This is a genomic window from Paenibacillus albiflavus (assembly GCF_004344915.1).
Taxonomy (GTDB): Bacteria; Bacillota; Bacilli; order Paenibacillales; family NBRC-103111; genus Paenibacillus_AM; species Paenibacillus_AM albiflavus.
In genome coordinates, this window is the sequence record NZ_SKFG01000002.1 from 287502 (window position 1) to 345172 (window position 57671).

Genomic DNA, 57671 nt, shown 5'->3' on the forward strand with positions numbered 1-57671 from the left:
AAGAAGAGCGGCAGCAGTATTTGCAGGTCATACGTGCTGAAGCGAGAAGAATCAATTTGCTCATCAATGATCTGTTCGAGCTAGCCAAGCTTCAGGAAGGGAAAGAACAGCTTTACATGGAAGCAGTTGAAATTTGCTCACTTACGGAGAATGCGATATTGAAGGTAGCAATGAAAGCAAAGGAGCAAGGATTAGCAATCAGCTTCCGTAGTGACCTTGCTGAAGTCGTGGTGAATGCAGACGCTGCACGGATGGAGCAGGTCATACTTAATCTTTTGTATAATGCCATTCGATATACAAAGGAAGGCGAAATATCCGTGCATGTTACACAAGATGAAGAGAATATGAGCCTGTCGATTTCAGATACAGGAAGCGGTATACCAGAGGAGGATCTTCCTTATATCTTTGACCGGTTCTACCGAGTAGAGAAGTCACGATCCAGAGTATATGGAGGATCAGGGCTGGGTCTAGCTATCGTACATAAATGGGTGGAGCTCCATGGAGGGAATATTCGGGTGGAGAGTCAACTTGGCAAAGGGACGAAGTTTGAGATCAAGGTTCCACTACTTTAGGGATAAATTCATAATATATGCTAGCAAGTACGGATTATGGTAGAATAGAGGTTAAACATTTCTTCTTGGATCAACAATAATTCATTAAGATAAAATTCTAAACGAGGTGTAAAACATGAACTTCAATGTGACCCAACCAGCAATCGCTTGTTTTACGAAAGAATGGGGATTTAATGAAGGAGATCAGATCCGCATATTTGTAAGGTATAGTGGTGGCGGAGAGGATGCTTTTGCATTCGGCATTATGAAAGCTGCTCCGGTATATCCTGCAGTGTCCGTACAACATCAGAATATTACCTTTTTCATCGAGGCGAATGATCTATGGTATCTGGACGGTAAAGATCTGACATTGGATTGTCAAAATGAAGAAATCAAGTTTGTTCTTAACTAAACTAGAATCAGTCATACACAGAACTCAAACTTCGGTTTGAGTTTATTTATTGTTCAAATGGGAGGATGAAATAGAGATGATCAAGAACGAGAAAATTAAAGCCGCTGAAGTACACGTAACAGGTATTCATGGCGAGGACCTTGGCATTATCAGCACGAAGGAAGCTTTAGCGATGGCTAAGCAATTAAAAGTTGATTTAGTCTGTACATCACTGATGAGCAGTCCGCCGCCATGTAAGCTGATTGGTGCCGGGGCAGCCAAAGAACAGGCACAGCAGCAGCGTAAGCGTGAGCAAGCACCTAAGTTGAAAGAGATTCGTTTGACGCCACAGATTGAAGACCATGATTATGATACGAAGAAGAACCAAGCGGAGCGCATCTTGAAAGCTGGCGACTCGGTGCAATTCGTGGTCAAGATTACTGGCAAAGAAGGTGCTAGAGCGAAGGAATTACTTGAGGATTTAATCAAAGAGCTAAGTGATGCTGGGAAGAAGAAGACAGGAATTCAACTCAGTGGTAAACAAGCGGCTGTACAACTTGATCCACTGTAATCAGTAATAGTATTGATATTCTATAAATTTTCATTGACAATGATAATCATTATCAATTATTGTAGAAGTTAATACTAGATTACATAAGGAGTTGTATAGATGCATGTTAATTGAAACGAAAACAATTACGGTTAAAGAAGGAACATCTGATTTAGTTGTAAATAACTTTAACCGAGATGGAGCTATTGAGACATTTCCTGGATTCATAGATTTAAGTGTCCTCGTCAAACGAGTTCGTCGAGGTGAGGAAGAAGTAATCGTCATGATTCGCTGGGAATCAGAAGAGGCTTGGAAGGGTTGGGAGAAGAGCGAGGTACATATCGCAGGCCACAGAGAAAGTAGAGGAAAGCCAAAGCCAGAGCACATTATAAATGTTGCACATGCTATGTATGATGTGAAAGCACAGAAGGGTCCAGTTAAAGCTGACTCAACTATTTAAAGGAATACATGCTTTTGATGATGCCTTTACCTAATAGATAGGGCTAATCAGAAGCATTTTTTTATTGTTACCCATACCTACAAAAATAATACTTGACAAATTTATATTTTTATGTTATAATATAATATTTTGATTGAATACTCTAGATAACCGTGGTATAACTATCATTACTGAGAAATCAGATAGCGAATACTTATCGGTTATGGAGGAGATTGTATGCAAGTGGCAAGTGGAGTTGAAATGCTAGAAATTTCGGCTAACATTATGGGAGAAACAACGGTTATTCATCCAACTATAATATGGGATGAGCAGCATGTCGTGTTAGTTGACACTGGGTATCCGGGTCAATTAGATATTATACGAAAGGCGATGGCGCAAGCTGGAATCCCGATAGAGCGGCTAACCACGATTATTTTAACGCATCAAGATATTGATCACATTGGATGCCTGCCTGCTATTATGAATGAATTCCCTCATAATCGTATAGAAGTGCTAGCTAATGAAATTGAACGACCGTATATTCAAGGTGACAAGCTGTTGATTAAATTTGCCCATGCGTTAAGCCAAATCGATTCATGGCCTGAAGAACAGCGTACGAAGTTGAAGCCCGTATTCGAGAATCCTCCTAAGGGAAGAGTGGATCGTACCTTACAGGACGGGGAAGTATTGCCATACTGCGGTGGACTTACAGTCATAAATACACCTGGGCATACGCCAGGACATATTAGTCTCTATCATCAAGCGAGTCAGACTCTAATTGCAGGCGATGCTATGTTCATCGTAGACGGGAAGCTTGCTCTACCAGATCCGAAGACGACGATCGATATGGAAGCGGCAGAGGAATCCGTCAAGAAGATTCAGGAATACGATTATAAACAGATGATTTGTTATCATGGCGGATTATATATTCGTTCTTAATATATAGATGAAGAAGGCATTGCATCCTTTGCGGCAGTGCTTTTTTTTTTGTTTAGGCCAAAAAGTAAATTTATGAAGAATAATCATCGTATTGAAGAAAACAGTTGCGAAAAGAACGTTAGCGCTGACTAATAGAAACACTGATTTTAGAAAATTAGGTAGAATCGGTAGAATGGAAATCCTTAACGATCTCATGTATTTTTACCGCCGCAAACATTTGACATTCTGTTTTTGATCTAATAGATTTAATAAGGATAAGTTACGATCAGATCATCACTGCCTTCAACCGACAGCTTGGTGAAGACATAAATATATGGAGGTATACAACCATGAATTCAACATTAGAACAGGATTTAGTATCGGTCATCAATAGTCGTCATTCTGTCAGACAATATGATTCTTCGCATAAGATGAGTAAACAAGAAATTAACCAATTAATAGAACTAGCTCAAAAGGCGCCATCTTCTTGGAACCTTCAGCACTGGAAATTTCTTGTATTTGACGATCAAGCGGCTAAGGAACAATTATTGTCTATTGCGTACGGACAGCAGCAAGTTGTTGAAGCTTCGATCGTTGTTGCGGTCTTAGCAGATTTAGAAGCGAATAAGAATATACCAAGCGTATACGAGACTAAAGTTAAGGATGGAAAGCTTCCTGCTGAAATAGCAGAGCGTATAACTGGACAGATTGAGCAAGCGTACCAAGATCCACGGCATGCACGAGATCTTGCTTTCTCCAATTCTTCTCTCGCAGCAATGCAGCTCATGCTTGCAGCTAAAGCGATGGGCTATGATACGGTAGCAATGGGTGGATTTAACTCTGCTAGCTTGGTAGAAACCTTCCATATCCCAACACGATATGTTCCTAGCATGCTTATTGCAGTAGGCAAAGCAGCGCAAGAAGGTAGACCAAGTGATCGAATTCCAACAGATGAGATGATCGTATGGAATACATTTTAGAGCAGATGAAGAGACCTCTTGCGTTACCAAAGGAGAATTAACATGGAGAATAAAATAGAAACCAAACAAGAATATAAAACTAAGAAGTATTGGACGAGGAAAAGAGTTACTTGGTATGTCGCCATCCCGCTTATTATTTTTCTTCTGATCGGGACGGCATCCGCTGTATACCTTGTCAATAAGGCTAAAGACGTTGTGGATAATGCATACGAATCGGTTGGTAAGTCCGATAAACGTGATGATGTAGTTGAGCCGCTCAAGGATCATGTTTCTATTCTAATCATGGGTGTGGATGAGAGTGAGAAGCGAGCTGACGCATACGGAGATGCCATTCGTACCGACGCATTGATGCTTCTTACGTTGAATAAAGATGATAAGTCAATTAAGTTGTTAAGTATTCCGCGCGATACACGAGTGTACATTGAATCTCGAAAAAAAATGGATAAGATTACTCATGCGCACGTATTTGGTGGCGTAGATAGCACAATTAAAACTGTAGAGGAATTTCTAGATATTCCAGTTGATTTCTATGTGAAATTTAATTTTGACTCATTCATGGAGATTGTAAATTCACTTGGTGGAATCGATGTAGATGTACCTGTGTCTTTCACAGAGCAAGATAGTAACGATAAACAAGGTGCTATCAAGATCGAGAAGGGCTATCAGCATTTGAATGGTGAACAGGCTCTTGCATTAGCACGTACTCGCCATATAGACAGCGACATGATGCGCGGCCAACGTCAGCAGCTTGTGCTTGAAGCTGTCATGAAGAAAGCTGTTTCTTTCCAGTCTGTTACTAAACTTAGCAGTATGCTGGATGCGATTAACAATAATTTCAAAACAAACTTAACGTTCGATCAAATGCTTACGATAGCGAAGAACATGATGAACACCTCTATTCAAATGGAGAAGCTGCAAATTGAAGGCGAAGATAAGTATATTGATCATATTTACTATTACCAGCCTGATATGGAGAATGTTTTAAAGATTACGAACGAATTAAGAGCACATATTGGTCTTGCTCCAACAACGCTTGCGAATCTGAACAAGCATCGCAATGATAATATTGCAGAGGATAAGAAGCCAGCGCAGAAACCGTCCAAGAATGAGGATAAGCCAGCTCAGAAACCTGATAAAGGAACGAATAACAATACGAGCAAACCTGATGAAGACGCTGACTTGGAGCCGGACAACAATACAGAGACTAAGCCTGAGGCTAAACCAGACGATCAGACAGGTCAGCAACAAGGGGATAAAAAGCCAGAAGCAACGGCATCCCCTAATCCAGGTACTGAAAATAATGCAAACCCAAAGAATGATAATCAGACAAACAATCTAGTTTCACCAAGTCCGAATAATGGATCAAACAAATAGTTCTGCAGTAATGAGGGTGTCACGAAAGTCAATGGCTTGCGAGACACCCTCTGTTAATGATTATCATGGATGGACGAGAGTCTAGCCCAAAGTTGATTTCAGTATTGCAGATGTAATATGCTTGTAAAAAAAATGATAGATAGAAGAGTGGAAGGGGCAATATGATGAATTCTTTGCAGGTGGGGCATATTCGCAAATTTAAAGATGATATTACTAGGTTTATGATGACATACAAGTTCGCACTTGATGCGATGGAGACGAAGATTGAGATTTTGAAAGAAGAATTTCAGTTCCTGCACGATTATAATCCGATTGAGCATACGAGTTCACGTTTGAAGTCACCAGAAAGTATTATGAAAAAGCTTTACAAAAAAGGTGGAGAATTATCCTTTGACGGCATGAAGGAGCATATAAAGGATATCGCAGGAATTCGTATCACTTGTTCTTTTATTAACGATATTTATCGCATTAGTGACATGCTTCAAAGCCAAGAGGACATCAAATTTGTAGAGGTTAAGGATTATATCAAGAATCCCAAAAAGAATGGCTATCAAAGCTTGCATCTACTCATTGAAATCCCGGTCTATATGTCAGATCGCAAAGAGGATGTAAGTGTGGAAATTCAAATCCGTACTATTGCGATGGACTTCTGGGCAAGCTTAGAGCACAAGATTTACTATAAGTATAATCAGTCGATTCCGGCACATTTGTTAATTGAACTGAAGGAAGCGGCAGACTCAGCAGCAGCTCTTGATCGTCAGATGGAGAGACTGCATAGAGAAGTAACCGAAATCAAGGAACGGCGTACAGTAGAAGCAGAGGAAGTTAACGCTAAATTGATCCATATCAGCAATCAGCAATTTCAAGTGCCAGATGCATTATTAAGATTGCTTGACTCGGGTAATGAAGAGGAATAATCCCAACAATAGAGGTACATGATGAACGTACGTAAGCTTCGATTATTTGATACAGCCAATATACATTCAAGTGAAGATCGGGCAGAGATCGAGAAGGATTATGCGCGGCTCATTCAATCACCTTCGTTCAGACGACTGCAGGGGAAATCCCAAGTATTTGGCGCAGGAACAGGTGATTACTATCGGACGAGATTAACCCATTCCTTAGAGGTATCACAGATTGGCAGAGAAGTGGCACGGAGGCTGGGTAAGACCTATCCTTTCCTACTGGGTAATGAGCATCCTGGATTAGTTCTGCAGCCAGAGGTTGTGGAGTGTGCCGCGCTCGCTCATGACTTGGGTCATCCACCGTTTGGTCATAAAGGTGAAGAAGTGCTGAATGAGCTATTGATGAAGACGTATGGTATTCCATATGAGGGCAATGCACAAAATTTCCGCATTCTCATGTTTCTTGAGAAGCGTGCTGGAAGTGACAGTGGGCTTGATTTATGTGCGGCTGTACTTTTATCGATCAATAAATACCCTTTCTGTCTTGAGGAAAAAGGAAGGCTAAAAGGTGTTTATAAGAAAGAATGGGCTGGGATTCAGCATTTAAGAGAGGCGTGGGGCATGCCTGAAGGCTGCGCAACGTTAGAAGCCCAGCTTATGGATTTAAGTGACGATATTGCATATTCTACACATGATATAGAAGACGGGATTCGTGCAGGTAAGATCCAGATGAATCGCAGCTTTATTGAGGATGATCGATTAGTCGCTCATATTGTTCAGGAAATTACCGAAGATCAAGGCTGTGATAAATTTCACTGGGATCAGGTTGATATATCGGCAATGGTTTGCAAGGTGCTTGAGGATTTTGTCGCGCAATGGGAAGAGATCTATAAGGAGTGCAATCGGGAGCCATCGCGTACAAGACGTGAGCTTAAGGCGCGCTGGGTAAGCCGTTTTGCGAACCATGTCGGAATCATTGATGATCCTGATCTGGGGTGGAAACGCGTCACTTTTGTACTCGAAGGACAGGAAGATATGGAGCTGCTGCGCACGATGGAGATTTTGAAAAAATTAGCTTGGGTAACGATGATTAAGGACTTTAGGGTTCAACGGTTACAGAAGCGAAGTGAAATCATGCTGCATCGATTGTGGGAAAGCTTTATTCAGTATGATACAGGTCGATTGATTATCCCGACGGATTGGATGGAAAGCTATGAGCAGCACAAAGAAGATTGGGCATGGGAACGGCTCGTAGCCGATTACATTTCAGGGATGACAGATGCTTATGCCGAGAAGGTTTATACCGAGCTGTTTGCTAGTCGTTCGGGTTCGATTTATGAAAGAGACTAATGGATGACTTGACGATTCACGTTGTCGAATTTATAATATTACATTATGCGAAGATCTAAGACATGATTTCCTTCAAGAGCTGTTCAGAGAGAGAAGTGTTAGCTGCAAGCTTCTTCAGTATTCGGATTGAAATTACCCCTTAGTAGCTGTGACGTGGAAACCGATGCTTAACCTGTATCGATAGTATACGAAACCGTCTCATCCTCGTTATCGGATGCCAGTAATAAGGACTTAGTTCTTGATAGCACTAGCTTAGCTAATGCATGTAGAGAACGAGGTTGAATTAGGGTGGAACCACGAGCTGAACGCACTCGTCCCTTGGGCGAGATGCGTTTTTTTGCGTTCAATTATAAAGTGAGTGGAGGAATAAACATGGAAGTTAAAGTGACATTACTTGGTGGAGACGTAAGAACATACGATCAAGGTACTACAATTGAACAAGTTGCTGAATCCATTAGCATGGGTCTTAAGAAGAATGCCATCGCGGGTAAAATCAATGGCAAAGTCGTTGACTTGTATACACCGATTGAAGAAGATTGTCAGGTTGAAATCGTAACTTTAGACAGCAAGGAAGGGCTTGAAGTTTACCGTCATAGTACTGCCCATCTTATGGCGCAAGCGATCAAGCGTATCTATGGTCAAAAGGCTGTTAAGCTAGGTATTGGTCCCGTGATCGAGGATGGTTTCTATTACGATATCGATATTGAGAAGCCACTATCTGTTGAAGATCTAGGCGCGATCGAGAAGGAAATGGAGCGTATCGTTAAAGAGAACCTGCCAATTTCTCGTCGTGTCGTTAGCAGAGAAGAAGCGTTGAAAATTTTTGGCGAATTGGAAGATCCGCTTAAGCTTGATCTGATTAACGATCTGCCTGCAGATTCCATTATTACAATCTATGATCAAGGTGAATTCTTTGATCTTTGCCGTGGACCGCATTTGCCAAGCACAGGACGCATCAAAGCATTTAAGCTGATGAGCGTTGCAGGTGCGTACTGGCGCGGCGATTCAAACAACCAAATGCTGCAGCGTATCTATGGTACAGCTTTCCCTAAGAAAGCTGATCTAGAGCATCACTTGCATGTGTTGGAAGAAGCGAAGAAACGCGATCACCGTAAGCTTGGTAAAGAATTGGAGCTATTCATGTTCTCTGAAGAAGCGCCAGGCATGCCGTTCTACTTGAACAAGGGTATGGCAATTCGCAACGAGCTTGAGAATTTCTCTCGTGAACAGCAAAATCGCAGAAGCTACCAGGAAGTGCGTACACCGCTAATGATGAATCAGCGCCTATGGGAACAATCAGGTCACTGGGATCATTATCACGAGAACATGTACTTCACAGATGTGGATGATGTTAAATTCGCACTTAAGCCGATGAACTGCCCAGGTCACATGCTTGTCTACAAGAACAGCCTGCATTCTTATCGTGAGCTGCCGATTCGTATTTCTGAATTTGGACAAGTGCACAGACACGAAATGTCAGGAGCGCTTAACGGCATGATGCGTGTACGTACCTTCTGTCAGGATGACGCGCATATTTTCGTTCGACCAGATCAAATTGAAGATGAAATCAGTCGCGTAATCGACTTGATTGATCATATTTATCAAATTTTCGGATTCGAATACAAGCTTGAGCTGTCTACTCGTCCGGAAGATTCCATGGGTTCAGAAGAACTATGGGAAATTGCTGAACAATCATTGAAGAATGTATTGGAAAAACGTGGCGTGGAGTACGTGCTTAACGAAGGAGACGGGGCTTTCTACGGTCCGAAGATCGACTTCCACATCCTGGATGCACTTAAGCGCAGCTGGCAGTGCGGAACGATCCAACTGGACTTCCAATTCCCTGAGAAATTCGATCTAAGCTATATTGGCGAAGATAATCAGAAGCATCGTCCAGTCGTTATTCACCGTGCGATCTATGGTTCCATTGACCGCTTTATCGGAATCATTACAGAGCATTATAGTGGTGCGTTCCCAGTTTGGTTAGCACCTGTCCAAGTGAAACTATTGCCTGTATCGGAGAACTTTATTGACTATGCGCTGCAAGTGAAGGAAGCATTAGGCGAAGCTGGCATTCGAGTTGATGTGGATATCCGTAATGAGAAGCTAGGTTATAAGATCCGTGAAGCGCAGCTTGAGAAGGTTCCTTACATGCTAGTCCTTGGTGAGAATGAACGCAGCTCGGAAAGCGTAACGATCCGTAAACGTGGCGAAGGCGATCAAGGAATGCTAAGTACTTCCGCATTTATTGAACAAATTCGTAAAGAAATCGAAGAGAAGAAATAGGCAGATCTTGCGATCAACATATTACTGCTCCAGTTGTAGATGACTACAATTGGGGCAGTTTTTTTTATGGAAATTACAGCGTTAACTTAAATAAAACTTAATGTTTTCTTGTCTGAAAGTTAAACTATGTTGTTTATACTCGTAGTTAGGAAAGGGAGGATCATATGACAAAGCTACGTGAGAATTATCTCCTTAGAAGTGTGCTATCCATTGCTTTTATAAGTTATCTAATGCTATTAGTGAAGTTGATCATGTTCAAAATGGGCAGCTTTGATTTTGATTATATGTTCAAATCATTAGCGTATAATCTAAATCATCTGGATCGGTTTACGACCTATTTGGATTATCGCATGAATTTGATTCCGTTCCGCGAAATTAGCGGGAATATTAGGAGTATCATAGAGTATCAAAGTATGACGGGATTCTTGAACTTTGTAGGTAATATAGTTGCCTTTATCCCACTGGGTTTCATGCTTCCGATCCTGTTCGGTACAAATAAAGCTGGCTTTACTCGGGTGCTGATCATCTCGCTTGCACTTAGCGCAGGCTTTGAACTGCTGCAATTGATAACTTCAATGGGGGCTTGTGATATCGATGATGTTATTCTGAACACTTCTGGTGGAGTGATTGGATATCTCTTGTTCTTGCTTGGTAGAAGTCTAGTTCAACTCTTTAATCAACCAAATGTCCTGCACAAAGATAAGATGAAAATGGAATCTGCCAGGCTTTCAAAAAATTAATAAAATTAAAAAGGCATAACATATTTTATTTGACTAATATGTTATGCCTTTTCTTATTTAATTAATGATAAACAACACCGCTTGAAGCTGTATCATTTAGGAGGATTTCTTGATATATTTCCAGAACATGACCTTATAGAACGTAGTTCAATGAACTCTTGGGAAGATTCAAAATTTGTTGAGGCAGTTAAAGCAACAGGTAGAAAGAAATTGATATTTGCAGCACTTTGGACTGAAGTTTGCCTCGCATTCCCTGTGCTTGAAGCAATTAAAGCTGGCTATGAGGTTTATGCAGTTGAAGATGCTTCAGGTGGTACTAGTTTGACAGCTCATAACGCTGCTATGCGTCGTGTAGAACAAGCCGGAGCAATTCCAGTGACTGCAATTCAAGTTTTACTTGAATACCAACGTGACTGGGCACACAAAGACACTTATGATGCTGTTATGGAAATTGTAAAAGAACACACAGGCGCTTATGGGCAAGGCGTGGAATACGCTTATACTATGGTGCATGGGGCACCTGCAAGCAGAAAAATATGAAACAAGAAGGAATAACTGACGGAGTAACTCATACAGGGAACACGATGGACGCTGGCGGTCCAGTAACAACGATTGTTACATGGAAAATTCAAGAAGGTAGAGAAAACCAGTTTGAAGCGTGGAGACATGAAATTGAAGCTGCCTCTACTAAATTTCCCGGGCATTTGGGCGTAAATCTAATAGTCCCTAATAACAGATCCAGAGAGTATACTGTTATTTTTCGCTTTGATACGTATGAGCATCTACGTGCTTGGCAAGAATCAGATATTCGTCGCGATTTGTTAAAAAAGGCAGAACGATTTCAAGCTACTAATCCAATTTACAAAACTGAAAGCAGTTTGGCATATTGGTTTGTTACTCCGAAAACGCCAGTTCCACCGCCAAAATGGAAAATGTCTATTGTTACCGTTCTTGGTGTATGGCCTCTTAGCATTTTGGTTCCTATGGTGATAGGACCTATTATAAAAAATATGAATCCCATTTTGTCAGCTTTTTGTGTTTCTGTATGTATAGTGTCCTTGCTATCATGGGTAGTAATGCCGATTCTCGCTAAAATATTTCATCCATGGTTACAGAATAATAGGAAGTAAACGAGGTGTGAACATGAATTTACCGGACATGATCTTATATAACGGAAAAATCACTACCCTTAACCCATCTCAACCTGAGGTATCAGCTATCGCCATAACGGATGGTTTAGTCACTGCCGTAGGTGGCGATGAGCTTCTTCAGAGTGCCACAGAAAAAACCAAAAAAATAGACCTTAAAAGAAAAAGAGCTATTCCGGGCTTGAATGACTCTCATATACACGTTATTCGCGGTGGTCTTCATTATAATATGGAATTGCGCTGGGAAGGTGTGCCATCACTAGCTATTGCTCTGGAAATGCTTAGAGAGCAGGCAAGGCGTACACCTGCTCCTCAGTGGGTAAGAGTAGTTGGAGGTTGGTCTGAATTTCAATTTAAAGAAAGACGGATGCCAACTTTGGAAGAGATTAATGCTGTTTCTGAAGACACTCCTGTCTTTGTGCTACATCTTTACGATAGGGCACTTGTAAATCGTGCAGGGCTGTGCGCACTGGGATACACAAAAGATACCCCAGACCCTCCGGGGTGTCTAATTGAGCGAGATAAACGTGGTAATCCAACGGGTCTATTACTTGCCTATCCTAACGCTTCTCTTCTTTATTCAAGTTTGGGTAGAGCACCAATACTTAATTTTGAAGACCAAATTAATTCAACTCGCCATTTTATGCGTGAATTAAATAGATTAGGTATCACAAGTGCCATTGACGCAGGTGGTGGATTCCAAAATTATCCTGATGATTACAAAGTTGTTGAACATTTAGCAGAGAAGGATCAATTAACTTTGCGTATTGCGTATAATCTATTTACGCAAAATCCAAATCATGAATATGAAGACTTTGCTTCATGGGCAAAAATTGTTTCTCCGGGTCAAGGAAATGATAAGTATAAAATGAATGGTGCTGGAGAAATGTTAGTATTCTCGGCTGCCGATTTTGAAAAATTTCAAATGCCGAGGCCCGATCTAACTACGGTGATGGAAGCTGACTTAAAGAAAGTAATTTCTCTATTAGTGGAAAACCGTTGGCCATTCCGTTTACATGCAACTTATGAAGAGTCAATAACACGATTCTTAAATGTTTTTGAGGAAGTCAACAGAGAAATTCCTTTTAATGGTCTACGCTGGTGGTTTGACCATGCAGAAACAATCTCAGATCGTAGTATGGAACGTGTTAAAGCATTAAATGGCGGTATTGCCATTCAGGACCGCATGGCTTTCCAAGGTGAATACTTTGTTGATTTATACGGGAAGGAAGCTGCAAAGCGTACTCCTCCGATTTATCGTATGCTAGACCTGGGTATACCTGTCGGCGCCGGTAGTGATGCAACCAGGGTTTCCAGCTATAACCCTTGGGTTGCTCTTTACTGGATGGTTGCCGGAAAAACCATTGGTGGTCTTTCGATATACGATGAAAAGAATAAACTTGATAGAAAAGTAGCCTTGGAGCTATATTCCAAAGGAAGTGCGTGGTTCTCTGGTGATGAAGGTAAGAAGGGAACGCTTGCAGTAGGTCAGTTTGCTGATATTGCTGTATTGTCTGCTGACTACTTCACTGTGCCAGAAGAAGAAATCAAAGACCTTGAATCATTACTCACCATTATGGGTGGGCAAGTTGTTTATGGAAATAATGAATTTAAAAATTTATCACCTGAATTGCCGCCAGCATCACCTGATTGGGCACCGACGGGAGTATATGGTTATGGTGGAGCTAACCTATCCCACAATATACTTTCTCACGAAGCCCATGATCACAAGTCACACCGTTGCAGTAACCCTCTCCATCAACACACTCATACCGTAATAGGAAAAGATGGAACTAGATGGGGTATTGGTTGTACTTGTTTTGCTTTCTAATAAGGGTACTCAATTGCTAAATAACAAGAGCTTCACTCTATGGATTATCATCCAGTAAGTGAAGCTCTTTAGCTATATTTGACCTATAGTAAATTCTATTCAAATAGACGAAGGATAAAAAGAAGCCCCTATAGAATATATTTGTAATAAGGGGGTGTTATATGGAAACAACGAAATATCAACCAAAGAATAAAATCCGGATCGTTACCGCTTCAAGCTTGTTCGACGGACATGATGCTTCAATTAATATCATGCGTAGAATTCTGCAGGCGTCAGGCGCGGAAGTCATCCACTTGGGACATAATCGTTCCGTCGAGGAAATTGTGACAGCAGCGATTCAAGAGGATGTGCAGGGGATTGCGATAAGCTCCTATCAAGGCGGTCATGTAGAGTTCTTTAAGTACTTATATGATTTATTGCAGGCAAAGGGCGCTTCTATCAAATTATTCGGCGGTGGCGGTGGCGTAATCGTCCCGAGTGAAATTAAAGAGCTTGAAGCGTATGGGATTGTCAAAATTTTTTCGCCAGACGACGGCAGGAAACTCGGTTTGCAAGGCATGATCAATTACATGCTGCAGGAATGCGATTATTCCACACTGCGCAATCTCCATATTATGGATGATATCGATCATATGGAACGCATGAAGGACCAGCATATGCTGACGATTGCGAAGCTTATTACAGCTGCAGAAGAATCGGGAGAGGAGCATAAAGCTCGGCATGAGATTGTTTTGAATCAGAAAGCACAAACGCCAGTTGTTGGCATTACAGGAACAGGCGGCGCAGGCAAATCATCGCTTACAGATGAATTGGTTCGACGCTTTATTCATGATTTTGAGCAGAAGACGGTAGCCATTCTATGTGTCGATCCATCGAAGCAGCGTACTGGCGGTGCTTTGCTCGGCGATCGTATCCGAATGAATGCGATTCATCATCCTAGGGTGTTCATGCGTTCACTTGCGACGCGTCAATCGAGAACCGAGCTATCGAGTGCGATTCAGGATGCTATCCAGATCATGAAGAAAGCAGGCTACGATCTCATTATCGTGGAGACTGCTGGAATTGGTCAGGGTGACGCTGAGATCATGAAGGTAGCGGATGTCGGATTATATGTCATGACAGCAGAATTTGGGGCACCATCTCAGCTTGAGAAAATTGAAATGCTGGATTACGCCGATCTGATTGTCATCAATAAATTTGAGCGGCAAGGATCTGAGGATGCGCTCAGAGAGGTAAGACGGCAATACAAACGGGTTCACCAGATGTTCGAGGCGAAAGATGATGAAATTCCGGTATTTGCAACGATTGCAAGTCAATTTAATGATACAGGAACAAATGTTCTGTATGATGAATTAATTCATGTCATTAATCACAAATGCAAGGTTAGCTGGGCATCTGGGGTCGCGTTTGATCGGACAAACTCACAGCGTCAAGAGATCATCTCGCGGGAACGGACGATGTATTTAGCGGAGATTGTACGTACGGTCCGCAATTATAAGTCTTTCGTTGCAGAACAGTCGCAAGTGGCTCGAAAGCTATACCAACTCAATGGAGTTAAGCAAATCGTTGAGGATGGCGAAGATCAGGCAGAGTTGGTCCAACTGCTTGGTGAACAAGCCGATTATTATAACAGCAGGCTTCATTCGGATTGTAAGCGTTTACTTGAAGAGTGGCCATCGATCAAGGAAGCCTATCAGAAGGACGAACTCATCACTTACGTTCGCAATAAACCTATTCATACGAAGCTTTATACAACATCTTTATCGGGTTTGCGCATTCCGAAGATTTCGCTGCCTAAATATGAAGATTGGGGACAAATCCTCGAATGGTGTCTGACTGAAAATGTACCAGGGCAGTTCCCTTATACGGCTGGCGTATTCCCATTCCGAAGGGAAGGGGAAGAGCCAAAGCGGCAATTCGCTGGTGAAGGAACGCCTGATACGACGAATCAACGGTTCCATTATTTATCTAAGAATGATGAGGCTAAACGATTATCAACCGCATTCGATTCTGTCACGCTCTATGGGAATGATCCAGCCGAGCGGCCTGATATTTATGGCAAAATTGGCGAATCAGGCGTATCCGTCTGTTCACTTGAGGATATGCACAAGCTGTACGCTGGCTTTGATCTGTGTCATCCGTCAACTTCCGTATCCATGACGATTAATGGTCCCGCTCCAATTATTCTGGCGATGTATATGAACACTGCGATTGACCAGCAGGTACAGATGTTTATTGCAGCGAATAACCGCCAGCCAGACGAGAACGAGTTCGAGTCGATTAAAGCCTATACGTTATCGAGCGTTCGCGGAACGGTTCAAGCTGATATTTTAAAAGAAGATCAAGGTCAGAATACATGTATTTTCTCGACCGAATTTGCGCTTCGGATGATGGGGGATATTCAGCAATATTTTATCGATCATCAAGTTCGCAATTATTACTCCGTTTCGATCTCAGGCTATCATATTGCAGAAGCTGGAGCTAATCCGATTTCTCAACTCGCTTTTACTTTATCGAACGCATTTACGTATGTGGAATATTATTTGAATAGGGGGATGCCTATTGATGCTTTTGCACCGAACCTGTCCTTTTTCTTCTCGAATGGAATGGACCCTGAATATACCGTGATGGGCCGCGTTGCAAGACGGATATGGGCGATTGCCATTAAGCAGAAGTATGGAGGGAACGAGCGTTCGCAAAAGCTGAAGTATCATATTCAGACCTCGGGACGGTCCTTGCATGCGCAGGAAATTGATTTTAATGATATCCGAACGACACTGCAAGCTTTAATCGCGATCAACGACAACTGCAACAGCCTGCATACGAATGCTTATGATGAAGCCATTACGACGCCAACGGAAGAATCAGTCAGACGTGCGATGGCAATTCAACTTATTATTACACGTGAATTTGGTACGTCTAACAACGAAAATACGCTGCAAGGATCTTTTATTATGGAAGAATTGACCGATCTGGTTGAGGAAGCCGTACTGAATGAATTCCTGCGTATCAATGAGCGTGGCGGTGTGTTAGGTGCGATGGAAACACAGTATCAACGGGGTAAAATTCAAGAGGAGTCGATGTACTATGAACAGCTCAAGCATAGTGGTGAGCTTCCAATCATTGGCGTGAACACATTCGAGAATCCGATGACAGCATCAGAAACTTATGAAGCACCCCCGATTCAATTAGCACGTGCAACGAAGGAAATGAAGGAGCTGCAAATTCGGAATTTGGAAGCTTTTAAGAAGGAGCATGAAGCAGTAGCTCCACTCAGGCTTAAAGAATTACAGCGTGTTGCTAGGGCAGGAGAAAATATTTTTGCAGAGCTGATGGAGACGGTTAAATACTGCTCTCTCGGTCAGATTACGAATGCCTTGTATGCTGTCGGTGGTCAGTACAGAAGGAACATGTAATACAAGAGGTGAAAAATGAGTGAATTTCGAGCTATCAGATGAACATATAATGCTGCGTAAGATGTTTCAGGAATTCGCTAAGCATGAATTGGAGCAATCCGCTGCAAGTCGTGATGAGGCAGAAGAATGGGATATGCAGTTATGGCAGCAGTTGGCAGAGCTAGGAGCAGCGGGGATGGCAATTCCAGAGGTTGATGGTGGCGCTGGTGTAGATGACATAAGCTATATCATCGCGCTAGAAGAGCTTGCTAAGGTGGATGCTTCAATCAGCGTTGCTTTGCTTGCTCATCATTCGCTAGTATGCAGGTCGTTACAGCGATACGGTTCAGCCGAGCTGAAGAAGCTGTATCTTCCTAAATTAGCACAAGGTGCAGGCATAGGTGCATTTTGCTTAAGAGATGAAGGTGCCCAGGATGGATCAGGAGATCTGCAGACGACAGCGAGATTATGTGGTGACGAATGGCTTATCAATGGACAGAAACAATTCGTAATTAATGGTAGCTGTGCAGATGTTTATCTCGTGCTGGCACAAACGAGTAAAGGAGCAGGCAAGCAGGGGGTAACTGCATTTGTTGTGGAACGCGACTGCCCTGGATTGACCATTGGTCGAAAAATTTCAAAGCTAGGCATTCGCTCAACCTCCATCACAGATGTTAAGTTTCAGGATTGCCGCGTTTCTACTAGGAATATACTTGGTACAGTCGATGAAGGGTATTCGCTTGCCAAGGAAGCAATCGAGTTAGCAAGGAATGGCTTAGCGGCACAGGCAGTTGGGATTGCCCAAGGGGCATTGGAAAAAGCCGTCTTATATGCCAAGGAGAGGGTTCAGTTCGGTAAACCGATTGCTGAACTGCAGGCGATACAGTTTATGTTAGCGGATATGGCAACTCAGATCGAAGCTGCCAGATTGCTTGTTTATCAATCGACGTGGCTGCAAGATGAAGGATATGCAGTACAGATAGACGGTGAGATAAACTGCGTAGATTGCTTGACGTTCGCTAGCCGAATTTCTATGGAAGCTGCGACGAATGCCGTCCAGATTCATGGCGGTTATGGCTATATGAAGGAATATGCTGTGGAGCGCTATATGCGTGATGCTCAGTTTATGAGATTTAACGATGCCTTGTCGAATATGTTATGAGGAGTGATTCAGTACAATGTTAGCTCTTAATCAACATCATGAGCTTGGTTTAACGGATGATCAGGTGATTGAAATGTATCGATACATGCTATTAACTCGCAAACTGGATGAACGGATGTCGATTTTGAATCGGGCAGGCAAGATAGCTTTTTACTTATCCTGTCAAGGTCAGGAAGCTGCTCAGGTAGGCGCTGCATTCGCATTTATTAAAGGGAAAGATTATTTCTGTCCCTATTATCGCGATACAGCTTTTATGTTAGTGATCGGAATGACTGTCCGAGAGATCATGCTTAGCTTATATGCCAAAGCGGAAGATCCGAATAGTGGGGGGCGTCAGATGCCCGGCCATTTTGGATGCAAACGACTAGGTGTGCTCTCAGGTTCCAGTCCAGTTGCAACACAGGTTCCACATGCGGTAGGGATCGCACTTGCTGGCCAGATGGATGGCAAAGATTTAGTCGTATATACGAGCTTTGGGGAAGGGTCGAGCAATCAAGGTGATTTTCATGAGGGGGCCAATTTTGCAGGGGTGCATAAGCTGCCTGTTATCTTCTTTTGTGAAAATAATCAGTATGCTATCTCGGTGCCAGTTCACAAACAATTAGCTTGCGAGAGTGTAGCGTTACGTGCGCAAGGCTATGGATTCCCAGGCGTAAAGGTAGATGGAAATGATGCATTAGACGTCTATCAAGCGATGAAGCAAGCTGTAGATCGAGCAAGAAGTGGCGAAGGTGCAACCTTAATCGAAGCGACTACTTATCGTTTTGGTTCCCATTCAAGTGATGATGATGACCGTGGCTATCGCTCAAAAGAAGAAGTAGACGCTGCTAAAGCCAACGATCCGATCATAAAGTTCAAAGCTTATTTGCAGCAGACAGGACTATGGCATGAGGAAATGGAGCTGAGAATGCTGGCCGAAATTCAGAAAGAAATCGATGAAGCAACCGACTATGCAGAAGCAGCGCCATATCCGGAAGACAGAAGCGCACTTAAGTATGTATACGCACCTACATCACGCCATCTCATCTTCAAGTCTGAGAGAGGAGTCTAACCTTGTATGAATATTTCCTATATCGATGCAGTTGCACTTGCCTTACGTGAAGAAATGGAGAGAGATTCCAGTGTCTTCGTTCTCGGAGAGGATGTTGGAGTGAGGGAAGGCGTTTTTCGCGCAACAAAGGGATTGCTTGAGGCATTTGGGGAAACAAGAGTGATCGATACCCCTTTGGCGGAGTCTGCGATTATCGGTGTTGCTGTTGGTGCTGCAGCTTACGGAAAGCGCCCTGTAGCGGAGATGCAGTTCGCAGATTTCATTATGCCGGCTGTGAATCAGCTCGTAAGCGAAGCTGCCAAAATGCGTTATCGTTCCAATAATGACTGGAATTGTCCTCTTGTTATACGTGCGCCTTATGGTGGCGGTATTCATGGCGCTTTATATCATTCGCAAAGCATTGAGGCCATGTTCGCCAATGTCCCAGGATTAAAGATTGTTGCACCATCAACACCTTATGATGTCAAAGGGCTGCTAAAAGCTGCGATTCGTGATGATGATCCGGTCTTGTTCCTTGAGCATAAGCGTTGTTATCGTTCGATTAAAGGTGATGTGCCTGCAGATGATTATGTGCTTCCGATTGGTCAAGCCGAAATAAAGCGTCAAGGGGAAGATGTCACGGTCATTACTTATGGCTATATGCTTCATCTCACTCTTCAGGCAGCAGAACAGTTAGCTAAAGAAGGAATTCGAACACATGTTCTAGATTTGCGAACATTGTATCCACTTGATAAGCAATCGATTGTGGAAGCAGCTTCACATACAGGCAAGGTGATTATTATCCATGAGGATAATAAAGAAGGCGGACTTGGTGGTGAAGTATCTGCGATTATCGCAGAAGAATGTTTGTTCCAGCTCGATGCTCCTATTATTCGGCTATGTGGACCCGATGTGCCAGCGATGGGGTATAGTTCGCCTCTTGAGAAATTCTTCCTGCTCGATTTAGAACAAATTACCGAAGCCATTCGAGATTTGGCTGAGTATTGACGAGAGGGGATGAGGTAAACGATGGCAACGGAAATTGTCATGCCACAGCTAGGGGAATCGGTGACAGAAGGAACCATTATGAAGTGGCTGGTTACACCAGGAACTGCTGTGATAAAGTATCAACCAATATGCGAAATTATGACGGACAAAGTAAGCGCAGAGGTTCCCTCCAGCTTATCGGGCATCATTACGAAGCTTGTAGCAACGGAAGGCCAAACGATCCCAGTTGGCAAATTAATTTGTTATATAGATGAACAAGGAATGGAGCTTGCGCCACAAGCTAGCACAGCGAACAATACGAAGCCTAAAGCTAGCAACGTTGTCATACCTGATTCAAAACACGCGAATCAAACGTATTCGCCTGCCGTGCTTCATCTAGCAATGGAGCACAGTATTGACCTTGCCCGATTAAGTGGTACAGGCAAGGGAGGACGAATTACCCGCAAAGATATACTTAACTATATTAACAATAGACATGAGGATGAACATAGAAGCGATCATTCATCCTTCAGTAAAACAGCAGCTAGTCCAATTGTCGAACCTCTAGGATCAACGGAATCATCTCAAGTATCAACTCCAATCACTTACTCGATGTCAGCTTTATCCACGACACCTGTGACTTACTCATCTAATTTAACCAGAACTCCCACCTCAGCATGGATGAAGATCGAAGTCGATATCACTGACTTGCTTAAGCATTGTGAACGAGCTTCACAGGCGTTTGAGCGAAAGCAACAGCTGAAGCTGACTTATTTGCCTTTTATCCTTCATGCGGTTGTTACTAGTCTCAAGCAGTATCCGGCAATCAACTCCATTTGGCGAGAAGATCGGATTATTCCATTACAGTCTGTACATGTTGCTTTTGATGTTTTAGCGAGTGATAAGCTATATACGCCTGTTATCCGAAACATCGATCGATTGAACCTATTTGGCATCGCACAATCTATTTATGATTTAGGGCAAAAGGCAGCTAAAGGCACGTTATCGGATACAGATCAAAGCGAAGGAACGTTCAGCATCGTCCAATCAGGACAATTCGGCCTGATCGAATCACAGCCAAGCATTCCGTATCCTCAGCTAGCTGCTCTAAGTATCGAACAAGTGACGAAGCGTCCAGTTATTATTAATGATATGTTCGCTGCTCGTTCATTGGTAAACCTCTGTTTGTCGTACGATGATCGGGTTCTGGATCGAATGACATGCGGGCGATTTATGCAACAAATCAAATATGAGCTAGAGCATAACAGTACTTTGATATCTTTGTATTAGACTTAAATGACATCTAAGTATAGAACTGTATAAATCATGCAAAAAGGGGGGCAGATATGGATCGAACAGTTGTTGTAAGTGCAGTGCGAACGCCTTTTGGTCGTTTTGGTGGAAGTCTTGCAAGTTTATCTGCCGTCGATTTAGGTGCATCTGTCATAAAAGAATCGCTTAAGCGTGCAGCTGTCTCACCTGATTCTGTGGATGAGGTCATTATGGGGATGGTGCTTCAAGGTGGAGCGGGTCAAATTCCTTCCAGGCAAGCGGCTGTCCAAGCAGGCTTACCTTGGACGACACCAACGGAAACGTTGAATAAAGTATGTGCTTCCAGTATGCGGGCAATTACGCTAGGGGATCAGATTATTCGTTCTGGCGATGCTAAATTGCTTGTGACGGGCGGCATGGAGTCTATGTCTAACAGCTGGTATGCACTGCCTGATGCTAGATGGGGGCATCGGATGGGCGATTCACAAGTCATTGATTTATTAACCTATGATGGTTTGCGTTGTGCTTTTCATAACGTGCCAATGGCTGTATTAGGCTCACGCATCGCAGCAGAGTATGGGATCATGCGCGAGGCGCAAGATGAATGGGCGCTTCGCTCGCAAATGCGGGCAATTGCGGCTATGGATGAAGGACGTCTTGCAGATGAGTTGATGGAGATCGAAGTGCAGAATGCGAAGGGTGAGCGAACGGTTATATCCAGAGATGAAGCTCCTCGTAGAGATACGAGCTTAGCCAAGCTTTCGACTTTGCGACCTGTTCACGATGCTAGTGGCACTGTGACGGCTGGCAATGCACCTGGCGTAAATGATGGAGCAGCAGCGTTAGTTCTGATGTCCGAGAGCGAAGCGCAGGCTCAAGGGATTAAACCGCTCGCGACCATACTTGGTCATGCAGAAGTCGGAGCCGAAGCCGCATACATTGCGACTACACCTGGCCTAGCGATCCAGAAGCTTCTGCATCAAACGGGATATTTGTTATCCGAGATCGATTTGTTCGAAGTTAATGAGGCGTTTGCTGCTGTCATTTTAGTAAGTGAACAAATAGTCAAATGGGATGCAAATAAAGTGAATGTGAATGGTGGAGCCATTGCATTAGGTCATCCACTAGGCGCTAGCGGAGCGCGCATTGTAAGCACCTTAATATATGAGCTGCGTCGTCGTGGTGGCGGTCTTGGAATCGCAGCGATCTGCTCAGGTGCAGCGCAAGGGGATGCTATTCTGATTCGTGTAAACGGTTAAACGGAGCACACGAATGATTAGGAGTGATTATAGATGCAAATACAGAGGGTGCTGGTCGTCGGGGCAGGACAAATGGGCAGCGGAATCGCCCAGGTGCTGGCTCATGGCGGTCTGCAAGTGTTGTTACATGATGTTGATGATGAACGAATCACCAAAGGTATTGCCGATATCGATAACAGGCTGTTACGTGAAGTGCAGAAGGGGCGGATTACGGAAGAACAGCAGCACGAGATTCTAGGGAGAATCGAGCCAATCGTACAACTAACCGATGCGCGTGACATCCAGCTGGTAATTGAAGCTGCGACGGAGAATATGGAGATTAAATGCGGAATTTTCCGAAAACTTGACTCTATCCTGCCTGCTGATGTGATTCTAGCTACGAATACATCCTCGCTGCCAATTACAGAGCTTGCAGCGGTAACGGGAAGAGCAGAGCGGGTTATCGGCATGCATTTCATGAATCCTGTACCCGTTATGAAGCTGATTGAAGTGATCCGCGGATTAGCCACGAGCGATGAAACCTATGAAGCTGTGGAGGCACTAGCCCAGCAGATTGATAAAACTCCTGTGGAAGTGAATGATTTCCCAGGCTTTATCTCGAATCGGATTTTGATGCCGATGATCAACGAGGCCGTCTTCTGTGTGTACGAAGGAATTGCGAAGCCTGCCGCTATCGATCAAGTGATGATGCTCGGGATGAATCATCCAATGGGACCTTTGCAGCTTGCAGATTTTATTGGATTAGATACTTGTCTGGCGATTATGGAAATTCTCCATGATGGTTTGGGAGATGATAAATACCGCCCTTGCCCGCTATTGCGGAAATATGTGAAGGCGGGTTGGCTAGGTAAGAAATCGGGTAAGGGATTTTATTCGTACGATGGGTAATTGGAGGGAGCAGGATGGAATTTGCCTTGACGCAGGAACAATTGGCGTGGAGGGATAAAGTTCGGCAGTTCGCAAAAATGGAAATTATGCCTTACGCTAATCAAATAGATGAAGAAGATCAATTCCCGAGACATATTCTGAACAAACTGGCTGAACATGGTCTAATGGGCATTCCAATCGCGCAAGAATGGGGCGGAGCAGGAGCTGATTTTCTTTCGTACATCCTGGCGATAGAAGAAATATCCTATGCGAGCGCAACACTTGGCGTGATCATGGCCGTACACACCTCAGTTGGGACCTTTCCGATTCTGAAGCACGGTTCAGCATGGCAGCAGGAGAAATATCTTCGCAACCTGGCAACAGGTGAGCTGCTAGGAGCATTTGCTTTGACAGAGGCACATGCAGGCTCAGATGCATCGCGTATATCAACAAGGGCTGTGAGAGATGGGGACCACTATATTTTGAATGGTTCCAAGGTGTTCATTACGAATGGTGGCGAAGCTGATTTATACGTTACATTCGCAGTTACCGATCCTGATAAAGGGATGAATGGCATATCGGCATTTATTATTGAAAAGGATACTGCTGGATTCACGATCGGCAAGAAAGAGAAGAAGATGGGGCTAAATGGCTCCGCAACGACAACCTTACGCTACGATAATGCAATCGTCCCTGCCACTCAATTGCTCGGTAAAGAAGGTGAGGGCTTTAAGCTCGCGCTCGGCAATCTATCTGGCGGAAGAATTAGCATTGCTTCCCAAGCGCTTGGAATTGCCAGAGCCGCATATGATGCAGCCAAACATCATGTCGCTAACCAACTGAAATTGAGTAAGAACTTGGCAAGCCTGAATGAATCGAATCAAATGCTCGTATCGATGTCTACTAAGATCGAAGCCGCAAGATTGCTTATTTATCGAGCTGCATGGCTGAGACAGCAGGGCAAGTCTTCTACCAAGGAGGCATCCATGGCCAAATTGTTTGCGACCGATATGGCGATGTCCGTCACTGCGGATGCCGTTCAGCTTCAAGGCATCGAGGGTTATTTGAAAGGCTCTAGTACCGAACGATATATGCGTGACGCTAAAGTTACTCAGATATATGAAGGAACGAACCAGATTCAGCGGGTCGTGATTGCTAAACATCTTTTGCAATAAGAATGAATTGAAGCAGCGCTTTGCCTTTATTATATGAAGGTTAAAGAGCTGCTTCTTTACATTGACGTAACGTTAATGTTTATAATAGAGCTAAATATCAACAGGAATGATAGGAGATAACTGTAAATGAGAACCATGCTGATAAAGGAATTGGCTGAACTGCTCGGTATATCGACACGCACGATTCGTTTCTATGAAGAGAAAGGAATGATCTCGCCTGAGAAGCATCCTACGAATCATTATCGCGTGTTTAACGAGGATGACGCACGACGTTTGCAAACCATCATTTCCTTAAGGGAAGTCGGAATGCCGATTGAAGAGATTCGTGCTTTACTCGTCGAGCTTGATAAGGGAGATCAAGATCATGTTCTCTATGCGCTTGAGCTGCAGCGGTCGATGATGTTCTCGCAGTTTGTCGAACTAAAGCATAATATCGCCACAACAGATCGAATAATTAACCACATTAAACATAAGCAAGCAATCGCATGGAAGGATATTTTTGAAATTACGAATGGGTTAAAAAAACTGAGAGATCTGCGCACGAATTGGCGTGATCACTGGGATTTTGACAGACAAGCTGAGTTTCATGATGAGCTTGTTTATGATAAAAGCCAAGAATTCAATCAACATCCGAGTTATGAGGTCGCCTTGCAAATGATCCTAGATTGGGTGAATCCCCACATGGGAGAGAAGGGGCTAGATATAGGAACAGGCACAGGCAATTTGGCAGGTCTGTTCATGGGAAGAGGAATTGAAATGTGCGGAATTGATCAATCCAAGGAAATGCTCAGGCAATGTCATCGTAAATTTCCGGATTACGAAACGAAACTTGGGAATTTCCTAGCAATCCCGTATTTGGACCATGGCTTTGATTTTGCTGTAACGAGCTACGCGTTTCATCATTTGACGGAAGAACAGAAGCTATTAGCCCTAGATGAAATAACTCGTGTGCTAAAGCCGCATGGCAGAGTTTGTATCGTCGATCTGATGTTTGAGAATGAGGATGAACGTCGGATATATTTGAATAGACTCAGATCGGAAAATAAACATGCGGTCATCGCTGCTGTAGAGAATGAATTTTATGCGGATCGTTCCAACTTGATCGATTGGTTCGAATCCCATGAATATATAGTGAAATTCAAGCAAATTAGCGAGCTTGTCCATATTATTTATGCGGTTCCGACTAGGATTTCGTATTGAATTAAAAATTCATGTTGACCTTCACTTAACGTAAAGCTCTATGCTTCTTCTAGAACGTTAATGATGAAGGAGGATTTTACAAGTGAAAATATTAATTCGAAACGCAATGATTATGACGATGAAGGATCAAGAGCTGCCTTTTACTGGGGATATCCTGATCGAGAATGATCGCATTACCCAAATGGGTGCAAAAATCTCTGAACAGGCAGATGAGGTAATTCAAGCTGATGGCATGGTGGCGATGCCAGGACTTGTTAACGCACACCAGCATAGCCCGATGAGTCTCCTGCGAGGGTTCTGTGATGATTTGAAGCTGATGGACTGGCTTGAACAAAAAATGATTCCTGCTGAAGATAGGATGACACCAGAAGATATTTATTGGGGAGCCAAGCTTTCCATGGCAGAGATGATTAAGTCGGGGACCACAGCATTTGCTGATATGTACATTCATATGAATGAGATCGCACATGCTGTAGAAGAAGTAGGCATGCGAGCTTCTTTAACCAGGGGATTAATCTTTCTAGGAGATGACGGTGGGAAAAGGCTTGCAGAAGCGATTGATCTAATTGATCAATGGCATGGCAAGGCTGATGGAAGAATTACGACGATGTTCGGTCCCCATGCTCCGTATACATGTTCGCCAGAGCCGTTGCAAGAAATCATACAGCTTGCCGTTAATCGAGGATTGCCGATTCATATTCATCTTGCAGAGACGAAGGAAGAAGAAGTGAAAATCAGAACCCGTTACAACCAGACGCCGACACAGTACTTATACAACAATGGTCTGTTTGAGCAGGCTCATGTCTTGTTAGCGCATAGCGTCCACTTGAATCGTATGGACATTGGATTGTTACGAGGCATGAGAGGCGGGGTAAGCCATAATCCAGTAAGCAATCTGAAGCTTGGCTGCGGTATTGCGCCGATCCATGAGCTGCAGAAAGCAGGGGTTACCTGCGGGCTTGGTACAGATGGTGCTGGAAGTGCAACGACGCTTGACATGTTCGAAGAGATCAAAGCAGCCACTTGGTTGCAAAAATTAGATTACGGTGATCCAACGATTTTGCCTGCGCGTTCAGCACTCCAAATGGCTACAAGGAATAGCGCCCATCTTCTCCAGCTTGATCATGAGGTAGGCACACTTGCCGTTGGCATGAAGGCTGATCTGATTCTAATCGATATGAATAAGCCGCATTTACAACCCATCCATCAGGTTGAGTCACTTCTGGCGTATAGCGTGAATGGGGCAGATGTAGACACAACAATCGTGAACGGCCAAATACTAATGAAGAATCGGCAATTATTAACGATCAACGAGGAAGAGGTACTTGAGCAAGCAAAGGTTCGTGCCAAGCGAATTGTAGATGGAATTTAGCTAGCCTTATAAGCAAAATGGATGAGCAGGAAATTTCCTGTTCATCCATTTGTCGTGTTGAGCCATAACTAACACTAGAAGCATGTAAATGAATCAATTAATCTAAGATCAAATCCAGTGTAAGTCCAGAAGAATCCAGTCCAACGAAAACCTGCGATCGATGTACGACCGACGAAAATAGGGAAAAACCAGAATTGCTGACCATTGTTTAACCAAACGTATGTGTTGCGAAATAAGCATCGTCTGATTGCCCCAGGATCAACTGCAAATGGAGCTGCAACAGATTGCTGGGGAGTAAATGACGGCGGAGGTGCTGTAGGTGCTTGTGACGAAGGTCCGCCAGGTGGTCCAGGCGGAAATCCCCCTGGTCCAGGCATACCTGGCATACCTGGAAATCCAGGAGAAGGTCCTAATGGTGGCAGGAATCCCAAATGAATCACTCCCTTATGATAGGCTATCATATCGTATGCAGGGGTGAATATCATGGATTGGACGGTATGCGCCTAAATTCAATTTTATACAAAAAAACCCCAGTCGGGCACGCCCGAGCTGAGGTTAATACTTATCTATTGTGGAACTGCAATCATTTCGTCTTCCGAATCTGATTCTGGTGCGATATTCTCTAAGATGACTTCCACTTTACGAATACGGTTCTTACTCATATCTCGAATGATCATTGTCACATGATCAACTTGTAACTTGTTTCCAGGTTTAGGCTCCTGAATCTTGGTAAACATCCAGCCACCAAAAGTATCGACTTCTTCATCCTCTATATCAAGACCTGTTAAGTTACAAAACTCGTTTAAGGACACTTTACCATCAACGAGATAGCTGTCATCCGACAATTTTTCAATCTCTTTGCGCTCATCAGCGTCAAATTCATCCCTAATCTCGCCGACGATTTCCTCTAAAATATCTTCAATTGTAATGATCCCTGAAGTCCCGCCATATTCATCAATCAGCAGGGCAATATGAACTTGTTCTTGCTGCATACGCTTGAGCAACGATTTAACAGGAATCACTTCGGGTACCGTAAGTAAAGGATGGATGAGATCTTGAAAATTAAAGTTATCTTTATCATATTCCAAGAATATCTGCTTCGTATTAATCATCCCGACGATGTTATCTTTGCTGTTCATCGCAACTGGGAAACGTGTATACTGCTCTTTACGGATAATGTCGAAGTTTTCTTTTACCGTATTATTTGTATATAAACATACCATGTCCATACGTGGTACCATGATTTCTTTTGCAAGCATTTCATCAAAAGCAAAAATCCGACTTACATAACCATACTCTGCATTGTTAATTTTCCCACTTTGATAGCTCTCGGATAAAATAATTTGAATTTCCTCTTGGGAATGGGCTTCTTCATGCTCATTGGCTGGCTTCAGTCCAAACATTCTAACCAGAAGGTTAGCCGAGCCGTTCAATACCCAAATGAAAGGATACATCACTTTATAAAAATAATAAATCGGTTTTGCGGTAAATAAACCAATCATTTCAGCCTTTTGGATTGCCACTGTTTTTGGCGCAAGCTCACCTACGACAACATGCAAGAACGTTACAGAAGCAAAAGCGATCAAGAACGATAAAACGGAACTTATTTCAGTTTTGACGTTAAGATATTCAAACAATGGATGCAGTATGGCTTCAACAGTAGGCTCTCCAAGCCAACCAAGGCCTAGTGATGTAATTGTAATTCCTAATTGGCAGGCTGATAAATATCCATCCAGGTTGCTAGTGACCCGCTGAACGGCTAATGCATTGTTTCGTCCTTCTAACACCATTTGATCAACTCGGCTAGAGCGTAACCTCACAAACGCAAATTCCGTTGCAACGAAGAAAGCTGTTAATACAATCAGTATGGCAACCATAAACAGATTAAATCCTATACCCATATAATTTTGTCTCATCCCTTTTTATTTATAAATTTAGGTTCATATGAACTTATTTTACGAACTATTAAGAAAAATATCAAATGACCGCTTGCAACATATTAGACGGTTGTAGCACAATTCCATGCGTTAATGGTTCCAAGACCTATGTTTTCTTTCATATGCTCTGCATTACATGTGTTTTTGAAGGAAAATGGGCTTGAAGCAGGAAAACGACTGATATTGACGAAAACTAACATGGTAAAGTGGGGTGATATTCTATGTATATTCCTAAACATTTTAAAGTTGAAGATAAGCAAGTGATCTATGATTTTATTGAGAAGAATAGTTTTGGCATTCTGGTTTCCAGCCACAATGGCGTGCCTTATGCTACGAATTTGCCACTTGTGCTTGATCGTGATCAAGGTTATTTGTATGGACATTTTGCAAGACCGAATACACAGTGGTTGGATATTGAAGAACAGGAGATTCTGGTTATTTTTCAAGGTCCTCATCATTACATTTCGTCTTCTTGGTATGAAACGAATGAATCCGTTCCAACTTGGAATTACGTTGCCGTACATGTGTATGGCAGGGTAGAGCGTATTGATGATCGGACGGAGTTATTACATGGTTTAAAAGAGCTCGTATCCAAATATGAAGAAATGAGCAGCAGCTATACGATAGATGAGCAGAATCAGTCTTATGTAGACAAATTGATACAAGGAATCGTTGGATTCAGATTGAAGATCAATCGGCTCGAAGGCAAGTGGAAGCTGAGTCAAAATCACTCTGCTGAGCGTAAAGAAATGGTTATTGAGCAGCTTAATCTCATTGGTACAGATCATGCTAAAGAAATCGCTAATTTAATGAAAGAGCGTATGAAGTAAATGATAATAGGGTGGTTAAAGACATATGTATGCAGAATACGATCAAATCCTCTTAATCTATGAAATTCGGGATATTGTTAACGTATGCCAACTGAAACATGGAAATACGTCTAAAGCAGCCAAAGTTGTTACCAAAGATACAGCATATATTCTCAGAACGCTTCATTCGCGATGGCAGGGAGAATGGGAGTATCAAATCTCAGAGTATTTAGGACCATTTAGAATAGCTCCACGGATTATACCAACGAAGTATGGGGCAGCTTATGCAGTAGTTGCGGGTAATTATTATAATCTTCAAGAATTTATTGCGACTGATACAGAGGTTACGCAAGGGATTAATTCGGAGATGCTTGGTCAGACGATTGGGACAATGCATTATCTCATGAATCAAGTGAAGCTTGAGAACTATCAAGAGGATCGATTTAAGTTAGAGACTCAATACACGAAGGCTCTAAGGAAATGGAATTTAACTGATTTCACGACTTATGTCCCGAATTTAGATGAATTAGTTCATGAATTAAAAATACTGGATACTACTAATGATGGTGATTTAATTCACGGGGACCTAGGTAAGTGGAATATGTTGTTTCATTCTGATCAAATTACGGTTATCGATTTTGGAGAAGTGCGATATGGAAGCAGATATATGGATTTGGCAGCCGTTGTAACATCGATATGGGGCAAGGTCCAAACCGTAGAGACGTGTAAATCTCAGGTACTCAAATTTTTGGATTGGTACACACATTTTAATGGTACTGTAGATTACGCTAAGCTTATAAGTTACATCAAACTATGGAATTTAAGAGGATTCTTGTCCATTCTAACAAAGACAGATGAATTAATTAATGCAGTTAATTATTATGATAAGCTGAGAAATAATGAATCGATTCTCATTGATGTTTTAGGCAAATCCGAAAGTTGAATTACATGAAAATTTCGATAATAATGTGAGGAGCTGCCATAACATGAATCCGATTGATAAACGGAATCGATTTGAGGAGGGGTCTTCTCCTATAAAATCAATAAGGACAATAAGGTTTTTATATATTGGCAAGGCAAGCAAGTTATGATATTAGTTGGTAAAGTTAGCGAGAAATTCTTGAGTAAAATTCAGACCGCAGATTTTAAAGACGCGCAACTTATTATGGCTAAAGTGACAGGGAACTTTAAACGTGGCAATGAAAAAAATCCAAAGCGATAGGGGAAAAAACACATGAGCAAAGTTAAATTTTCAGTCCAAGTATTATTAGTATCTGATCTAGCAAGATCCCAAAACTATTATCGAGATGTATTAGGCTGTGAAGTAAATGATTTTTGGGCAGTTCGTGATGAGTTTGCACTCGGATTTAAACTGATGCAAGCAAATGACCCTGCTGATGTACAGCCGAATAAATCGGGTAAGGGGCAGCTTATCCCTTGGGATACCTATGCTTATGTAGATACTCATGATGAGTTAAATCAATTAATCGAACAGCTGAAGAGCAATGGCGCTAAGTTCATTCAAGAGCCTGTTGCAATCGATCAAGGCTGGGGCATATGGAAGGAATTTGCTATAGAGGACCCTGACGGCTATGCCATTGGTTTTGGTTCGGGTAAGAAGAGTTAGTATCGAAATTAATACTTGGAATAACGGAGGATGAAGCTAGCTAATGACAGACATAGTTAGAGAAGCTACAATACAGGATTTAGAGCAAGTATGGCAACTACTTAAGACAAGAGGAGCTACAGATTCTAAAGAGCTAGCAGAAGAACGAATTCTAAAGGTAATTGCCAGTGATGATCATTATTTGTTGATCGCAGAATATGAAGATACAATTGCAGGGTATGCATGGGCACAAAATTATGGTCCTCATTTACGTTCGGGACAGATGCTGTTTCGCTTTCATGATTTATTTGTTTATGAACAATACCGTCATAAGGGTATCGCTGCTTCCTTACTTAATAGCATTATTCATTGGGCGAAGCAAAGTGGCGCTTCATGGTTGCAGTGGAATGCGAACCCAACATCATCTAGCTTCTACTATAAGCTAGGATACAAGTCGTCACCTGAAGAAGAAGAGGGATTCCCCTTCTTTGAACTTGATTTTACAGCTGATAATAAATAAAAGGATGAAGCCATGCTTAAATACAACATATGCTTTGTTAGAAGAAATAACGAGATTCTCCTTCTTAATCGAAACAAGCCCTCATGGATGGGAGCTTGGAATGGAGTAGGCGGCAAACTGGAAGAAGGCGAAACACCAAGAGAAGCTATCTTTCGGGAGGTGTTTGAGGAAACGGGTCTAAATCCTCCCACCATGAGTTTCAAAGGATTTGTCACATGGGATGTAGATGATCGTTACATGGGCGGCATGTACTTGTACTTAGCTGAACTTGATACAGGTATTTCTTATAATACACCAATAAAAATAGAAGAGGGTATACTGGACTGGAAACCGATCGAATGGATTATGCATCCGGAAAATATAGGCGTAGCCAGTCATTTGCCAAACTACTTGCCATTTTTATTGGAAGATGAAGGGTGCTTTAATCATCACTTTCTTTTCAGACAAGGGAAGCTTATCGGTTTTATCTCGAAACCTGTACAAGCCGCCTACGAGAATTATCAAGGAGATCTTATTCAGCATTTTCAGGAAATTGCCGTGATTTAGTACCTAACGTCAATGGAACAATCATTTGGACTGTGCCAAGATTTCGTTTATACTGGTGATAAGGCCTTAGGGCTGTAATACTGTTAGTTGTAAGACCGTCGATGTACTACCTTATTAGTGAATATTGAGAAATTGAACTTATTGGAGGTAATCACATGCGCATTACAAGTACAGGAATTATCAAAGGTGTTATTGAAGACAAATACGGCAAAAGAGGGACCCAATTCAGTCCAGGCGGAATGCCTACCTATTCTTTGCCCTTTAAGATTCGCAATAGTCACAAGGACACAGTATCCTTTGCGCTCGTTCTAGAGGATAAAGATGCCGTTCCTGTTTGCGGATTCAGCTGGATTCATTGGGTAGCAGCCAACATTACGAGGCAAGAGCTTAAAGAGAATGAAAGCGTTACTGCAACTGATTTCGTACAGGGTACGAATAGCTGGTCAAGCAATCTTGGTGAACTTGATCGGATGGAAGCAAGCGTATACGGAGGTATGGCTCCTCCAGATGCACCGCATACGTACGAACTGCATGTATATGCATTAGACACTACGCTTGATCTTAAGCCGGGATTCTATATGAATGAGCTATACAAAGCAATGGATGGTCACATTATTGAACAAACAACGCTAAAAGGTACATACGCGAATTAATAAGTCAAGGTATGCTTAGCTTGCGGTTTCGCTTGATAAGCATACCTTGTTATATGAACAGGAGAGGTACACGGATGACAATCTATGTCGCACTGCTACGAGCGATTAATGTAAGCGGTCATAACATGATCAAAATGGCCGAGTTGAAGAGTATGCTGGAATCGATGGGATTACAGCAGATCCAGACTTATATTCAAAGTGGGAATGTAGTATTCGAGGCAAAGGGAGATGCTGAAACGCTAAGACTGCAAATCGAGGACCAGATTAAGTTGACATTCCAACTCACGATTGATGTCATTATTCGTACAGCAGATGAGCTGAGACAGATTATTACCGAGTGTCCATATGACGAGAACACACTTCCTGAAGGTGCAGGAATTCATGTGTCTTTTATCCAGAGCACACCACCGCAAGATAGAGCCGCCCTGTTATCTAACATAGAAGAGGAATTAGATAAATGCCATTTAGTAGGACGAGATCTATACTTGCTGTTACATAAAGGCGTGAAAAATTCCAAAGTACTTTCCGCATCCGCGAAGCTTCGAGTACCTGCTACAGTAAGGAATTGGAGAACGGTAAACAAGCTTCTTGCCATGGTTGATGACATAGAGAGAACACGTTAATTACTTATTATAGCTTTTGACGGATGGGGCTTGATAAATTTCAAAACGGTTAAGGAGTTCTTCAGGTGAAGGTTCAACGATTAGCATAGCGTGATATTTTTCCTGTAAGAACTGTTCTTTCATCATATGATTAAAAAATGTTGTTAACGGATCATAGTATTGATTCACGTTCAAAAGTCCAATCGGCTTCTGATGGATTCCAATCTGTGCCCATGTAAATACTTCAAAAAACTCTTCCATCGTACCTGGTCCACCAGGAAGGACGATGAACGCGTCCGCTAACTCAGCCATTTTGGCTTTACGCTCGTGCATGTTGTCCACCACATACATTTCGGATAAGCCTTGATGCGCGATTTCACGATCGATTAGTAATTGCGGCATAACCCCAATGACTTGACCATTCCCTTGCAAAACAGTGTCGGCAACTGCTCCCATTACACCGACGCTTGCGCCACCGTATACAAGTGAGATGCCTCGTTTTACTAACTCTTGACCTAATGCAACTGCACCTTCTATATAAGCTGGGGATGCTCCACTGCTTGAACCACAGTATACTGCCACTCGTTTCATATGTATGACCTCCACTTAGATGTATTTGTTTATTGATCATACTCTATTATAAGTAAAATGGTGAGAATGACAAAGCTAGATTTGCTTAAATAACTGAGCAAAAGAACGAACCTGCGGAGGCAAAGGATCATTTGCACGCATACAACAATTAATGGCGTTAATTGTTTGCGATTCGGTGATATTTAACCTGATTAATAATCCATTCTCGACATATTCAATAGCTTCCAACCGCGAAGCAAGTGTAATTCCAAGCCCGGAAAGTGCCGCTCTTAGCGCTTCCTGAGGTCCGCTAACTTCAATAGTGGATTGTGGTTCAGGAACGCCACTAGACGTACACAAGGAGAGCCAGGCATCTCGTGTAAAGCTGCCAGTTTCTCTCACAATGCAAGGATAATCATTTACCTCATGAAATTGTACTTTACGATGTGCAAGGGGATGAGAAGGCAAGGCAACGAACCATAATTCATCTTCTTGGATGACGAAAGATTCTATCTCTTCTGGGAATCGATAGGGATGACCTCCGATAAAAGCTAAATCGGCTTCATAACGAAGGAGCTTGTCTATTGCCGTCTGTGTGTTGCTAGAGGTTAGACTCACCTGAACATCGGGATGCTGCTTCCGATATTCTGCAAGCTTAGCAGGAAGGATATAGTTGGCAGGCAAGTAGGTGGATATTAATGTGAGGCTGCCTTTGGACCCTTGTTGATATTGTTTGCATTGTTGATCGATCTCAGCTTCTAACGCAAATAAGCGAGCTGCTTGCGCTGCAAGCCAGTCACCAGCTTCCGTTAAGACAATCCCTCGACCATTCATGCGCGTTAATTGAAATCCCAGCTCATTCTCAAGTTTGCGAAGCTGCATTGTCACTGCTGGCTGGCTAATTCTTAAATATTCGGAAGCTCTGGATACACCACCTAGAGTAGCAATCGCATGAAAAATACGCAGACCATGTAAATTCATCTTACTTGCTCCGATCTTATATCAATATTATTTATATATACTTAAATTATATATATTATTTTTATGCAACGCTATCCAGTAAGCTAAGATTATCCAATTTTAGTTTACAAGGAGTGTCCAGAATGAGAATTCAATGTGTAGATTGCGGAGAACAAATGAAAGATTGGGCAGTTAGATGTCAATGCGGGGGGATATTAGAAATCAAACGAGATTTATCTAGTTTAGATCGCGATTATTTATTGAAGCTGTTCAATGAGCGTTTATATGAACGTGGAACCTTATATGCTAGCGGTGTTTGGCGGTATAGAGAACTGATTGCTCCAGAACTGCCACAAGACATACTCATTACAAGAGGAGAGGGGAACACGGGATTATATAGCAGCAAATCCGCAGCGGATTATGCTGGGATTCGACAGCTTCAGTTCAAAGCGCAAAGCGAGAATCCAAGTGGTTCTTTTAAAGATAATGGGATGGTGGTCGCTGTTTCGCATGGTTTGTCGCTTGGCAAGCATCGATTTGCATGCTCTTCAACAGGCAATACGTCTGCTTCACTATCTCTGTATGCCGCTTGGTCTGGCACATCTTCCTACATATTCGCTCCTGCTGAACATATTTCGGCTGCCAAAATTAGTCAAACAGCAGCTTATGGAGGTCACTTAGTCCGATTCCACGGAACTTATGATGATGGGATTCATTTTCTTGAGCAATATGCGGATGCACTTGATTTGTATGTCTGTAATTCATTGAACCCTTATCGGATCGAAGGGCAGAAAAGCATCATATTCGAGCTTGCCCAGCAGCTAAATTGGTCTATGCCGGATTGGATTGCAATACCTGGGGGTGCGCTTAGCAATGTGTCTGCATTGGGCAAAGGACTGGAAGATTTGTTCACATTAGGATTAATCAATAAGCTTCCACGAATTGCCCTTATTCAAGCGGAAGGAGCTAGTCCTTTTCATCGGATGATGCAGAGTAATGACACGTCACTGTTACCTGACAGTAATCCCTTCACAAGAGCGAGCGCAATGAACATTGGGAATCCGCCGAGTTGGAAGAAGGCGCGTCATGCGATCCAGCTGACGAATGGAATTACGGCATCGGTAACAGATGAAGAGATCATGCAGGCGAAGCAAATTATCGATCGGAACGGTATTGGCTGTGAGCCTGCATCAGCAGCAACGCTAGCTGGAATCAAGAAGCTTCGTGCAATTGGGGTTATCGATAAGGATGAACATGCGGTTTGTATTCTTACAGGGCATCTGCTAAAAGACATTGCTGCTTTAGACGAGCTATATAGCCATGATCAAACTTCCCAACAGGCAGTTGAGCTAACACAGGAGCAAGTATCCATCAAGTGTTACTAAGCATGAATGTTTAACCTGAACATTTTGTTTATATCTGTCGAAACATTGTTCCCTAGGCATCACAATAATGATAAGATAAGTCTTGTATCATTCAATAAAACGATATAGAACTTAGCTATGGGGAACTAGAAAACATGAACAAATATAAAGAGCTTGTACAGCAGCGGATCAGCATAACAATCGATAGTTGGTTTGAACGCAAAGGTGTGGAGGAGCAGGAGCTCTACCGGTTCTTTCATAATTTGAAAGGAACAAGCGGAACTGTCGGTCTCATTGATATTCAGCATTACGCTGAAGACAAACTATTATTATTTCAAGAGGATAGTTCAGCGATCATCCAGTACAACGACTGGGCGAAGCATGTCTATCCTTTAATTCAATTTTTCGAGGAGAATCAGGAATCAGCAGTTAATGAGGGTAATACGATATCAGATGTAGTGGATGTCAGTGATGTCATGAGCAAGCGAATTCTGATCATCGATTCCGACATTGAATTTACAGCTTATTTGAAAGAAGTGCTCGAAAAGCGGTTATACCCTGTTAGTATCGCACTTTCAGCAGCTACAGGGCTTAAATTTTTCTACGATCGCAAGCCAGCGTTAATTCTACTTAATGTTTATTTGCCTGAATCTAACGGAATTGAAGAACTGAAGCAGATCGTGTTAAAGGCAAAACAAGATCACATTCCGATCATTGTCATAAGCTCTAAGCAATCCAAGCAGCAGATCATCGAAGCATATCGGGCAGGGGCGATGGATTATTTGTCGAAATCGATTGATCCTGACATACTGCTTGCTATCATCGACAACAGGCTCCAAATGAAGCTGGATTGGGAACGTTCGATTGTTATTGATGAGCTGACGGGTGCTTATAATCGTAAGCATTTTAACCTAGTTCTAAATCATTTGATTTCGGAGTATGAGCGATCGGGTGCGAATTTCTCAGTTGTTATGCTAGATTTGGATCATTTCAAGCGAATTAATGATACATACGGGCATCTCATGGGGGATGAGGTATTAAAGCGTTGTATTGTTACCTTCCAGAATATAATTCGACAAGGAGATGTGCTGTGCCGATATGGAGGAGAGGAGTTCGTGCTGCTTCTGCCGCATACGAACGCACTTGAATCTGAAGCTATCGTTCAATTAATGAGAGAACAGTTCTCACAGGTTCTATTCAGGGCGGAGACTGAATCATTCTATGTGACATTCTCCTCAGGGATTAGTGAAATTAATGCTCGTAATAACCACCCGGAGAAGCTTGTTGAAGAAGCAGATCAAGCGCTATACAAGGCCAAACGTTCGGGCAGAAATCAAACCGTGATCTACCATGAGGAGTTAGGGATTGGATCAGAACCCGATCTTCATGTCATGATTATTGATGATGATGCGATTATGAGACAAATTATTGCAAAGCCATTCTTATCATGGCAGCCTTCAGCTAATATGAACGTGAATGTAACTGAATTTTCGGACGGCACATCCTTTATCCAATCAGATTGGTACAAGCCTGGAGATAAATTTATCCTCCTATTAGACGGTACAATGCCAGGATTAGATGGAATGGATGTCTTAAGACAGGTGCGAAACAGTCATCCTGAACAAGATATTCTGATCGTTATGCTTACTGCACGCAATAATCAAGCAGACATTGTACACGCCTTGCAGATCGGGGCAGACGATTATATCATCAAGCCGTTCTATCAAGAAGAACTGTTGTCGAGAGTGGAGCGTTTAGTCCATCGAATTCTGCATTGAAATTAATTGACTCTTAATTGTGGAGGTATAACATGTACCGAATCCTGATTGTTGATGATGAAGAAATCTTACGGATGCTGATTTCCGACACGTTGGAAGATCTTGCAGATGTCCAGATTGAAGCGGCTGAAGATGGCATTCAGGCCTTAGCTATGCTTGAAAAACAGGAATATGATCTGATGATATTGGATTATATGATGCCAGAAGTAACAGGCTTAGAGCTGCTTAATCGCTTATCTCCTCAAATGAAAGCTCGAATGAAGATCATTATGCTGACAGCAAAAGCGCAAGAAACAGATCGGATGAAGGCGATGGGGGCTGGAGCAAGTTATTATATTCCTAAGCCGTTTAGTCCTCTTAAGCTGCTTGAATTAGTGGAGGAGATCTTATATGGTGAGCCAAGCAAACAAGAATAGAAGTATACGGACGAGATATTTTCGTATTATTTACATCCTATTCGCCTTCGTTTTACTTACAGGAAGCTTATTTTATGTGTACATGCAGCAGAAGCAGAATACATTGAATATGGAGAGAGAAGCACTTGCTAATAAGACAAACAAGATTGTGGAACTGTCTGAGAGCTTGAATGATATATTTTTTAGAGCTAGAGGATACTATGCTTTCCAGAATCATACAGAGCTCGAACTACTGAATTCGGCGCTTGTTCGATTGGATCATAGCCTGACCGATTTTACTAGTCTTGCATTAACAACCGATGAGGAACGTGCTGTAAAGGAGTTAAGGGAATTTTTCTCCAACTATAAGACGAATATTTTGCCTCAAGCGATTAAGTACGTAGAGGCTGGCGATTACGCTGGGCTTCGAAATCTTTCCAATGGTGGAACGAATAAATCGGTAAATGAATTCTTGGCATATACCTCATCGTTCAAAATGAATTCCGATCATGAATTGGATCGAATGGTTGTACAATCCATTCAGCAAGCTGATAAATTTACGGTATTTGCGTTTATATTTAGCGCTCTTATTCTTGCTATATTTGCCTTATTCATTTGGCGAATTCTTCGAAATTTAATTACGCCTATCGTTCGATTAGAACAGGCTTCTAATGCGCTTGCGGCAGGGCTAGAGGTTGAACTTAGCGTAAGCAAGTATAATGACGAGCTAGATCGATTGTCGAATGCATTTATGAATATGGCAAGAAGTATTCAGGATAAAGAAGAAGAGTTAACGATGCAGAACGAAGAACTGCAAGCACAGCAGGAAGAACTTAATTCGCAGCAAACTCAGCTCCAACAATCACTCGCCGAGATCGAAAGTATTATGAAAGCCCTCGATCAATCTGCTGCTGTTGGTATTCTAAATCGATATGGAGTCTTTAATTACGTTAATGATCGCCTCTGTGAATATATGCAGTATAAGCGTTCCGAAATTGTAGGCAAATTATATACGCTTTTTAATAGTCAGGAAGACGTTTTGATTGATCAGGCACGAATTATGTCTGTTATTCGGAATGGCGGAGTATGGAGTGATGAAATCAAATGCACCCGTAAAGACAGTTCTCCTATCTGGTTGCATCTTACGATCGTACCTTACCTGAACGAACAGGGCCATATTTATCAGTACATTCTAATTGCAAATGACATTTCTTCCGTGAAAAATGTTCAGCAGCAGCTTGTGGACTCTCTGAACCGCACAGAAGCAACGAAGAAGACACTAGAACTCTACAATCAACTCAATCACGAAATTACATACACGCTAGACAAACAAGAATTTACGAGCAAAATTGTGGATTACTTGAATCAATTATTCTCATTTGATGCCAGTCTGTTCATGCTCGTAAGGGATCAGATTGTTAGCTCTAAAGGCTTATCAAGCAAGACGATTGCCAGATATACCGATCAAGTAGATGAGGAACTATTATATCGTTTAGTGACGGAGAAATTGTATATTGTTAAGCGGGAAGCCACTCCTGCCGAACTTGGAATAACGTCTGGCGCAGTTTACGCTTACGACTTCTATACAGCCGTTATGAATGCAAATCAAGAATTACTTGCGATTTTCTGCTCAACAAGAATCGGCTATCCGTATGACCAGGAAGAGATCGAGGAAATCCAAGGTCTGATGAATCGTGTATCATTGGCAGTCGAACGACTATTCATGTATGAAGAAATCGAGAATGCCAGACAACTCAATCAAGATATCGTAAATAATGTGAATGAAGGAATCCAATTTGTTTACTTTGACGGCTCGATGCGTCATTATAATCATGCTTTAAGCGAAATTCTTAATTGTGGTGAATGGCAAAGAGGGGCAATTATCCAGCAGGAGCAGTGGATTGAGGAGTTTATTGCTGATTGTAAAGAAGCCGAGATGTTACGAACATTTTTCCTACATGCTTTATCTGAGAATAGTACCGAATCAAGCAGTATTCAATATACGATTGTGCATCATGATGTGAAGCATATCGATGTATACGCAACGCCAGTATATCGTCGGAATGTACGGATGGGAACGCTATTTGTGCATCGGAATATTACAAGAGAGTTTGAGATTGATCAAATGAAATCCGAGCTGGTTAGTACGGTCAGTCATGAATTAAGGACACCACTAGCTAGTGTACTTGGATTCACTGAACTGCTCATGCACAAAACGCTGAAACCTGAACGGCAGCATAAATATTTGGCAACCATTCATAAAGAAGCAAAGCGCCTGACTGAGCTTATTAATGATTTTCTGGATCTACAGCGAATGGAATCGGGTAAGCAGCAATACAAAATGGAGTCTATCAGGCTGAACCATGTCGTCATGCAGGTCATTGACCAATATAAGACGACGTATGCGAATCCTATTCTATTAATTGATGATGCAGTACATTCCACTGTCACAGGTGATCACGATAAGCTAGTACAAGTTCTGACGAACTTGCTGAGCAATGCGATCAAGTTTTCTCATGCAGCTAGTGAGATTAACATTAGTATGCATAACGAGCAGCAGCGTGTTGTGGTTCGCATTAGCGATCAGGGGATTGGCATCCCGCAAGAACAAATTGCGAGCTTGTTCCAGAAATTCCGGAGAGTCGATAATAGTGAAGCCAAGCGAATTGGCGGTACTGGCCTTGGTCTTGCCATTTGTAAGGAGATCTTGAATAGTCACGAAGGTGAAATTGGGATTGAATCAGAGGAGGGAATCGGAACAACCGTATGGTTCAGTCTCCCGCTTCAACTGCCCAATAATGAAAAGGATCAATCTTTCGTAACTATAGATTCAGACAATGATGATAAGCCGAATGTGATGATCGTAGAAGATGATTCCAGTCTTGCACTATTATTGTCGGAAGAACTTAAAGCCAAAGGATACAAAGTTACTCATCATTATCATCCTGATAAAGCATACGATGCAGCGTTTAAGACGAAGTTCGTCTGTATCGTCATTGATTTAATACTTGGCGAAGAACTGAATGGCTGGGACCTTATTCGTAAGCTGAAGTCTGACATTCACACAGAAGCAATCCCGATTATAATCTCATCCGCCATCGATCAAACCGATGAGAATGAAAATAATAATTTTATCCAGAAATATTTAACAAAGCCTTATCCACCAAGCAAATTATCACAGACGGTTGAAGAAATTGTTCAACTTAAAGTACCATACGGATCTATTCTGATTCCTGAATAAATGGAGGGGTAATATGACATTTCCTGAATTACAAACAGCACGGCTTGATTTAATTGAAATCAAACAAGAGCATGCTCCAGAGCTATTTTGCATACATTCGAATGAACTTGTATGTCGTTACTATGGCAAGGATCCCATGCAGAAGCTTAGTCAAGCGCAGGGTATGGTTGATTTATTTAATAAAAGTTATACGGAGCGAAGAGCGATCAGATGGGGGATTGTGATCAAGGAAACGCAGGAATTTATCGGTACGCTCGGCTTGAACAATCTGCAGGAGCATAATAAACGTGCAGAGATCGGGTATGAATTGCATCCTGATTATTGGAGACAAGGCTATGTGTCAGAAGCCGTCAGAGAAGTGATGACTTATAGCTATGAAATGCTTGATCTGTATCGCATTGGTGCAGTCACATTTCCTGATAATGAGGCATCGAATCAGTTGCTTATAAAGTTGGGCTTTGAACGTGAAGGAACACTGAGGGGATACCTGTATCAGAATGGAGCTTCACATGATGCCAATATCTACTCACGTCTTAGGGACGCATCTATCATTGCTAAACCTTGAAAGGAGCTGCTTGTATGCTGCGAATAGGCTGTTATCATGCTCATTATTCGAATATTGATCATATCGAGCGAGTATTCGAATCCTTAGAAGTGGAACTGATTCATTTTGTTGATCCTGGGCTTGATCGTAGGAAGAATGATGTAGATTTTAGTTCCGATACGGTGAGGCACAAAGTTCATGAAACATTGGAATGGATCGCTAAATGCCACGTGGACGTGATTCTGGTAACTTGTACGTTCTTTACCGCTGCAATTGAGGCAGATCATATTCATCAGATCCCGATTGTCAAAATTGATACGCCATTATTCAATCGAATTACTCAATCAGAATCTCCAGCCGTTCTTGTCTTTACGAATCCGAATACGGCTCAAGGTACGGTAGAGCAAATGAATCGATTTATGAGGAAGAACGGGAAGGAAGTCCCAATTGAATCGATTACAATTGATCATGCCTTCGAACTGATTATGCAAGGGAAGAAAGAGGACTATTTTGCAGTCGTATCCTCAGGCTTGCAGCAAATTGCTGAGGAGAATCAGGGGAAATTGATCATCGCTGCACAATTATCCATGGTATCCGCAGCGGAGATGGTTCAACAACAGAGTGGATTTCAGATCGTTCATTCACTTTGTAATCTCATCCCCTACATGAGTGGCATTTTAGATATCGAATATTCCAAATTGTAGTTGCATTCTGCATGTTAAATCATTATAATAACGTTAATTTACCTAAAGGGAGTCGAACAATATGAAGAAGCTTTTGTTCGTACAACTACATCACCACGATAAACGTTAGCACACCTGTTCATATAACAGGGCGGGCTAACGTATTTCGCGTTGGCCTCCCTGCAGCATACGATGCGCGCGGGACCAAGAGGTCCTGCGCGTTTTTTATTTTTCAAATAAACTCGAAAAGGATGGATGAAGATGCAAAATGTTAAAGGTACATTCGATTTTTGGGGAGAAGAGCAAGCGCTGCGCAATAAAGTCCAAAGCGAACTAAGGAAATTGTTCGAGCTGTACGATTATGACGCGATGGAGACACCTATGCTAAATGAATTGTCACTAATGACATCCAAATATGCGGGTGGTGATGAGATAATTAAGGAGATTTATCAGCTTACGGATCAAGGAGGTCGCGAGCTTGCGCTGCGTTATGACTTGACGATTCCTTTTGCCAAAGTAGTTGCACTTAATCCAAGTCTTAGGTTTCCATTCAAACGATATGAGCTGGGCAAAGTATTCCGTGATGGACCTGTTAAACGGGGACGATTAAGAGAGTTTATCCAGTGTGATGTCGATGTTGTGGGGATTGAGGGCATTGAAGCGGAAGCTGAACTCATGCAGCTAGCCGTGAATGCGTTCGAGAAGCTGGAGATTGATGTTGTGATTCGCTGGAATAATCGCAGATTTCTAGGTGAATTGTTAACAAGCATCGGGGTAGCTGCTGATCAGTGTCTCTCCATCATGTTGACGTTAGACAAGTTAGCTAAAATTGGAGCAGCAGGGGTACAGGAAGAACTGTTAGCCAAAGGACTGTATGCTAAAGTTACGAATGCTATCCTTGAATTAATAACACGGAAGGATACGACTTATGAGCAGCTTGCTGCCAATTATGGATTAGAGGAAAGCAAAGGAAGCATGGAAGTACAAACCTTGCAGCGGCTGATTCAGAAAACAGGGTTAGAGCACAGTTGTTTGTTTGATCCATTTCTGTCACGTGGCTTATCGTTTTATACAGGTACAGTGTATGAAATCTTCGAAGCAACAGGAGCATACACTTCAAGTCTTGGCGGTGGGGGAAGGTATGATGCGATAATAGGCAATCTGATTGACCGTGAGGATCTTAATTATCCGGCAGTTGGTTTATCTTTTGGTATGGAATCGATTATGGCGATTTTAAAAGAACGAGAGATGAGGTTTGAGTCAGTTCCTGTCTTGATCCTGCCGATTGGAGATACACTGCCAGATTGTTTAGTTGCTGCTAACGCTATAAGAAGAGCAGGCATTCGATGCCGACTTGATGGTAGTAGACGGAAACTGAAAAAAGCTATTGCTACGGCTGTTGCGCAAGAAATACGTTATTTGATACTACTTGGTGAAGATGAAGCAAGGAACGGAAACGTAATATTGAAGGATTTACAAGAATCGAGCGAATCCGTACTTACACTGGAGGAAGTAATTGCGCTAGTAGGTCCAAACGATTAAACTAATAGTTATACTATTCAGATTGTTCGAGGTGAGTTATGTTTTTTCTACAAATGTCGGGTTTCCCTGGTTCAGGCAAATCAACGTTAGCCAAGGAAATCGCAGGGCGTACGCAAGCTGTAATCATCGATCATGATGTTGTCAAAACAGCACTGCTGGAATCCATTACGGATACCATTGATCCTAAGATGGCAGGACAAATTGCCTACCATATCGAGTGGTCACTTGTGGATGCTCATTTATCTCAAGGGCTAAGCGTTATACTAGACAGTCCCTGTTTATATCCGATCATCATCGAAAAGGGAACAAGTATCGCAGAAAAGCATCGGGCAACTTACAAATACGTAGAATGCTTCTTAAATGATCGCAATGTCATTAATCAACGACTCAAGCAGCGTGATCGTAAAATTAGCCAGATCGAGCATGTGGCTTCTGAGGAAGCTTTTATAAGGGCGCTTAATGCTAGCCAGAAACCGTTAGAGTCTCCTTATCTTGTTGTAGACACATCAGAGCCAATATCTACGTACATGGATAAGGTGATGGAATATATCAATAGTTAAGCATAAAAGACCTTTGGATGAGCCAATCATTTGAAGGTCTTTGATTTTGACATAATCTTATGAAATTCCTTTCTTTTTGCAATTATCACAGATTGTTATACACTAGATGTATACAAAATTTGAATACTAGCAGGTGATAGATTATGAAATATGATCCCTCTATGCAGAGGATTGACAAGAAAGCGTATAAGGCTAAAAGATTTGGGGGTCTCATTACTTTATTAATTGAAGTCATCCTAAATGTCATACTGTTTATTCTTGCGATTAAGTTTCAGTGGCCTGTATGGATTGTTCCGATTGCAATTGCATGGACAGTCCTATCAATTCCGTTTGAAATTTATATATTCCCATTGATGCATTACGAAACGTGGAGATATCAGATACATGAGGAAGAAATTGAGCTGAAGCATGGCTTTATTTTCCGTAAACATACAACCATTCCAATGGTCAAAATCCAGCATATTGATGTAAGTCAAGGACCTATTCTTAAACGTTATGGTCTTGCTACTATTAAGCTCTCAACAGCGGCTGGCAGTATCGAGATTCCGTCGTTAGCTGAAGATATAGCCGAAGAGATGCGTAAGAAAATTGCTGTTCTAGCGAGGTTGTCTGATGAAGAAATCTGATGCACAACTAGAGCAAGATTATCTCCGCTTACATCCAGCATCTATCGTATTTTTCATGATCAGAGGTGTGAAGGAACTCTATGCTCTGTTGCCTTTATTAACTATTCTCTATGTGAATGTTTCGAAGGCAATAGGCAAAATCACAACCCTATTTCTCGTTATTGCGATAGCGGTAGTTTATCTGATTCTATCTGCAAGTCTGAGTTGGTACTTCTATCAATATCGGGTCGAATCAGGAGCTTTATTGGTTAAACAAGGGGTATGGAAAAAAACAAAAACATGGATTTCTAAAGAAAGAATACAGTCCATTAATACATCTGAGCATGTCATTGATCGTATATTCGGTTTAGTTCAATTGCAAGTGGAAACAGCTGGTGGTTCCAAGCCAGAAGCTATTTTAAGCTCGATTTCATTGGCTGAGGCTGCCCGTATTAGCGCAGTATTGGAATATGATGCTGGAAACCTAGTTGATGCCGAGTCATCCAGAACGGAAGCACAAGCAGTAGCTACAATGGATGAGCCGAAGATGACTTTGTCATCGAAACGACTGTTTCTTCATTCTTCTTTATCAAGCAAGTTTGGGGTTGCACTTGTTCTTATATCTGGACTATGGCAGGTCTGGGACGATTGGTTTAAGTCTTCTGATATTTTTTCTATATTTGCAGCTTGGTTAGGTGAGAGCTGGAAAATAATGATCGTGATATTTATCCTGCTGTTTGCATGGGTCGCAGCTATCTTTTTGTCCTACCTCACGGATTATAATTTTTCGCTTCGGCTTCATGATCATAAGCTAATTATAGAGCGTGGCTTATTAGAGAAGAAACAAGTTACGCTTACGAGCAGACGTATCCAAGCAATCCATATGATTAAGTACCCGCTTAAACGATTATTCGGTTGGGTCAGTGTGCGAGCTATTCTTGCAGGGATTACAGAAAATAAGGATAAAACAACAGTTCTTTTTCCAATGGTAAACAAGAATAAAGTAGAAGATATGTTACATCAATTCGTACAGGCATATGAGATTCCACAAGAGTGGAATAAGCTAACAACCAAAGCAAGAAGATATCACATCTTTATGCCTTTTCTATTCAGCTCAATCGTTGTGATTCCTGCCATTGCCTTTATTCCGAGTCCTTATGGATGGTTTGCATTATTATTGCCGGTACTTGTGAGCCTTTATGGGCTGCTCGCTTATAAGCAGACAGCATGGGCGGTGGGACAAGATCACATCGCAATTCAATACGGAGCATTCTCACACCATCATGTAATCGTGCCTAGGCGGCGTATTCAGTGGCAACGGATGACACAGACGCCTTTTCAAGCTAGAAGGGGAATAGCAAGCTTATCCATTGCGCTTACATCAGGTAAAGGGCCTTCAATATATGCGATTCGCTACGCGCCAGAAGCTGAAGTTAGACGAATTCAAGACTGGCTATCTAGAGAGAAGCGAAGAGAGGAGCTTAAACATGAATAAAATCAGGAATAGCTGCAGAAGTGCTTAGGAAGTGGAATTTCTCTAGTTAAATAAAAATCCGATTTACGTTTCGAGAAAATCAGAGTATTCTATTGGATGAGTCCGTAAAGCGACAGATCATGTATAATAAGGGGTCAGATATTCAAATGGAAGAAATAGCAGGGTACAAATCAATTGCACTTGATATTGCACAACGAATAGTTAGCGGTGATCTGCCAGTCAACAGCCAAATTTCTGGACGAACTTTACTAGCTAGTCAATATCATGTTTCTCCTGAAACAATCCGTAAAGCAATTGGATTGCTCAAAGACGAGAATATTGTATCTGTATCACAAGGCAAAGGAGTTATCATTATTTCGGATCAGAATGCTTATGACTATATTACCCGAAATAACTATTTGAAATCGGCGTATTCACTTAAACAAGATTTGCAGCAGCTGCTAATCGAGAAGAAAGAAATAGATGATAAATTCGAACATTTGCTGACAGGGATTATTAATGCTTCAGACAAATTACAAAAATTAAAACCGTACAACCCTGTGGAAATCCAAGTTCAACCTTATTCCCATACAGTTGGGAAGACAATTGCCACATTGCAATTCTGGCAGAATACAGGTGCAACGATTGTGGCATTGCGCAGAGGGACACAGGTTTCCATCTCACCTGGTCCGCATGTGATCTTAAGGGAGAACGACGTGATCGTAGTTGTAGGGGATGGTAGGGTACAAGAGAGAACGGAACAATTCATTAATGATGTACAAATAGAATAGCGTGTTAATATAACGATAGAACTGCTTAGGGGGACAACCTGAGCAGTTCTTTTTTATATATGTAGGACATGATTTGTAAATTTTTAACTAACAACTTATATTTAATATCGGGGTTGTCAGTTGGAGCGTCGTTTGGTATACTTACAATTATCACAAAATTATGAGCTATTGAACTCGTGAAATTTTCAAAAGAGGTGGTGAGTGACATGATTCAGTTGAAAGATGTCGTCAAGCAATATGATGATGGTTTTAAAGCCCTTCATGATATGAATTTGGAATTCAAGGAAGGTGAAATAACCGTATTAATTGGTCCTAGTGGTTGTGGGAAATCAACAACAATGAAGCTAATTAACCGAATCATTAATCCTTCTTCAGGCCAGATTCTCATTGGACAACAGGATATATCGACACTTGACCCCGTTAGGCTGCGGAGAACAATCGGGTACGTAATTCAGAATATTGGATTATTTCCGCATATGACGATTGCCAAGAATGTGGGAGTTGTTCCTCGTTTGCTGAAATGGGATAAGACAAGGATTGATACTAGGGTGGATGAACTACTGCATTTAGTTGGACTAGATCCAGAAGTCTATCGGAACAGATACCCGTCAGAACTAAGTGGTGGACAGCAACAGAGGATTGGTGTCATTCGGGCATTGGCAGCCGATCCGCAAGTGATCCTCATGGATGAGCCCTTTAGTGCGCTTGATCCAATTAGTCGTGAACAGCTGCAGGATGAGTTGATCAGGCTGCAGCAGGAACTGAAGAAGACCATCATATTCGTCACGCATGATATGGATGAGGCCATTAAAATTGCAGATACGATCATTTTGATGAAGGATGGAGAAGTGGTTCAGATCGGTAAACCAGAGCAGATCCTAAGACATCCTGCTAATGATTTTGTCAGAAGTTTCATTGGTCATAAGAGACTACAATCGGAGAGCGCTGAGGCTGAATTACCAGTTGTTGATGAGGTAATGGTGGAGAACCCAGTAACGATTCATCCATCCAGAGGTTTAGCAGAAGCAATAAAAATTATGGAGAGAAGGCGAGTTGATTCACTTCTTATCATTGATAAGAGTAATAAATTACTGGGAACCGTGTCTATTTATCATTTGCTTGATCGATATGGGGAAGAGAACACAACCGTTGCAGATGTGATGACAACTGTCCAGCATGTTGTGACAAGTGGTACCCCCCTAGCTAGTGCACTTAATGTTATGAGTGAACACCATTTATCCAATTTGGCTATTGTACGTGAAGATCATCAGTTTGTGGGACTTATTACAAGAGGTTCTGTTGTAAGGTTGATGGCGGAAGTGTATGCCCCACCTACCGATAAGGTGAATTCTTATGCTGCAATCTAAAGCTATAACAGACTATATGGAGTTCCTGCATAACAGATACCCCGACATCCTTACAGCCATAATGGAGCATATCACAATCTCCTTGATATCCATCTTATTAGGTGTTCTAGTCGCAGTTCCTCTAGGAATACTTCTTGCTAACCATTCCGTGAAATGGTTGAATTCTTTTGTATTTACCATCGCAAATTTATTTCAAACGATTCCAAGCCTTGCTCTTCTGGCTATTATGATTCCACTATTCGGAATCGGAATGAAGCCCGCTATTATCGCTTTATTCTTATATTCTCTTTTGCCAATTCTTCGCAATACGTATGCTGGATTCACTTCAGTGGATCAATCGATATTACAGGCTGCTCGAGGTATGGGATATAGTTCCTTACAACGCATACTCCAAATCCAGCTCCCGCTTGCATTTCCATATATGATGTCAGGTCTTCGAATGACCATGGTATACATTATAAGCTGGACAACGCTCGCTGCCTTAATCGGCGCAGGTGGTCTTGGTCAGATGATTGTATCCGGTATTGGTGTAAACAAGGAAGAGCTTATTATAACGGGATCGTTAGCTGCTATCCTACTTGCTCTCCTAACGGATCGCATGTTAAGTCTGATAGAGAAGAAATTCTCATTAAATCGATAGGAGGAATTATGAAAAAAAACAAAATCATTATAACTAGTTTATTGTTGTCATTATTACTTCTTTTGTCAGCTTGTGGAAGCAGTAAGGATGCGAGTAGTGGAGGGAAAAAAATCACAATCGGTACGCAAACCTACTCAGAACCCAAAATTATAGCAGAGATGTATAAAGCACTTATTGAAGACCGTTCATCTATCAAAGTAAAAATCGTAACGGATTTAGCTGCAAGTCCAATTGTCATTAAAGCTATGCAAAGCAATGAAATTCAGATGGCCACATTGTATACAGGTGAGATTTTAAATGGATATTTTGATGTTACTGGCTCTAAGGATCGTCAAGAAGTATTAGCTCAAGCCAAAGAAGGCTTTGACAAAAAGTTTGGTTTTACTTGGTTTGATCCTTTTGGATTCGAGAATACGTATGCTTTTACAGTTCGGAAGGATCTAGTGGATCAATATAACCTTAAAACTGTATCAGACTTGAAGGAACACGCTGGATCGATGAGATTAGGTGTAGACACAACTTGGCTGGAACGTGAAGTTGATGGCTATCGCGCTTTCTCCAAATTGTATGAAGTATCGTTCAAAGAGACATTCCCAATGGAAATTTCTTTAGTGTATAAGGCAGTTGCAGATAGCAAAGTGGATGTGGTCTTGGCTTATACAACAGATCCTGGGATTCAAGAATACAATCTTCAGACACTTGAAGACGATAAACAATTCTTCCCACCGTATGACGCATCGCCTGTGATTAAGAAGGAAGCATTGGAACAGATGCCTGAGTTAAAAGAAATAATCCCTTTACTTATAGGTAAAATTGATGCCGCAACGATGACAAGTTTGAACTATGAAGTAGATGTTAATAAACGTAATCCGAATGAAGTTGCAGTTGAATTTTTACGAGCCAATGGGTTACTGAAATAAGCAGAGGAAGTGATCGGAATGAACCCAGAGAGTAACGGGGTAGTCGAGCTCCTCCAATACATGCAAACCAATGCACAGCATTTGTTAAGTCTGACATGGGGGCATCTGGTTATGGTGCTTTGCGGCTTGGGTCTTGCGATAATAATAGGTATTCCGCTAGGTGTAATTAGCGCACGTAACGAAAAGCTTGCCTCTTGGATTTTATCTGTAGCGAATATTATTCAGGTGCTACCCAGTTTAGCCTTGTTAGCGCTCATGATGCTTATCCTTGGACTTGGTTTTAAGACAATGGTCGTTAGTTTATTCTTATATTCACTGCTGCCGATCATTCGCAATACCTATGTAGGACTAAAGCAGGTTGATCCTAACCTAATCCAAGCTGGCAAAGGAATGGGAATGAGCTATTTTCAATTGCTGCTCAAAATCCAATTGCCGCTATCGCTTCATTACCTGATGGCAGGCTTACGTGTAGCTGCTGTCATTGCGATTGGTGTAGCAACTTTAGCTCCATTAATTGGAGGAGACGGGCTTGGGAGAGAGATTTATGCAGGCCTTAATATGAGAAACAACCTTAAGATTTACGCAGGAGCAATTCCTGCAGCTGTATTAGCAATTGCTGCGGATATTATCCTTGGCAGACTGCAAGCTAAATTACAGCTTGATCGTCCAGTGAAGAAATTGAGTGTAAGTCCTGTTTCTGCAAATAAAGAACCTTAGAGGAGGATGTTTATGGCACAACCCAAATACATTACGGATATTAATAAAATTACTTATCTAACGGAGTCAGAACGTGAGAAGCTGAAGCAAATCACAGAGAAATTCGTGTTTCGAGTAAATGATTATTATTTGAACTTAATTGATTGGGAAGATCCAAATGATCCAATTCGCAAGTTAGTTATTCCGAATGAAGAAGAGCTTATGGAGTATGGCAGGTGGGATGCTTCAGATGAAGATACGAACTATGTCGTTCCAGGCTGTCAGCATAAGTATCGTTCAACAGCATTGCTCCTTGTGTCAGAGGTATGTGGCGCATATTGCAGATATTGCTTCCGAAAGCGATTGTTCCGTAATGATGTGCATGAGGCGACTTTAGATGTTGAAGCAGGGTTACAATATATCGAGCAGCACTCAGAAATTAATAATGTCTTATTAACAGGCGGAGACAGCTTAATACTAGCTACATCTAAACTACGTGCCATTCTTAGCAGATTACGAGCTATCGAGCATGTTCAAATTATAAGACTTGGCTCCAAAATTCCGGTATTTAATCCAATGAGGATTTATGAGGATGAGGAACTCTTAGCAACGATTCGTGAATTCTCAAGCGCTAATAAACGAATCTACATTATGGCGCATATCAACCATCCAAGAGAGATTACGCCTGAAGCCGTACGAGGCTTCGAAGCTCTCCATCAAGCAGGGGCGATCGTGGTGAATCAAACCCCAATTCTCAAAGGGATTAATGATAATCCTGAAGTGTTAGGTGAATTGCTAGACCGATTATCTTGGGCTGGCGTGACACCGTATTATTTTTTCATTAACCGTCCAGTTGCTGGTAATCGTTCTTTTGTCCTGCCGCTCCAAGAAGTATATAACTTAGTGGAACAAGCTAAAGCAAGGACTTCTGGATTAGGTAAGCGTGTAAGGTTATCCATGAGTCATACATCTGGTAAAATTGAAATTCTGGCTATTGAAAATGGTAAAGCCTATTTGAAATATCATCAATCACGTGACAATGATTACGGACGATTTATGGTACTCGATTGTCCGCCAGATGCGTCATGGTTCGATGATTTACCAGGCAACGAGCAGTATTGGCATAAACCAACAAAGAAAACGGATACCGTAGCTTCAGTAAACGAAATGTCGGATTTGCCGATGCGCAAGTTAAAATCCGTATAGAAAAATGCCGGATAAGAAGTCTACCATGTGTAGGCTTCTTTGTTATTAGAAACAAGGCATATGCAGTTGGTAGCAAACCCTGGTGAATGTCTGGGTCGGGTGTAGCGTTGTCATTGGAATACTTCTGTGATTCCGAACCGCATCTCGACTAATTTGATGCAATTCTGGTACCATTTTCAAACCGCACCCTAATTTGAATGTAAACCATACAGTCAAAGTCACAGTTTCTGCTCAGAATTAGCTTTTGCCTGCATAACGTACATTCAAAACTCATCGTTTTAGCTAATCTAGCCCCACCTGCCACTTTTGCCTGCACGCAATGCAGGCAAAACTCAGAAATCGACCTATTGGGTAATTTTGAATGTACAAAATACATCCTGCGACCAAATAATTGCACAGTTCTCCTGTTAAACGCACTCACACATTCTATGAAATTCAATTAACAAGGATTTACTCGATCTGCATAGGTCAGGTCAGTAACTAACTATCCGAAATTTCTGTAAATTTTGCAACATATTACTATTATTAACGTCTATGTGAATATGGACAAAAAATCCATTTCATACCTACTAGAATAAGGAGGCTCATGAATGTACGCTAAGACAAAGCTTCTCATCATAATCGTACTTATTATCACGATAAGTGCTTGCAATGATCAACCAGACGATATGAAACTAAATGAACGGCTAAGCTACACATTTTCATCAAAGGCCAATGATAATATGCCATTTCTACTGCTAAGAGGGAAGGAATATGATACAAGATTGCTTATCCCAGATCATGCACATTCAGTTGAGCTTGCTTTCTCAGAAGCAATGGAGAATATTCTGCCAGTTACGAATGTAGGTACATCAATTAATGCTAAGTGGCGTGATGATAATCATCTGTTAATTCCATTAGATAAGACAACTGCTGCAAGTAATGGAAATCAGGAGCTTATTTTAAATTTTAAGCAGTTGAAATCTGTTGCAGGTAAATACATAGATTCGATTGATAGCAAATTGCGTATTCAATTAGTACCGCAGTATGAATGGTACAATGGATCAGGTGAACGATTAGAAGAGCAACCTAGAGATCGTTTCTATGATCAGTTGATTAGCTCTCCAGACGGACAAAGCTACATTGGTGTTGTACTATTAGGAGGACAGTTAGAAGAAGGAGATGGAAAGGGTTACTCTTTTGTGCTGGAACAACCATATTGCGAACCGATCGTAATCGAAGATGCATTCCTTTCAACAATCGATTGGCATGATCTCCCTCTACAGTGGCTGGATTCGAACACGATCTTATATGGATTTTATGGTGGTGTTTATGCATATGACATTGCACAAGGCAAGAGGACTGTGCTGTACGATGTCGATAAGGAAATGAAGCATACGATTAACTACGCTGAATATGATTCAGCACGTAAGCAGCTTCAAGTATTGGTTTACAAGGATCATAAAGCCCCTTCAAATCAGTTGGATTTACTAACCTATGAGCTAGGGAAGGATAATCCCATCGTAACGCCAGATTTTACGCAAGCTGTTCACCTCATACGATTTACGGATTTACGCATGAGGATAATTCCTACAGACGATGGAACTTACTGGACACGGGGGCAGGGTGGGCTGCCTTACACAGATTTCATTGATCACGCAGGGAATGTATTATCTACAGAGGGATACATACGTGGTATTACAGGGCAAGGCGTGTATTTGGAACGCTTCAAGAAAGGTGAGTATGACCTAGAATCTAACGGCTGGTTTATTTGGACCCCCGGCAAATCAGAACGCGCAATTACCTTATTACCTGATGTGAGCAGGATGTTTTTTAATGGTCAGGACTTGATCGCACTTCAGAATGAGACTTACTTTAGATATGATCTTGAGTACAATAAATGGGTTGAATGGGTTGCACCTAATGGAGCCAAGTATGCTGAACCAATCAGAGGAGCGAATGGATTATACAGAGTAAAGAAAGATTAAATTAGGTTGAATTCAGCTAGTCTAGGTAAAGATGTTCAGAGAATCAATAAAGGGGTTCATTAACGTTGAAAATTCAAAACTATGTTGTGCTATTTATGCTATTTGCTATTTTGAGTGCCTGCAAATCGAGCCCAGTAAGTTCAGGTTTAATCGCTCCTAACTCAAGCTCAAACCCAACTATGAATACTCCTTCACCATCTGTACAACCAATATTAAGTACAGAGTCTGATCAACTTCCGTTTCGGAGTAAACTTTTGAGCATATCTTTTGGCGAAAGTAATGAAAATGGGGGATACGCGATATTTGATTGGGAAAGAAATGATATTCCAAATGAGCCGACTGATGTCAGCTTTCATCTGACAGATGTTATTTTTAGCGCATCATACAAAGGCTTGGACGAGAAAGAGATGCAGCAAATTATCAGTCAGATCCAAGTGACAGATCAAGTAGAATGGGATGCAAAGCCTAATCCAACCTTTGCCAAAGGAATTCTAATTACGTTCAAGAATGCACCAGAATCGTTCAAATTTCAGATTGGTGACTTGCCAACATTGACCTTTAAACATCAATCACCACTTAGTATAGCTGTTACTTCAGCATCTGGAGACGACATTCCCTATCTGATCTTAAAGGGACAAGAATATGGAACAAGATTGCTTGTTCCAGATGATAGGAAGGAAGTAGAGTTAATCTTCTCCGAGGAAATGAACAAGGCTGCGATTACAACGAATGAAGGTAAAAATATTCATTCAAAGTGGAAAGACCCTAAACATTTATTAGTTCACTTAGATGATTTAAGTATTGGTAATCATGCTGACAAGGAGCTTGTGCTCGATTTGTCAAAGTTACGGTCTATAAGTAGTAATTATTTTGGCACATTCGAGCAAAGTCTAAAGATAGAGTTAAAACCGCAGTATGATTGGTTCAATATCCAAACAGGTAAACGGCTTGCAACTCATCCGCGAGATCGATTCTATGATCAGATGATTATGTCTTCAGATGGGCAAAGCTATATAGGTGTTGTGTTCCTAGGATATTCACAAGGAGATGGGGCAGGTACGAGCTATTCCTTTATCCTTGAGCGTTCAGGTCAAGAACCGATTGTAATCGAGAATGTATTTTATTCAACAATTGAGCCCAATGATCTGCCTGTACAATGGATAGATTCGAATACGATCATGTACGCTACATATTTTGGCGTCTATGCTTATGATATTAATCAAGGAAAGAAGCGAGTTCTGCACGAAGTTTCAAAAGATGAGAAGAATAATATTAATTTTGCCACTTATGATGTAGTGAACAAGAAGCTCTATGTCCTAGCATATGATGATCGATATACAGACAACAAATTAGGATTAATAACCTATGGTCAGGGGAAACAAGCACCTACACTAAAATCAAACTTTACAGAAACAGTTCTAATTAATACATATCATACATTAGCGATGACGATACTTCCGACTACTGACGGTATATACTGGACTCGGATCAAGGATGGCCTTCCTATTACTGAATTCATTAATCATTCTGGAACTGTTGTAACTACCAGTGGTTATGTTCGTGGCATAACGGAGAATGGTGTGTATTTGCAGCGGTTCAAAAAAGGAGAACGAAATATTATGAGTTCAAGCTGGGCATTCTGGCAGCCTGGCAAGAATGAACAGCCGATTGTCTCGCCACCAGAATCAAGCACAGAATTCGTCAGTGGTCAGGAGCTAATTGCACGTAAAGATTCTATTTATTATCATTATGATCCTAAACTTAATAAATGGGTTAAATGGACTGCACCTAATGGATCCAAGTATGCTGAACCAATTAGAGGGGCGAATGGATTATATCGCGTTAGATTAGACTAGGAGATAAGTAAAACTGTGCAAGGATACCATTTAAACTAAATATAGGTTAGAATTATAGAGAGAAAGAACTAATAGGAGTTGTAGACATGTCGAATGAAGAAGAAGTAATTTTGACTAAAGAAGGTTTGCAAAAGCTGCAGGATGAGCTTGATGATTTGAAATATGTGAAGCGTAAGGAACTAGCTGCGCGTATCAAGCTGGCCATTAGCTATGGTGACTTGAAAGAGAACAGTGAATATCATTCTGCCAAGGATGATCAAGCTTTTATGGAAACTCGAATTATTATTCTGGAGAGAATGCTCAATAAAGCCAAAGTCGTGGATGCTGATCAATTAAGCATTAGCAAAGTTCAGATTGGATGTAAGGTGATTTTGAACGATATTGAGTTTGCTGAGAAGTTGGAATATCAAATTGTAGGTTCCGCAGAAGCTGATGTGAATGAGAATAAAATTTCTTACGAAAGTCCGCTTGGGAAAGAGTTAATTGGCAAATCAGTAGGTGACATCATCAGTGTCGATGCGCCTGTGGGGATCATTAAGTATGAGTTACTTGAAATTAAATTAGCATAATAACAATAATTGGCTCCTAAGACACCAGATCTTAGGAGCCTTATTCATTGTAGTTACTCCCTGTATTGAGATAAGCTTCTTTCTAACA

At 41.8% G+C, this 57671-nt stretch carries 53 protein-coding genes and 3 pseudogenes (2 of these 56 cut by a window edge); 51 read left to right on the forward strand and 5 right to left on the reverse strand.

Annotation, left to right across the window (positions count from 1 at the left end; all coding sequences use genetic code 11):
- From E0485_RS04495 to E0485_RS04610, 24 genes and pseudogenes are all read left to right on the forward strand, one after another.
- Positions 1 to 572, forward strand: partial view of a sensor histidine kinase gene (locus E0485_RS04495; RefSeq protein WP_235857420.1) — the end only. The gene continues 811 nt to the left of window position 1, outside the view; the window shows 572 of its 1383 coding nt (coding positions 812-1383); the start codon falls outside the window, past its left edge; its stop codon occupies positions 570 to 572.
- Positions 573 to 687: 115 nt separating this feature from the next.
- Entirely contained in the window at positions 688 to 963 is a 276-nt protein-coding gene (locus E0485_RS04500; RefSeq protein WP_132416766.1) for a HesB/YadR/YfhF family protein, read from the forward strand.
- A gap of 76 nt (positions 964 to 1039) precedes the next feature.
- Positions 1040 to 1513 carry a translation initiation factor IF-3 gene (gene infC, locus E0485_RS04505; protein WP_132416767.1) on the forward strand — a complete coding sequence of 158 codons (474 nt, stop codon included), beginning with the start codon at positions 1040 to 1042 and terminating at the stop codon, positions 1511 to 1513.
- Between the two features lie 103 nt (positions 1514 to 1616).
- Positions 1617 to 1952, forward strand: coding sequence for an antibiotic biosynthesis monooxygenase (locus E0485_RS04510; protein ID WP_132416768.1), 336 nt, complete (start codon positions 1617 to 1619; stop codon positions 1950 to 1952).
- A 216-nt stretch (positions 1953 to 2168) separates the two neighbouring features.
- The gene (locus tag E0485_RS04515) at positions 2169 to 2870 is read left to right on the forward strand and encodes an MBL fold metallo-hydrolase (RefSeq protein WP_132416769.1); all 702 of its coding nucleotides are present in this window, start codon (positions 2169 to 2171) and stop codon (positions 2868 to 2870) included.
- Between the two features lie 329 nt (positions 2871 to 3199).
- Entirely contained in the window at positions 3200 to 3829 is a 630-nt protein-coding gene (locus tag E0485_RS04520; protein ID WP_132416770.1) for a nitroreductase family protein, read from the forward strand.
- Positions 3830 to 3871: 42 nt separating this feature from the next.
- Positions 3872 to 4870: pseudogene (locus E0485_RS04525) on the forward strand (LCP family protein); the annotation flags it as partial.
- A 497-nt stretch (positions 4871 to 5367) separates the two neighbouring features.
- Positions 5368 to 6120, forward strand: coding sequence for a GTP pyrophosphokinase (locus tag E0485_RS04530; protein ID WP_132416891.1), 753 nt, complete (start codon positions 5368 to 5370; stop codon positions 6118 to 6120).
- A gap of 21 nt (positions 6121 to 6141) precedes the next feature.
- On the forward strand, positions 6142 to 7458 hold the full coding sequence (locus tag E0485_RS04535; RefSeq protein WP_132416892.1) for a deoxyguanosinetriphosphate triphosphohydrolase family protein: 1317 nt from the start codon (positions 6142 to 6144) through the stop codon (positions 7456 to 7458).
- Positions 7459 to 7830: 372 nt separating this feature from the next.
- On the forward strand, positions 7831 to 9744 hold the full coding sequence (thrS, locus tag E0485_RS04540; RefSeq protein WP_132416772.1) for a threonine--tRNA ligase: 1914 nt from the start codon (positions 7831 to 7833) through the stop codon (positions 9742 to 9744).
- A gap of 164 nt (positions 9745 to 9908) precedes the next feature.
- Positions 9909 to 10484 carry a VanZ family protein gene (locus E0485_RS04545; protein WP_132416773.1) on the forward strand — a complete coding sequence of 192 codons (576 nt, stop codon included), beginning with the start codon at positions 9909 to 9911 and terminating at the stop codon, positions 10482 to 10484.
- A 108-nt stretch (positions 10485 to 10592) separates the two neighbouring features.
- Positions 10593 to 11024 (forward strand): annotated as a pseudogene (locus E0485_RS04550) (isochorismatase family protein); the annotation flags it as partial.
- The gene (locus tag E0485_RS04555; protein WP_132416774.1) at positions 11021 to 11614 is read left to right on the forward strand and encodes an antibiotic biosynthesis monooxygenase; all 594 of its coding nucleotides are present in this window, start codon (positions 11021 to 11023) and stop codon (positions 11612 to 11614) included. The pseudogene E0485_RS04550 and the gene E0485_RS04555, both read left to right, overlap by 4 nt.
- Positions 11615 to 11627: 13 nt before the next feature.
- Positions 11628 to 13463, forward strand: a complete 1836-nt coding sequence (locus tag E0485_RS04560; RefSeq protein WP_132416775.1) for an amidohydrolase — start codon at positions 11628 to 11630, stop codon at positions 13461 to 13463.
- A gap of 161 nt (positions 13464 to 13624) precedes the next feature.
- Positions 13625 to 16879, forward strand: a complete 3255-nt coding sequence (gene icmF, locus E0485_RS04565; protein WP_132416776.1) for a fused isobutyryl-CoA mutase/GTPase IcmF — start codon at positions 13625 to 13627, stop codon at positions 16877 to 16879.
- Positions 16880 to 16898: 19 nt separating this feature from the next.
- Positions 16899 to 18020, forward strand: coding sequence for an acyl-CoA dehydrogenase family protein (locus E0485_RS04570; protein WP_132416777.1), 1122 nt, complete (start codon positions 16899 to 16901; stop codon positions 18018 to 18020).
- A gap of 16 nt (positions 18021 to 18036) precedes the next feature.
- Positions 18037 to 19071: a thiamine pyrophosphate-dependent dehydrogenase E1 component subunit alpha gene (locus E0485_RS04575; protein WP_132416778.1), complete on the forward strand. Its 1035-nt coding sequence runs from the start codon at positions 18037 to 18039 to the stop codon at positions 19069 to 19071.
- A gap of 6 nt (positions 19072 to 19077) precedes the next feature.
- Positions 19078 to 20058, forward strand: coding sequence for an alpha-ketoacid dehydrogenase subunit beta (locus E0485_RS04580; RefSeq protein WP_132416779.1), 981 nt, complete (start codon positions 19078 to 19080; stop codon positions 20056 to 20058).
- Between the two features lie 21 nt (positions 20059 to 20079).
- The gene (locus E0485_RS04585; protein WP_132416780.1) at positions 20080 to 21327 is read left to right on the forward strand and encodes a dihydrolipoamide acetyltransferase family protein; all 1248 of its coding nucleotides are present in this window, start codon (positions 20080 to 20082) and stop codon (positions 21325 to 21327) included.
- A gap of 56 nt (positions 21328 to 21383) precedes the next feature.
- A complete protein-coding gene (locus E0485_RS04590) occupies positions 21384 to 22568 on the forward strand; it encodes an acetyl-CoA C-acetyltransferase (protein WP_132416781.1) in 1185 nt (394 codons plus the stop codon).
- 33 nt (positions 22569 to 22601) lie between these two features.
- Positions 22602 to 23456 (forward strand): 3-hydroxybutyryl-CoA dehydrogenase, encoded by an 855-nt coding sequence (locus E0485_RS04595; RefSeq protein ID WP_132416782.1) that lies wholly within the window; start codon positions 22602 to 22604, stop codon positions 23454 to 23456.
- A 14-nt stretch (positions 23457 to 23470) separates the two neighbouring features.
- Positions 23471 to 24610: an acyl-CoA dehydrogenase family protein gene (locus E0485_RS04600; protein WP_132416783.1), complete on the forward strand. Its 1140-nt coding sequence runs from the start codon at positions 23471 to 23473 to the stop codon at positions 24608 to 24610.
- Positions 24611 to 24736: 126 nt separating this feature from the next.
- Positions 24737 to 25810 (forward strand): MerR family transcriptional regulator, encoded by a 1074-nt coding sequence (locus E0485_RS04605; protein ID WP_235857409.1) that lies wholly within the window; start codon positions 24737 to 24739, stop codon positions 25808 to 25810.
- A gap of 106 nt (positions 25811 to 25916) precedes the next feature.
- Positions 25917 to 27182, forward strand: coding sequence for an amidohydrolase (locus tag E0485_RS04610; RefSeq protein WP_132416894.1), 1266 nt, complete (start codon positions 25917 to 25919; stop codon positions 27180 to 27182).
- Positions 27183 to 27256: 74 nt separating this feature from the next.
- On the opposite strand, the gene E0485_RS04615 is transcribed toward E0485_RS04610, so the two are convergent.
- Positions 27257 to 27568, reverse strand: a complete 312-nt coding sequence (locus tag E0485_RS04615; RefSeq protein WP_235857421.1) for a collagen-like protein — start codon at positions 27566 to 27568, stop codon at positions 27257 to 27259.
- Positions 27569 to 27748: 180 nt separating this feature from the next.
- Positions 27749 to 29083, reverse strand: coding sequence for a hemolysin family protein (locus E0485_RS04620; RefSeq protein ID WP_132416785.1), 1335 nt, complete (start codon positions 29081 to 29083; stop codon positions 27749 to 27751).
- Positions 29084 to 29340: 257 nt separating this feature from the next.
- On the opposite strand from E0485_RS04620, the gene E0485_RS04625 reads away from it, so the two are divergent.
- From E0485_RS04625 to E0485_RS04660, 8 genes and pseudogenes are all read left to right on the forward strand, one after another.
- The gene (locus tag E0485_RS04625; protein WP_132416786.1) at positions 29341 to 29949 is read left to right on the forward strand and encodes an FMN-binding negative transcriptional regulator; all 609 of its coding nucleotides are present in this window, start codon (positions 29341 to 29343) and stop codon (positions 29947 to 29949) included.
- A gap of 25 nt (positions 29950 to 29974) precedes the next feature.
- The gene (locus E0485_RS04630; protein WP_132416787.1) at positions 29975 to 30871 is read left to right on the forward strand and encodes a phosphotransferase; all 897 of its coding nucleotides are present in this window, start codon (positions 29975 to 29977) and stop codon (positions 30869 to 30871) included.
- Positions 30872 to 30914: 43 nt separating this feature from the next.
- Positions 30915 to 31150 (forward strand): annotated as a pseudogene (locus E0485_RS25425) (hypothetical protein).
- Between the two features lie 12 nt (positions 31151 to 31162).
- Positions 31163 to 31555, forward strand: coding sequence for a VOC family protein (locus tag E0485_RS04640; RefSeq protein ID WP_132416788.1), 393 nt, complete (start codon positions 31163 to 31165; stop codon positions 31553 to 31555).
- 43 nt (positions 31556 to 31598) lie between these two features.
- Positions 31599 to 32054 carry a GNAT family N-acetyltransferase gene (locus tag E0485_RS04645; protein WP_132416789.1) on the forward strand — a complete coding sequence of 152 codons (456 nt, stop codon included), beginning with the start codon at positions 31599 to 31601 and terminating at the stop codon, positions 32052 to 32054.
- Between the two features lie 12 nt (positions 32055 to 32066).
- A complete protein-coding gene (locus E0485_RS04650) occupies positions 32067 to 32600 on the forward strand; it encodes an NUDIX hydrolase (protein ID WP_132416790.1) in 534 nt (177 codons plus the stop codon).
- 155 nt (positions 32601 to 32755) lie between these two features.
- Positions 32756 to 33253, forward strand: a complete 498-nt coding sequence (locus E0485_RS04655) for a YbhB/YbcL family Raf kinase inhibitor-like protein (protein ID WP_132416791.1) — start codon at positions 32756 to 32758, stop codon at positions 33251 to 33253.
- A gap of 74 nt (positions 33254 to 33327) precedes the next feature.
- Positions 33328 to 33876 carry a DUF1697 domain-containing protein gene (locus E0485_RS04660; protein ID WP_132416792.1) on the forward strand — a complete coding sequence of 183 codons (549 nt, stop codon included), beginning with the start codon at positions 33328 to 33330 and terminating at the stop codon, positions 33874 to 33876.
- On the opposite strand, the gene E0485_RS04665 is transcribed toward E0485_RS04660, so the two are convergent.
- Both E0485_RS04665 and E0485_RS04670 read right to left on the reverse strand, forming a co-directional pair.
- Positions 33877 to 34446 carry an LOG family protein gene (locus E0485_RS04665; RefSeq protein ID WP_132416793.1) on the reverse strand — a complete coding sequence of 190 codons (570 nt, stop codon included), beginning with the start codon at positions 34444 to 34446 and terminating at the stop codon, positions 33877 to 33879.
- Positions 34447 to 34521: 75 nt separating this feature from the next.
- On the reverse strand, positions 34522 to 35406 hold the full coding sequence (locus E0485_RS04670; RefSeq protein WP_132416794.1) for a LysR family transcriptional regulator: 885 nt from the start codon (positions 35404 to 35406) through the stop codon (positions 34522 to 34524).
- Between the two features lie 122 nt (positions 35407 to 35528).
- Between E0485_RS04670 and thrC the strand changes: the two genes are divergently transcribed.
- From thrC to greA, 19 genes are all read left to right on the forward strand, one after another.
- Positions 35529 to 36770 (forward strand): threonine synthase, encoded by a 1242-nt coding sequence (gene thrC, locus E0485_RS04675; RefSeq protein WP_132416795.1) that lies wholly within the window; start codon positions 35529 to 35531, stop codon positions 36768 to 36770.
- A gap of 134 nt (positions 36771 to 36904) precedes the next feature.
- Positions 36905 to 38527: a GGDEF domain-containing response regulator gene (locus E0485_RS04680; protein WP_132416796.1), complete on the forward strand. Its 1623-nt coding sequence runs from the start codon at positions 36905 to 36907 to the stop codon at positions 38525 to 38527.
- A 32-nt stretch (positions 38528 to 38559) separates the two neighbouring features.
- Complete coding sequence (locus E0485_RS04685; RefSeq protein ID WP_132416797.1) at positions 38560 to 38943, forward strand: response regulator transcription factor; 384 nt, start codon at positions 38560 to 38562, stop codon at positions 38941 to 38943.
- Positions 38918 to 42163, forward strand: a complete 3246-nt coding sequence (locus E0485_RS04690) for an ATP-binding protein (protein ID WP_132416798.1) — start codon at positions 38918 to 38920, stop codon at positions 42161 to 42163. Before E0485_RS04685 ends, E0485_RS04690 begins: the two co-directional genes overlap by 26 nt.
- 13 nt (positions 42164 to 42176) lie before the next feature.
- Positions 42177 to 42728 carry a GNAT family N-acetyltransferase gene (locus tag E0485_RS04695; RefSeq protein WP_132416799.1) on the forward strand — a complete coding sequence of 184 codons (552 nt, stop codon included), beginning with the start codon at positions 42177 to 42179 and terminating at the stop codon, positions 42726 to 42728.
- A 14-nt stretch (positions 42729 to 42742) separates the two neighbouring features.
- On the forward strand, positions 42743 to 43411 hold the full coding sequence (locus E0485_RS04700) for a hypothetical protein (protein WP_132416800.1): 669 nt from the start codon (positions 42743 to 42745) through the stop codon (positions 43409 to 43411).
- 240 nt (positions 43412 to 43651) lie between these two features.
- Positions 43652 to 44932 (forward strand): histidine--tRNA ligase, encoded by a 1281-nt coding sequence (locus E0485_RS04705; RefSeq protein WP_132416801.1) that lies wholly within the window; start codon positions 43652 to 43654, stop codon positions 44930 to 44932.
- A gap of 38 nt (positions 44933 to 44970) precedes the next feature.
- The gene (locus E0485_RS04710; protein WP_132416802.1) at positions 44971 to 45492 is read left to right on the forward strand and encodes an AAA family ATPase; all 522 of its coding nucleotides are present in this window, start codon (positions 44971 to 44973) and stop codon (positions 45490 to 45492) included.
- A gap of 143 nt (positions 45493 to 45635) precedes the next feature.
- On the forward strand, positions 45636 to 46118 hold the full coding sequence (locus E0485_RS04715; protein ID WP_132416803.1) for a PH domain-containing protein: 483 nt from the start codon (positions 45636 to 45638) through the stop codon (positions 46116 to 46118).
- A complete protein-coding gene (locus E0485_RS04720; RefSeq protein WP_132416804.1) occupies positions 46105 to 47592 on the forward strand; it encodes a PH domain-containing protein in 1488 nt (495 codons plus the stop codon). Before E0485_RS04715 ends, E0485_RS04720 begins: the two co-directional genes overlap by 14 nt.
- A gap of 146 nt (positions 47593 to 47738) precedes the next feature.
- The gene (locus E0485_RS04725; protein ID WP_132416805.1) at positions 47739 to 48362 is read left to right on the forward strand and encodes a TrkA C-terminal domain-containing protein; all 624 of its coding nucleotides are present in this window, start codon (positions 47739 to 47741) and stop codon (positions 48360 to 48362) included.
- 206 nt (positions 48363 to 48568) lie between these two features.
- Positions 48569 to 49729: a betaine/proline/choline family ABC transporter ATP-binding protein gene (locus E0485_RS04730; RefSeq protein ID WP_132416806.1), complete on the forward strand. Its 1161-nt coding sequence runs from the start codon at positions 48569 to 48571 to the stop codon at positions 49727 to 49729.
- Positions 49716 to 50369, forward strand: a complete 654-nt coding sequence (locus E0485_RS04735; protein ID WP_132416807.1) for an ABC transporter permease — start codon at positions 49716 to 49718, stop codon at positions 50367 to 50369. The genes E0485_RS04730 and E0485_RS04735 overlap by 14 nt, the downstream gene beginning before the upstream one ends.
- A gap of 8 nt (positions 50370 to 50377) precedes the next feature.
- On the forward strand, positions 50378 to 51289 hold the full coding sequence (locus tag E0485_RS04740; protein WP_132416808.1) for a glycine betaine ABC transporter substrate-binding protein: 912 nt from the start codon (positions 50378 to 50380) through the stop codon (positions 51287 to 51289).
- Between the two features lie 18 nt (positions 51290 to 51307).
- Positions 51308 to 52006: an ABC transporter permease gene (locus E0485_RS04745; RefSeq protein WP_132416809.1), complete on the forward strand. Its 699-nt coding sequence runs from the start codon at positions 51308 to 51310 to the stop codon at positions 52004 to 52006.
- Positions 52007 to 52018: 12 nt separating this feature from the next.
- A complete protein-coding gene (locus E0485_RS04750; protein ID WP_132416810.1) occupies positions 52019 to 53191 on the forward strand; it encodes a KamA family radical SAM protein in 1173 nt (390 codons plus the stop codon).
- 590 nt (positions 53192 to 53781) lie between these two features.
- Positions 53782 to 55158: a hypothetical protein gene (locus E0485_RS04755; RefSeq protein WP_132416811.1), complete on the forward strand. Its 1377-nt coding sequence runs from the start codon at positions 53782 to 53784 to the stop codon at positions 55156 to 55158.
- 65 nt (positions 55159 to 55223) lie between these two features.
- Complete coding sequence (locus E0485_RS04760; protein WP_132416812.1) at positions 55224 to 57014, forward strand: hypothetical protein; 1791 nt, start codon at positions 55224 to 55226, stop codon at positions 57012 to 57014.
- An 86-nt stretch (positions 57015 to 57100) separates the two neighbouring features.
- Positions 57101 to 57583, forward strand: coding sequence for a transcription elongation factor GreA (gene greA / locus E0485_RS04765; RefSeq protein ID WP_132416813.1), 483 nt, complete (start codon positions 57101 to 57103; stop codon positions 57581 to 57583).
- A 53-nt stretch (positions 57584 to 57636) separates the two neighbouring features.
- On the opposite strand, the gene E0485_RS04770 is transcribed toward greA, so the two are convergent.
- A protein-coding gene (locus tag E0485_RS04770; RefSeq protein WP_328591259.1) for a helix-turn-helix transcriptional regulator crosses the window boundary here: on the reverse strand, positions 57637 to 57671 show its end. 877 nt of this gene lie beyond the right edge of the window; the window shows 35 of its 912 coding nt (coding positions 878-912); its start codon lies off the right edge, out of view; its stop codon occupies positions 57637 to 57639.

What these genes read in the sequence shown, in the direction of transcription:
- E0485_RS04500 (WP_132416766.1), top strand. Translation starts at nt 688, where the DNA reads ATGAACTTCAATGTGACCCAACCAGCAATCGCTTGTTTTACGAAAGAA.
- infC (WP_132416767.1), top strand. Translation starts at nt 1,040, where the DNA reads ATGATCAAGAACGAGAAAATTAAAGCCGCTGAAGTACACGTAACAGGT.
- E0485_RS04510 (WP_132416768.1), top strand. Translation starts at nt 1,617, where the DNA reads ATGTTAATTGAAACGAAAACAATTACGGTTAAAGAAGGAACATCTGAT.
- E0485_RS04515 (WP_132416769.1), top strand. Translation starts at nt 2,169, where the DNA reads ATGCAAGTGGCAAGTGGAGTTGAAATGCTAGAAATTTCGGCTAACATT.
- E0485_RS04520 (WP_132416770.1), top strand. Translation starts at nt 3,200, where the DNA reads ATGAATTCAACATTAGAACAGGATTTAGTATCGGTCATCAATAGTCGT.
- E0485_RS04530 (WP_132416891.1), top strand. Translation starts at nt 5,368, where the DNA reads ATGAATTCTTTGCAGGTGGGGCATATTCGCAAATTTAAAGATGATATT.
- E0485_RS04535 (WP_132416892.1), top strand. Translation starts at nt 6,142, where the DNA reads ATGAACGTACGTAAGCTTCGATTATTTGATACAGCCAATATACATTCA.
- thrS (WP_132416772.1), top strand. Translation starts at nt 7,831, where the DNA reads ATGGAAGTTAAAGTGACATTACTTGGTGGAGACGTAAGAACATACGAT.
- E0485_RS04545 (WP_132416773.1), top strand. Translation starts at nt 9,909, where the DNA reads ATGACAAAGCTACGTGAGAATTATCTCCTTAGAAGTGTGCTATCCATT.
- E0485_RS04555 (WP_132416774.1), top strand. Translation starts at nt 11,021, where the DNA reads ATGAAACAAGAAGGAATAACTGACGGAGTAACTCATACAGGGAACACG.
- E0485_RS04560 (WP_132416775.1), top strand. Translation starts at nt 11,628, where the DNA reads ATGAATTTACCGGACATGATCTTATATAACGGAAAAATCACTACCCTT.
- icmF (WP_132416776.1), top strand. Translation starts at nt 13,625, where the DNA reads ATGGAAACAACGAAATATCAACCAAAGAATAAAATCCGGATCGTTACC.
- E0485_RS04575 (WP_132416778.1), top strand. Translation starts at nt 18,037, where the DNA reads ATGTTAGCTCTTAATCAACATCATGAGCTTGGTTTAACGGATGATCAG.
- E0485_RS04580 (WP_132416779.1), top strand. Translation starts at nt 19,078, where the DNA reads ATGAATATTTCCTATATCGATGCAGTTGCACTTGCCTTACGTGAAGAA.
- E0485_RS04585 (WP_132416780.1), top strand. Translation starts at nt 20,080, where the DNA reads ATGGCAACGGAAATTGTCATGCCACAGCTAGGGGAATCGGTGACAGAA.
- E0485_RS04590 (WP_132416781.1), top strand. Translation starts at nt 21,384, where the DNA reads ATGGATCGAACAGTTGTTGTAAGTGCAGTGCGAACGCCTTTTGGTCGT.
- E0485_RS04595 (WP_132416782.1), top strand. Translation starts at nt 22,602, where the DNA reads ATGCAAATACAGAGGGTGCTGGTCGTCGGGGCAGGACAAATGGGCAGC.
- E0485_RS04600 (WP_132416783.1), top strand. Translation starts at nt 23,471, where the DNA reads ATGGAATTTGCCTTGACGCAGGAACAATTGGCGTGGAGGGATAAAGTT.
- E0485_RS04605 (WP_235857409.1), top strand. Translation starts at nt 24,737, where the DNA reads ATGAGAACCATGCTGATAAAGGAATTGGCTGAACTGCTCGGTATATCG.
- E0485_RS04610 (WP_132416894.1), top strand. Translation starts at nt 25,917, where the DNA reads ATGATTATGACGATGAAGGATCAAGAGCTGCCTTTTACTGGGGATATC.
- E0485_RS04615 (WP_235857421.1), bottom strand. Translation starts at nt 27,568, where the DNA reads ATGCCAGGTATGCCTGGACCAGGGGGATTTCCGCCTGGACCACCTGGC.
- E0485_RS04620 (WP_132416785.1), bottom strand. Translation starts at nt 29,083, where the DNA reads ATGGGTATAGGATTTAATCTGTTTATGGTTGCCATACTGATTGTATTA.
- E0485_RS04625 (WP_132416786.1), top strand. Translation starts at nt 29,341, where the DNA reads ATGTATATTCCTAAACATTTTAAAGTTGAAGATAAGCAAGTGATCTAT.
- E0485_RS04630 (WP_132416787.1), top strand. Translation starts at nt 29,975, where the DNA reads ATGTATGCAGAATACGATCAAATCCTCTTAATCTATGAAATTCGGGAT.
- E0485_RS04640 (WP_132416788.1), top strand. Translation starts at nt 31,163, where the DNA reads ATGAGCAAAGTTAAATTTTCAGTCCAAGTATTATTAGTATCTGATCTA.
- E0485_RS04645 (WP_132416789.1), top strand. Translation starts at nt 31,599, where the DNA reads ATGACAGACATAGTTAGAGAAGCTACAATACAGGATTTAGAGCAAGTA.
- E0485_RS04650 (WP_132416790.1), top strand. Translation starts at nt 32,067, where the DNA reads ATGCTTAAATACAACATATGCTTTGTTAGAAGAAATAACGAGATTCTC.
- E0485_RS04655 (WP_132416791.1), top strand. Translation starts at nt 32,756, where the DNA reads ATGCGCATTACAAGTACAGGAATTATCAAAGGTGTTATTGAAGACAAA.
- E0485_RS04660 (WP_132416792.1), top strand. Translation starts at nt 33,328, where the DNA reads ATGACAATCTATGTCGCACTGCTACGAGCGATTAATGTAAGCGGTCAT.
- E0485_RS04665 (WP_132416793.1), bottom strand. Translation starts at nt 34,446, where the DNA reads ATGAAACGAGTGGCAGTATACTGTGGTTCAAGCAGTGGAGCATCCCCA.
- E0485_RS04670 (WP_132416794.1), bottom strand. Translation starts at nt 35,406, where the DNA reads ATGAATTTACATGGTCTGCGTATTTTTCATGCGATTGCTACTCTAGGT.
- thrC (WP_132416795.1), top strand. Translation starts at nt 35,529, where the DNA reads ATGAGAATTCAATGTGTAGATTGCGGAGAACAAATGAAAGATTGGGCA.
- E0485_RS04680 (WP_132416796.1), top strand. Translation starts at nt 36,905, where the DNA reads ATGAACAAATATAAAGAGCTTGTACAGCAGCGGATCAGCATAACAATC.
- E0485_RS04685 (WP_132416797.1), top strand. Translation starts at nt 38,560, where the DNA reads ATGTACCGAATCCTGATTGTTGATGATGAAGAAATCTTACGGATGCTG.
- E0485_RS04690 (WP_132416798.1), top strand. Translation starts at nt 38,918, where the DNA reads ATGGTGAGCCAAGCAAACAAGAATAGAAGTATACGGACGAGATATTTT.
- E0485_RS04695 (WP_132416799.1), top strand. Translation starts at nt 42,177, where the DNA reads ATGACATTTCCTGAATTACAAACAGCACGGCTTGATTTAATTGAAATC.
- E0485_RS04700 (WP_132416800.1), top strand. Translation starts at nt 42,743, where the DNA reads ATGCTGCGAATAGGCTGTTATCATGCTCATTATTCGAATATTGATCAT.
- E0485_RS04705 (WP_132416801.1), top strand. Translation starts at nt 43,652, where the DNA reads ATGCAAAATGTTAAAGGTACATTCGATTTTTGGGGAGAAGAGCAAGCG.
- E0485_RS04710 (WP_132416802.1), top strand. Translation starts at nt 44,971, where the DNA reads ATGTTTTTTCTACAAATGTCGGGTTTCCCTGGTTCAGGCAAATCAACG.
- E0485_RS04715 (WP_132416803.1), top strand. Translation starts at nt 45,636, where the DNA reads ATGAAATATGATCCCTCTATGCAGAGGATTGACAAGAAAGCGTATAAG.
- E0485_RS04720 (WP_132416804.1), top strand. Translation starts at nt 46,105, where the DNA reads ATGAAGAAATCTGATGCACAACTAGAGCAAGATTATCTCCGCTTACAT.
- E0485_RS04725 (WP_132416805.1), top strand. Translation starts at nt 47,739, where the DNA reads ATGGAAGAAATAGCAGGGTACAAATCAATTGCACTTGATATTGCACAA.
- E0485_RS04730 (WP_132416806.1), top strand. Translation starts at nt 48,569, where the DNA reads ATGATTCAGTTGAAAGATGTCGTCAAGCAATATGATGATGGTTTTAAA.
- E0485_RS04735 (WP_132416807.1), top strand. Translation starts at nt 49,716, where the DNA reads ATGCTGCAATCTAAAGCTATAACAGACTATATGGAGTTCCTGCATAAC.
- E0485_RS04740 (WP_132416808.1), top strand. Translation starts at nt 50,378, where the DNA reads ATGAAAAAAAACAAAATCATTATAACTAGTTTATTGTTGTCATTATTA.
- E0485_RS04745 (WP_132416809.1), top strand. Translation starts at nt 51,308, where the DNA reads ATGAACCCAGAGAGTAACGGGGTAGTCGAGCTCCTCCAATACATGCAA.
- E0485_RS04750 (WP_132416810.1), top strand. Translation starts at nt 52,019, where the DNA reads ATGGCACAACCCAAATACATTACGGATATTAATAAAATTACTTATCTA.
- E0485_RS04755 (WP_132416811.1), top strand. Translation starts at nt 53,782, where the DNA reads ATGTACGCTAAGACAAAGCTTCTCATCATAATCGTACTTATTATCACG.
- greA (WP_132416813.1), top strand. Translation starts at nt 57,101, where the DNA reads ATGTCGAATGAAGAAGAAGTAATTTTGACTAAAGAAGGTTTGCAAAAG.